41 protein-coding genes and 1 tRNA gene (1 of these 42 running past the window's edge) are annotated in these 57,671 nt (G+C 49.0%); 33 read left to right on the forward strand and 9 right to left on the reverse strand.

All coding sequences use genetic code 11. The features are described from left to right. Positions 1–192: 192 nt before the first annotated feature. From ACTTKA_RS01860 to ACTTKA_RS01885, 6 genes are all read left to right on the forward strand, one after another. Positions 193–1,107 carry a glutaminase gene (locus ACTTKA_RS01860; protein ID WP_442723753.1) on the forward strand — a complete coding sequence of 305 codons (915 nt, stop codon included), beginning with the start codon at positions 193–195 and terminating at the stop codon, positions 1,105–1,107. Between the two features lie 124 nt (positions 1,108–1,231). Next, positions 1,232–1,966, forward strand: coding sequence for a hypothetical protein (locus tag ACTTKA_RS01865; RefSeq protein WP_442723754.1), 735 nt, complete (start codon positions 1,232–1,234; stop codon positions 1,964–1,966). Between the two features lie 113 nt (positions 1,967–2,079). Further along, on the forward strand, positions 2,080–3,057 hold the full coding sequence (locus ACTTKA_RS01870) for a cation diffusion facilitator family transporter (RefSeq protein ID WP_257122995.1): 978 nt from the start codon (positions 2,080–2,082) through the stop codon (positions 3,055–3,057). 763 nt (positions 3,058–3,820) lie between these two features. Then, complete coding sequence (gene ribF, locus ACTTKA_RS01875) at positions 3,821–4,756, forward strand: riboflavin biosynthesis protein RibF (RefSeq protein WP_442723819.1); 936 nt, start codon at positions 3,821–3,823, stop codon at positions 4,754–4,756. Positions 4,757–4,777: 21 nt separating this feature from the next. Next, entirely contained in the window at positions 4,778–5,851 is a 1,074-nt protein-coding gene (locus ACTTKA_RS01880; RefSeq protein WP_442723755.1) for a M20 family metallo-hydrolase, read from the forward strand. Then, entirely contained in the window at positions 5,845–7,095 is a 1,251-nt protein-coding gene (locus ACTTKA_RS01885) for a lipopolysaccharide biosynthesis protein (protein ID WP_442723756.1), read from the forward strand. Before ACTTKA_RS01880 ends, ACTTKA_RS01885 begins: the two co-directional genes overlap by 7 nt. A gap of 60 nt (positions 7,096–7,155) precedes the next feature. Here the strand turns inward: ACTTKA_RS01885 and ACTTKA_RS01890 are convergent, their stop codons facing one another. Beyond that, on the reverse strand, positions 7,156–7,800 hold the full coding sequence (locus ACTTKA_RS01890; protein WP_442723757.1) for a thiamine diphosphokinase: 645 nt from the start codon (positions 7,798–7,800) through the stop codon (positions 7,156–7,158). 118 nt (positions 7,801–7,918) lie between these two features. Here ACTTKA_RS01890 and ACTTKA_RS01895 point away from each other — a divergent pair, with 118 nt between their 5' ends. Continuing rightward, entirely contained in the window at positions 7,919–9,031 is a 1,113-nt protein-coding gene (locus ACTTKA_RS01895; protein WP_442723758.1) for an Ig-like domain-containing protein, read from the forward strand. Between the two features lie 69 nt (positions 9,032–9,100). Continuing rightward, entirely contained in the window at positions 9,101–10,720 is a 1,620-nt protein-coding gene (locus ACTTKA_RS01900; protein ID WP_442723759.1) for an Ig-like domain-containing protein, read from the forward strand. A 163-nt stretch (positions 10,721–10,883) separates the two neighbouring features. Here ACTTKA_RS01900 and ACTTKA_RS01905 read toward each other — a convergent pair whose 3' ends face one another. Next, positions 10,884–12,125 carry an anaerobic sulfatase-maturation protein gene (locus tag ACTTKA_RS01905; protein ID WP_442723760.1) on the reverse strand — a complete coding sequence of 414 codons (1,242 nt, stop codon included), beginning with the start codon at positions 12,123–12,125 and terminating at the stop codon, positions 10,884–10,886. Between the two features lie 241 nt (positions 12,126–12,366). Here ACTTKA_RS01905 and ACTTKA_RS01910 point away from each other — a divergent pair, with 241 nt between their 5' ends. The 4 genes from ACTTKA_RS01910 (at position 12,367) to argS (ending at position 18,630) form a co-directional block, all read left to right on the forward strand. Beyond that, entirely contained in the window at positions 12,367–13,056 is a 690-nt protein-coding gene (locus tag ACTTKA_RS01910; RefSeq protein ID WP_442723761.1) for a succinate dehydrogenase cytochrome b subunit, read from the forward strand. A gap of 42 nt (positions 13,057–13,098) precedes the next feature. Next, complete coding sequence (locus ACTTKA_RS01915) at positions 13,099–15,039, forward strand: fumarate reductase/succinate dehydrogenase flavoprotein subunit (protein WP_014224985.1); 1,941 nt, start codon at positions 13,099–13,101, stop codon at positions 15,037–15,039. A gap of 31 nt (positions 15,040–15,070) precedes the next feature. Then, positions 15,071–15,826 carry a succinate dehydrogenase/fumarate reductase iron-sulfur subunit gene (locus tag ACTTKA_RS01920; RefSeq protein ID WP_014224986.1) on the forward strand — a complete coding sequence of 252 codons (756 nt, stop codon included), beginning with the start codon at positions 15,071–15,073 and terminating at the stop codon, positions 15,824–15,826. 1,013 nt (positions 15,827–16,839) lie between these two features. After that, a complete protein-coding gene (gene argS / locus ACTTKA_RS01925) occupies positions 16,840–18,630 on the forward strand; it encodes an arginine--tRNA ligase (protein ID WP_442723762.1) in 1,791 nt (596 codons plus the stop codon). A 55-nt stretch (positions 18,631–18,685) separates the two neighbouring features. Here argS and topA read toward each other — a convergent pair whose 3' ends face one another. Next, complete coding sequence (topA, locus tag ACTTKA_RS01930; protein WP_442723763.1) at positions 18,686–21,028, reverse strand: type I DNA topoisomerase; 2,343 nt, start codon at positions 21,026–21,028, stop codon at positions 18,686–18,688. Between the two features lie 192 nt (positions 21,029–21,220). On the opposite strand from topA, the gene ACTTKA_RS01935 reads away from it, so the two are divergent. The 10 genes from ACTTKA_RS01935 to ACTTKA_RS01980 all read left to right on the forward strand — a co-directional run bounded on the left by ACTTKA_RS01935 (position 21,221) and on the right by ACTTKA_RS01980 (position 39,905). Next, positions 21,221–23,890, forward strand: a complete 2,670-nt coding sequence (locus ACTTKA_RS01935) for a valine--tRNA ligase (protein ID WP_442723764.1) — start codon at positions 21,221–21,223, stop codon at positions 23,888–23,890. Then, a complete protein-coding gene (locus ACTTKA_RS01940) occupies positions 23,880–24,941 on the forward strand; it encodes a DUF6340 family protein (RefSeq protein ID WP_442723765.1) in 1,062 nt (353 codons plus the stop codon). Before ACTTKA_RS01935 ends, ACTTKA_RS01940 begins: the two co-directional genes overlap by 11 nt. Positions 24,942–25,303: 362 nt before the next feature. Beyond that, positions 25,304–25,756, forward strand: coding sequence for a hypothetical protein (locus ACTTKA_RS01945; RefSeq protein WP_442713413.1), 453 nt, complete (start codon positions 25,304–25,306; stop codon positions 25,754–25,756). Between the two features lie 79 nt (positions 25,757–25,835). Then, positions 25,836–25,908, forward strand: a tRNA-Thr gene (locus ACTTKA_RS01950). 381 nt (positions 25,909–26,289) lie between these two features. Next, positions 26,290–29,823 carry a DUF6383 domain-containing protein gene (locus ACTTKA_RS01955; RefSeq protein WP_442723766.1) on the forward strand — a complete coding sequence of 1,178 codons (3,534 nt, stop codon included), beginning with the start codon at positions 26,290–26,292 and terminating at the stop codon, positions 29,821–29,823. Between the two features lie 113 nt (positions 29,824–29,936). Continuing rightward, complete coding sequence (locus ACTTKA_RS01960) at positions 29,937–34,031, forward strand: DUF6383 domain-containing protein (RefSeq protein WP_442713411.1); 4,095 nt, start codon at positions 29,937–29,939, stop codon at positions 34,029–34,031. A gap of 344 nt (positions 34,032–34,375) precedes the next feature. Continuing rightward, positions 34,376–35,239, forward strand: a complete 864-nt coding sequence (locus ACTTKA_RS01965) for a TIGR01212 family radical SAM protein (protein WP_442713410.1) — start codon at positions 34,376–34,378, stop codon at positions 35,237–35,239. Between the two features lie 388 nt (positions 35,240–35,627). Further along, the gene (locus tag ACTTKA_RS01970) at positions 35,628–37,796 is read left to right on the forward strand and encodes a S9 family peptidase (protein ID WP_442713409.1); all 2,169 of its coding nucleotides are present in this window, start codon (positions 35,628–35,630) and stop codon (positions 37,794–37,796) included. Further along, the gene (gene lipA, locus ACTTKA_RS01975) at positions 37,796–38,647 is read left to right on the forward strand and encodes a lipoyl synthase (protein ID WP_046824922.1); all 852 of its coding nucleotides are present in this window, start codon (positions 37,796–37,798) and stop codon (positions 38,645–38,647) included. Before ACTTKA_RS01970 ends, lipA begins: the two co-directional genes overlap by 1 nt. A 49-nt stretch (positions 38,648–38,696) precedes the next feature. Further along, positions 38,697–39,905 (forward strand): hypothetical protein, encoded by a 1,209-nt coding sequence (locus ACTTKA_RS01980; protein WP_442713408.1) that lies wholly within the window; start codon positions 38,697–38,699, stop codon positions 39,903–39,905. Here ACTTKA_RS01980 and ACTTKA_RS01985 read toward each other — a convergent pair. Further along, the gene (locus tag ACTTKA_RS01985) at positions 39,883–40,377 is read right to left on the reverse strand and encodes a metallophosphoesterase family protein (protein ID WP_046824923.1); all 495 of its coding nucleotides are present in this window, start codon (positions 40,375–40,377) and stop codon (positions 39,883–39,885) included. The genes ACTTKA_RS01980 and ACTTKA_RS01985 overlap by 23 nt on opposite strands. A gap of 141 nt (positions 40,378–40,518) precedes the next feature. Between ACTTKA_RS01985 and tssD the strand changes: the two genes are divergently transcribed. The 4 genes from tssD to ACTTKA_RS02005 are packed head-to-tail and all read left to right on the forward strand — an operon-like array spanning position 40,519 to position 43,210. Beyond that, positions 40,519–41,439 (forward strand): type VI secretion system tube protein TssD, encoded by a 921-nt coding sequence (gene tssD, locus ACTTKA_RS01990; protein WP_442723767.1) that lies wholly within the window; start codon positions 40,519–40,521, stop codon positions 41,437–41,439. A gap of 11 nt (positions 41,440–41,450) precedes the next feature. Continuing rightward, complete coding sequence (locus ACTTKA_RS01995) at positions 41,451–42,320, forward strand: hypothetical protein (RefSeq protein ID WP_442723768.1); 870 nt, start codon at positions 41,451–41,453, stop codon at positions 42,318–42,320. Next, positions 42,274–42,729, forward strand: a complete 456-nt coding sequence (locus tag ACTTKA_RS02000; RefSeq protein WP_442723769.1) for a hypothetical protein — start codon at positions 42,274–42,276, stop codon at positions 42,727–42,729. The genes ACTTKA_RS01995 and ACTTKA_RS02000 overlap by 47 nt, the downstream gene beginning before the upstream one ends. Positions 42,730–42,766: 37 nt before the next feature. Next, entirely contained in the window at positions 42,767–43,210 is a 444-nt protein-coding gene (locus ACTTKA_RS02005; RefSeq protein ID WP_442723770.1) for a hypothetical protein, read from the forward strand. Between the two features lie 74 nt (positions 43,211–43,284). Here the strand turns inward: ACTTKA_RS02005 and ACTTKA_RS02010 are convergent, their stop codons facing one another. The 5 genes from ACTTKA_RS02010 to ACTTKA_RS02030 form a co-directional block, all read right to left on the reverse strand. Next, a complete protein-coding gene (locus ACTTKA_RS02010; protein WP_442723771.1) occupies positions 43,285–44,367 on the reverse strand; it encodes a PCMD domain-containing protein in 1,083 nt (360 codons plus the stop codon). An 83-nt stretch (positions 44,368–44,450) separates the two neighbouring features. Further along, a complete protein-coding gene (locus tag ACTTKA_RS02015) occupies positions 44,451–45,644 on the reverse strand; it encodes a pyridoxal phosphate-dependent aminotransferase (protein WP_442723772.1) in 1,194 nt (397 codons plus the stop codon). 35 nt (positions 45,645–45,679) lie between these two features. Beyond that, positions 45,680–46,891, reverse strand: a complete 1,212-nt coding sequence (locus tag ACTTKA_RS02020; protein WP_442713405.1) for a bifunctional 3,4-dihydroxy-2-butanone-4-phosphate synthase/GTP cyclohydrolase II — start codon at positions 46,889–46,891, stop codon at positions 45,680–45,682. 5 nt (positions 46,892–46,896) lie between these two features. Next, positions 46,897–48,771 carry an LptF/LptG family permease gene (locus ACTTKA_RS02025; RefSeq protein ID WP_442713404.1) on the reverse strand — a complete coding sequence of 625 codons (1,875 nt, stop codon included), beginning with the start codon at positions 48,769–48,771 and terminating at the stop codon, positions 46,897–46,899. A 73-nt stretch (positions 48,772–48,844) separates the two neighbouring features. Next, positions 48,845–49,228 carry an START-like domain-containing protein gene (locus ACTTKA_RS02030; protein ID WP_442713403.1) on the reverse strand — a complete coding sequence of 128 codons (384 nt, stop codon included), beginning with the start codon at positions 49,226–49,228 and terminating at the stop codon, positions 48,845–48,847. A gap of 254 nt (positions 49,229–49,482) precedes the next feature. Here ACTTKA_RS02030 and rimP point away from each other — a divergent pair, with 254 nt between their 5' ends. The 7 genes in view from rimP to sufC are tightly spaced (at most 32 nt apart) and all read left to right on the forward strand, a layout consistent with a single transcriptional unit that may run on beyond the window. Further along, on the forward strand, positions 49,483–49,950 hold the full coding sequence (gene rimP / locus ACTTKA_RS02035; protein ID WP_442713402.1) for a ribosome assembly cofactor RimP: 468 nt from the start codon (positions 49,483–49,485) through the stop codon (positions 49,948–49,950). An 8-nt stretch (positions 49,951–49,958) separates the two neighbouring features. Next, complete coding sequence (gene nusA / locus ACTTKA_RS02040; RefSeq protein WP_442723773.1) at positions 49,959–51,356, forward strand: transcription termination factor NusA; 1,398 nt, start codon at positions 49,959–49,961, stop codon at positions 51,354–51,356. A 32-nt stretch (positions 51,357–51,388) separates the two neighbouring features. Next, positions 51,389–54,340 (forward strand): translation initiation factor IF-2, encoded by a 2,952-nt coding sequence (gene infB / locus ACTTKA_RS02045; protein ID WP_442723774.1) that lies wholly within the window; start codon positions 51,389–51,391, stop codon positions 54,338–54,340. A 12-nt stretch (positions 54,341–54,352) separates the two neighbouring features. Beyond that, positions 54,353–54,847, forward strand: a complete 495-nt coding sequence (locus tag ACTTKA_RS02050; protein WP_442723775.1) for a CvpA family protein — start codon at positions 54,353–54,355, stop codon at positions 54,845–54,847. Position 54,848: 1 nt separating this feature from the next. Beyond that, the gene (gene sufB, locus ACTTKA_RS02055) at positions 54,849–56,306 is read left to right on the forward strand and encodes a Fe-S cluster assembly protein SufB (RefSeq protein ID WP_442713398.1); all 1,458 of its coding nucleotides are present in this window, start codon (positions 54,849–54,851) and stop codon (positions 56,304–56,306) included. After that, on the forward strand, positions 56,303–57,004 hold the full coding sequence (locus tag ACTTKA_RS02060) for a hypothetical protein (RefSeq protein WP_442723776.1): 702 nt from the start codon (positions 56,303–56,305) through the stop codon (positions 57,002–57,004). The genes sufB and ACTTKA_RS02060 overlap by 4 nt, the downstream gene beginning before the upstream one ends. A gap of 26 nt (positions 57,005–57,030) precedes the next feature. Next, a protein-coding gene (gene sufC / locus ACTTKA_RS02065; RefSeq protein WP_442723820.1) for a Fe-S cluster assembly ATPase SufC crosses the window boundary here: on the forward strand, positions 57,031–57,671 show its 5' portion. The gene runs 106 nt beyond the window's last position; 641 of the gene's 747 nt are visible here — the first part of the coding sequence; the start codon lies at positions 57,031–57,033; its stop codon lies beyond the right edge, outside the window.

Genomic DNA, 57,671 nt, shown 5'->3' on the forward strand with positions numbered 1-57,671 from the left:
GATAGTGGTGCTCAAAGACGGTACGGTTGCCGAGCAGGGCACTCCCGCCGAACTGCTGGCTCGTGGCGGCGAATTTGCCCGTATGGTAGAGCGGCAAAGGGAAGGATGAGACAGGAATTATTTTGTTTGCAGGATCGGCCGAAGCTCTCTTTTTTATAGTTTTGTATCCGAATTATAGCGATGTTTTGCAAAATGAACTACGAAAAAATATTCGAAGATATTTTCGAGAAACTGAAGAACGTTCCCGATGAAGGAAAGGTGGCGGATTATATTCCGGAGCTGGCTCGTGTCAATCCCGATTCTTTCGGTGTTCATCTGACTACGGTCGATGGTGTGCATTATGCTTTCGGCGACTCCGAGACGCGTTTTTCCGTACAGAGTATCGCCAAGGTATTGTCGTTTGTACTTGCTTATTCCCATCTGAAAAGCAATATCTGGAAACGGATGGATTTGGAACCTGCGGGAACGCCTTTTAATTCGCTCGTACAATTGGAATACGACAGAGGAATACCGCGTAATCCTTTTGTAAATGCCGGTGCGATAGTTGTATGCGATATTCTTGTGAGTCGGTTTGAAAATCCTTCGGTCGAGGTGTTGGAGTTTGTACGAAGCTTGTCGGGGAATAACAAGATAGATTATAATCTCAAGGTCGCATATTCGGAACGATCCATGGCATATCGTAATTACGCATTGATTCACTTGATGAAGTCGTTTGGGAATATCAAAAACGACATCGAGAAAGTCATGGACCTGTACTTTAAAATATGTTCCATTGAAATGACATGCAGGGAGCTGTCCGAGTCGTTTCTTTTTCTCGCCAATAACGGTATTGTCCCTTATTCGGGCAAGCCTATCCTTTCTCCCAGCCGGACTAAACGGACGAATGCGTTGATGCAGACTTGCGGGTTTTATGATGAGGCCGGACAGTTTGCGTTTAAAGTCGGACTTCCCGGCAAGAGCGGTGTGGGCGGCGGCATTGTAGCTGTACATCCGCAAAGATATTGTATCGCCGTGTGGAGTCCGCGACTCAACCCTAAAGGGAACTCACAGAAAGGTATATTGTTTTTGGAAGAGTTTACGACCAAAACCAAACTTTCTATTTTCTGATTCTCGCATATAGAAATTCGGTTTCGTAGAATGGTTATTCGGAAAAATCCCTACAAATGGGGATTTCCCGGATGCCGGAAAAGGGGTTTCTTTGTACGAACAAATTATATTCATTCCATTCCAAATGAATCTGCAGAAAATAATTATCCGAAGCTGCGCCTGCTTTTTGCTGCTGATCATTACGCATTTGTCGAAGGCGCATACGATGTGGATCGAATCATCCTATCAGGGGTATATTGGTCAGGAACAGCAAGTCAAAATCTATTTCGGCGAGTTTTCGATCAATATGATTACGCCTGCGCAAAAATGGTTCTCGGATATTGCCGATTGCAAGTTGATGCTTCTTACTCCCGACGGAGAGAAAAAAGCGTTGTCGAAAGCACGGGAAGAGAACTTCTACACGGCTTCGTTTACACCTGAGGCTGAAGGTTGGTATCTTATTTATCTTGAACATCTCGTAAAAGACTTGTATCAAGGAATGCGTATTACGTATCAGGCGCTCTCGTGGGTCAAAGTGGGTAGTCTGACGGGATTACCGGACGTACCGTCGCCTTTTAGTGACGGGAAACTGATCCTTCCTCCACAGACACCTTTTGAATTGAATACGTCGGCAGAGGTTGCACTTCTTAGAAACAGAACTCCGGTCGTCTCACAACGTTTTACGCTTACGGCGAACAACGGATGGCGAAAGAGCCTGCGGAGTGACAAAGAATCGGGTAAGGCTAGCACGGAACTGATCTTCCCTGCAAAGTATTTGTACGAATGGAGCGAAAGCATCCCCGTCGGTAACGATGCGGAGAAAGTGCAGCCCGAACATCGTTCCGATTATGTGAACATGTGCTATTTTTTCAGTTTGTAAGACTTTGCCCGGACAGTAAATTAAAGATGCACCAGAGTTGCCGATTGTGAGCAATATATTATATGTATGAACAGGAGGGGGATAACGAATCATCATTAACTGACTTGGAGAAGATGACACACGAACATGAAAAAAATAAGATGCACGGGCATCACGCACACGATGACCATCACCATCATCATGGGCACCATGTAAGAGGGCGTAAGCTGTTGTGGGTAACACTGCTGAATTTTTCGATCACGATTGTACAGATTATCGGAGGTGTCCTTTCCAACAGTCTCTCCTTGATCTCGGATGCGATCCACAATCTGGGTGATTCGTCGGCCATCTTTATCGCTTTTCTGGCCGGTAAGCATGCCGAAAAACAACCCGACGAGCGGAAAACATTCGGTTATAAACGTATCGAAATTCTCGCGGCGCTTTTCAATGCCGTCGTGTTAATCGCGATTTGTATCTATTTGTTTTTCGAAGCTTATGAGCGATTTGTGACACCGGAGCCGATCAAAGGGAAAGTGATGCTCTTTGTCGCCGTTTTCGGTCTGATGGCAAACCTGATATCGGTTGTTGTACTGCACAAAGACAAATCGCACAATCTGAATGTACGTGCCGCATACCTGCATCTGTTAGGTGATACGCTGTCGTCCGTGGCCGTCATTGTCGGAGGAGTGGCCATCTGGATATGGGAGCTGTATTGGCTCGACCCGCTCATCACCGTATTAGTAGGCGTATACATTATCCGTCATACATGGTCGATTGTGCGGCAGACAGTCAATATTCTGATGCAGGCTACTCCCGACGGAATAGATGTCAATATGCTGAAACGGAAGGTTGAAGAATTTTCCGAAGTGGAAAACATGCACCACCTCCATATCTGGCGGATGGATGATGAGCATATCCATCTGGAGGCACATATAAATCTTTGCGAAGATCGTATGCTATCCGATGTACAGCAAATCAGAAGACATCTCGAAGCGATGCTGTCCGAAGAATTCGGAATAGGTCATGTAACCCTTCAGTTCGAATATAAAGGATGCCATGGGGAAGACGGATTGATTCATCAAAGAACACCTGCATGTTCTGCACATACATAGAAGGCGGGAATTTTGTAAAGAGTGTAATCACTTGTTCCATTTATTTCTTTAACCTAAATTACGCGATACACTGTTCGGCGTTTACCATTAATAATGGACGTACGAATGTACGACAATGGTTACGTCAGGCTTACAGCCCTCCGCCGAGATGCGATGCTTTTTCCCCAACGCTTCGCTTCCGCTCTTCCCCCTTTGAAGGGATAACATCCCCCTTCGCTCCGCTCTTCCCCCTTTGAAGGGGGGGGGGATGTTCCTCTGTGTTCGGTCTTTTGTCATTCAGAGCGAAGCGAAGAATCTCTTTTTTGTCACTTTTGGCTTGACCCGAAAGTAACCCAAAGGTCAAGGCTTCGGGCGCTTCGCACACCTTCGCGACGCTCGCAGGTCGGAAAATCAGGTAACTCGCTTGGCTCGGACAGCCTGATTTTCTTTCGCCCCGCTCACTGCTCCGTCGGCTCACCGCCCGAGGCCTGAGGGACAAACGCCGAAATTAATTGTCAATTGTTATTTTCTAAATACATGATTCGGCATGTACCACGCATAACAATTGACAATTAACAACTGAATTACGTCAGGCTTACAGCCCTCCGCCGAGATGCGATGCCTTTTTCCCCAATGCTTCGTATTGGGCTGAATTAATGCGCCCTTTCAGGGCTTTTACAGCGGTCAGCAGTCAATAAACAGATCAACAACTCAACAATTCAACAACGAAACATTTTTTCGAATCGTGTATACTATTCTCGGCTTTTTTATCTATGTTTGTGCCATGATCATCATACGCAATGCAGAAGAGAGGCGAGGCAACGCGTGGGCGGCAACGGTCGGATTTTTCGATGGTGTTCATCAAGGACATCGTTTCCTGATTCATGAACTGCGCCGTCTGGCCGATGAACGCGGGCAGACGGCCGCCGTTTTTACATTTCCGGTGCATCCCCGTATCGTGTTGCAGGCCAATTATCAGCCGAAGCTGTTGAATTCGTTCGATGAAAAATTGAGACATCTGGCAACGACGGAGGCCGACTGCTGCGCAGTACTTGACTTTACACGCGAATTGGCCACTCTCTCGGCGCGTGAGTTTATCGAACAGGTTTTATGGCAACAATGGGGTGTCCGTACACTGTTAGTGGGGTACGACCATCGTTTCGGGCACAATCGCGAAGAAGGTTTTGAAGCATACGCCGCATACGGTGAAGCATGCGGTATGGAAGTGCGGAAGGCTACTCCTTATCTCCCGTCGGAAGGTGAAGACGCCGTCAGTTCATCGCGGATCAGGCAGTTTCTTGCCGAGTGCCGCGTAGAAGAAGCGGCGCAGATGTTGACGTATCCGTATCTTCTGAAAGGACATATCGTCGGCGGGCGTCAGATTGGTCGTATGATGGGTTTCCCGACGGCCAACATCGAGGTCGACGAACCGTTCAAGGTCTGGCCGGGTAACGGAGTCTATGCCGTGTGGGTACACCTGCGCGATACTCGCTACAAGGGGATGCTCTCCGTCGGCAACCGCCCGACGGTCGATGGTCAGTCGCTGACGGTCGAAGTCCATCTGTTGCATTTCTCCGATACGGTCTATGGCGAAGCAATCGAGGTTGAGTTTATTCATTTCGTACGTCAGAACAGGAGATTCAAAGACTTGGAAGCCTTGAAAGAACAGCTTGAGATCGACAGGGAAGAAGTAGATCGTCTGCTGCATTATGAACCATGACATAACGAATCGCGTATTGAAATGGAAATATATTATCAGGCCATAGATTTGCTGAAAGGGATGATCAGACGCCCCTCCTTTAGTCGTGAAGAAAAGGAGGTCGCCGATTTCTTACAGTCCGAATGGAAGACTGCGGGGCGCGTCGTGCATCGCAAGGGGAATAACCTCTGGATGACCTCCGGAAGCATTGATCTCTCCAAGCCTACCGTCTTGCTCAATTCGCATATCGATACGGTCAGACCCGTACAGGGCTGGACGAAAGACCCGTTCGCTCCCTGTGAAGACGACGAAACCGAACGCCTCTATGGTTTGGGCAGCAACGATGCCGGTGCGAGTGTCGTCGCTCTTTATGCGGCATTCAGTGAGTTATCGGTGAAGGACCAACCCTATAATCTGATTTTTCTGGCGTCGGCCGAAGAAGAGGTGTCCGGGCAGGGAGGGGTTGAAAATGTCCTGCCCGAGTTGCCTCCGATCGCGTTCGGTGTCGTGGGCGAACCAACCGCGATGCATCCGGCGATTGCCGAAAAAGGACTGCTTGTGCTCGACTGTGTCAGCCATGGAAGAGCCGGTCATGCCGCCCGAAACGAAGGTGTCAACGCGATCTCCGAAGCTATGAAAGACATCGCGTGGTTTCATTCGTACACTTTCCCTTGCCACAGCGACCTCTTGGGGAGCGTAAAGATGAGTGTGACGATGATCGAAGCCGGCACACAACACAATGTCGTGCCGGACCGATGCCGGTTTACCGTCGATGTGCGTACCAATGAATTTTATTCCAACCGGGAAGCGCTGAACGAAATACGGGCGCATGTCTCTTGCGATGTGACGCCCCGCAGCCTGCGCCTCAACTCGTCGCGCCTTGATGCCGGGCATCCGTTTGTGCAACGCGCCTTGATGCTGGGGAAAGAGCCGTTCGGGTCTCCCACAATGAGTGATCAGGCCTTGATGCCGTTTCCTACGGTAAAGATCGGGCCGGGTGATTCGGCGCGTTCTCACAGCGCCGACGAGTACATCGAACTGCCGGAAATACGTGAAGCGATCACTCTTTATGTCCGTTTGTTGGATCAGCTAAATATCACCTCCTTCCCGTGTTAAAAAAAATCCTTGCGACCGTCGGAACGCGCTATGCGATCGCGTTGCTCAACCTGTTGCTTATCCTGATTCACAGCCGGGTGCTGGGTAGGGACGGGATGGGGGTCGTCGGGGTGATATATGCTTCGGTCAATCTGGCGGTTATCTTTAACAGTGTCCTCTGTGGCAATACGATCGTCTATTTTATGCATCGGCAGCCTTTCCGTACCGTTTTCTGGCCGACGTATGTATGGGCTTTTGTCGGGTCGGCGATAGCTTGTGTCTGCATGTCCCTGCTGGGGATGCTCCCCGAAGGTTATGGGTTTATTGTTTACGGGCTGTCCGTCCTGCTTTCGCTCGTAGCGGCGAATGCTCGTTTTCTGCTGGGTAAAGACCTGATCAAGGCGTTTAATGCGGTTTTTATCATTCAGGGCGGATTATTGTTTTTTATCCTCGTCGGTTTCTACTTCGGACTGAACAAGCGCGATGTGTCAGGGTATCTGTGGGGCCTTTTTCTGACGAATCTCATCGCGTGGATGGTTAGCCTGGGATTGATGATAAAGCCGTTCTTTCGTGTGCCGCACGAAGCTCGGGTTTCCGGCTCGTGGATAAAAGGTGTGAAAGCGATGTTTGTGTATGGCCTCTGGAGCAGTGCCGACAATTTGGCCGAAGGACTGACTACGCGCCTGAATTACTTCCTGCTGCAACGGTTTGGCGGATACGGACAGGTCGGGTTATTGGATTCGGGTACGAAAATATCCGAAAGTATCTGGCATATCAGTCACGGGGTGAGCTTTATCGCTTACAGTCAGATCGCCCGGACATCGGAGGCCGAACGGCAGCGCAGCCTGACGTTGAGGCTGTTTAAGTTAACTTACTGTACGCTGATCGTTGCTATGGCACTTGTCCTCTGTCTGCCGGAGTGGGTCTATACGGATTATCTGTTTACGCCCGAATTTACGGGAATCCGAAAGGTGATTGTGGCCTTGGCTGTCGGGATTGTGACCTTTGGCAGTAATCGTATCCTGAGCCATTACTTCATTGGGACGGGTCGCGTGCGCGTCAGCGCCGTATGTTCGTGTATCGGATTGCTTGTACTGCTTATAGCGGGTGGCTTCCTGATTCCTGCTTACGGGGTGACCGGAGCGGCACTCTCTTCGAGTATCGCATTTTCGGCCATGCTGCTTTTTTCCATCGTTGTGTTTCTTCGTATTACTTCAACTCGCCTTGTCGAGTTATTGCCGCGCATGCCCCGCATCAAAAAGTAATTCTTTACGCAGAGGCTTTCAATGGAAAAACTTCTTGAATGATGTTTCGCACCGATAGGATCAATAGGCGCGGAACACAATGACTTTACCTTCCGTTTCCACTTCAAACTGATCGCTCAATGCCTCGTTCAGTGTGCCTTGCCACCAACGGGTGATGCGTTGTCGGGTTAGGGGCCAGCGTACGTTGCGGAGGGTTAACGGTTCGCTGTCTACACAAAAAACGGAAATCTGTTGTCCGGCATACGAAGCAAAAGAGGTATGTCCCGTGGCAGGTGTGAAGATGCCGTAATCTGTGCGCATCTCGACGGTTGCCTTGTCCATATAATCGGCCAGCAGGCTGATGTTGCCGAGCGTGTGGTCTTCACGTTTCCCCGTGGCGCCGACGATAAGCAGCCGGCGATGTCCTTGCTTGAGGGCATAACGTACCGCTTTCGTCAGGTCATTCGTCTCCTGTTCCGATTCGAGGTGTAGCCTGTCTGCCACCTTGTCGCGTGCCGTTTGGGAAATGGAGTCGCCATCGCCTGCCACGGCCAGTGGCATAAAGCCGGCGCGAAGGAGAGCGTCGGTAGCTCCGTCGCAGCAGATGATGCGGTCACGAAACTGCTCTATCGCCCCATACGCAGCCGGATGGGAAGGAAAGTCTCCGGCTGCCACAATTACCGTGTCGGGAGCCGACGCAATAGGATGTTTATGTGTGAAATTCATGAAAATGAGTGTTAAAAACGGTGCAAATGTAAGATTTTATTTGGATAGTAAGGGCAAAGTTCAGACTTTTGCACCACCGTTTCATTACCGTAATTTATATATGCATTTCAAGATAACAATGAAAAAAATTATTTCCTATTTTTTGGCAATCGTATTTACGATTGCAGGGCTTTCTTTCGAAGCTGCCGGACAAACGAAGCCGGTACAACAGGCTGTTTATTTTCATAAGGACACATTGCGTTTGGTTGTTGGACAGGAAGATACTGTGAAAGCAACAGCCGTTCCCGATGCTCCGATTCACTGGGATGCACCTGCCTCTATACCGGTCATTGCTTCTATCGCTCCTCTGTCTTCTTCAGCTCGTTATGGAAAGGTGTATCTTGTAAAAGGCAGAAAAGTAGGTAAGACGAAAGTGATCGTTCAGGTTGGTGCGGCTAAAGATACGTGCTGGGTCTTTGTTTCTCCCAGGATCCCCGTGAAAGAGGTGCGTTTGAATAAAGATACCGTTCGTCTGAAGGCTGGTCAGACTCAAATGATTCAAGCCGGTATAACTCCGCAGAATGCCACCGACAAAACACTCAATTGGAGGACTAAAGGGAGGGCAACGGTCACTCCGTCTGCGACCAATCATACCGAAGCGTTAATAACGGCGGCTGCCGTAACAGACACGACGCTCATCATAGCCGAAGCAAAAGACGGGAGTAAATGTAGCGATACGTGCGTGGTGATTACGCGTGTTCCGCTTGATAGCATCCGCTTGAATAAAGACACCCTGCGTGTGGATATCGGCGGTAAGGACACCCTTCGGGCAATGGTGTATCCGAGTCAAGCCACGAACCGTTCGCTGAACTGGATAGTCAAAGGAAAGGCAACAGTCACTCCTTCGTCCGAGACAGATACGGTGGCGTTCATCGCTGCGGCTCTGACTCCCGATACAACGTATGTTATCGTGGAAGCGAAAGACAGTAGTTACTATCGTGATACATGCGTCATCATCACGCGAGAACCCGGTTCTGGCGCCGTGGTCGAAGTGAATGATCAGCATGTTTACGCTTCTGGGGGGTATGTGCATATCCATTCCGGTAAACCTGTTTCGTTGCGCATTTACACGATTTCGGGGACACTTTACCGGCGCGAAGAGGGGGTAGTTGGCGATCGTGCCATTCCTCTGCCGCGTGGTTTTTACATCGTCGTTCTGAATCATACCGGCAAAAAAATATTTGTTCGGTAGGAAAAAAACGAAACATTTTGTTAGCCTTATTTGTTACTTTCTTAGTAATCAAATTAAACAATAAAAGACATGAAAAAAATTACGTTTTATCTTGGAGCAATCCTGTGTATGATGGTTCTGCTTCCGAATGAAGCATGGGGGCAGTCTCCCAAACCCGAATGTGTTCTGGCTAAAGACACGATCCGCATCGATGTGGGGCAGTCCGACTCGGTCAAAGTGAATGTCATGCCTAAAACGGACACGGTGGCGTGGAAATCGAAAAATCCATTGATTGCAACGGTGAAATACGCCGTATCCGACAGCACGTATGGTAAGATTACCGGAATAAATCCGGGAGAGACGGAAATCGTGGTGACCTCGAAAAGTAAGGTGAAAGATTCTTGTGTCGTCATTGTTTACCAGCCGGTAGCAAGTGTGGAATTGAAGGATAAAAAAGGCGCTGATATTGAAGAACTCTATATCACGATCGGTAGCAAAGACACGCTTTATGCAAAGGTCAATCCGTCGGGAGCGAATAAGAAAGTGCGGTTTTTCAGTCTTTCAGGACTTGCGACCGTCAATACTTTCGACACTCTGGGGGTGATCACAGCAGGAAAACAGACCGGAAAGGTGAAGATTGTTGTTACGGCCGGACATGAAGGCAACTTGAAAACCGACACGTGTCTGGTGCATATTATCAATCCGGTGACGGAAGTTTCTTTTCCGGATATCAAAGACACGGTGGTGATGCGCCTGCATCATAAAATATTGTTGCATGCTACGGTAAAACCGGCGAATGCGGATAACACTGATCTGGCCTGGTCGGTAGAAGGCGGGTCGGTAACAGCTACCCCCATGGCCGACGATACGAAAGTCGCTCGCATTGAATCTGTAGCGCCCGGTATCTCGAAGGTGACGGCTATGGCAAAGAACGGAAAGTTCGCCACTTGCGTCTTCAAAGTACTTCCTCCTGTAGCGGTAACGGGATTATCACTCAATAAGGATACACTCTACATGGCCATCGGAGAACGTGATACGCTGACGGCAAACATTACACCTCACGATGCCTTCAAGAAGAAAGTAAAATGGTTATCGACAAATGCAGCTTATGCCACGGTGACTCCCGAAACGGATACGACAGCTGTCGTATCGGCCAAGAAACAGGGGATTGCCCTGATCGTTGCCGAGTCGTTGGATGGGAGTTTTAAAGATACATGTTATGTGAGTGTGCTGGAAACGATACCGGTTAAGGGGATCGATATAGACAGTACATCCATCAGGTTAGCTATCGGAAAGAAAGATACGTTGAATGCAACGATTAAGCCGGCCAATGCCACAAATAAGAAAGTGGTATGGACAAGTGGCAACATGGCTGTTGTAACGGTTGATTCATGTTATCTGACCGGAGTGGCTTCGGGTGAGACTTGGGTATATGTCCGCACCGTCGACGGAGGTTTCAGAGACTCTTGTAAGGTGACGATTTATAACTCGAATGCAAACGAGACGATCGTTGAGAATGTCGATATCTGGACTTTTGACAACAGTTTGCGTATCCGAACCGATAAATTGCAGCCACTGGCTATTTATACGATTTCGGGCACGCTTTACCGCAAAGAAAATGCCGTAATAGGTGAGCGTATTATCACACTGCCTAAGGGCGTTTACATTGTCGTGCTGGGCGATGTTCGCAAAAAAATCTTTGTGCAGTAAGATTGTACATAGGTTGTTATTTCTGAAAGAGCCTGCCGGAAGCCATAGCCGGGCAGGCTCTTTTTTTTCGGGGAAAACTGCCCGAATGGCGAATTTTTCGCCCTCGCCCCCTTCTGTAAAGATATATTTCGAAAGATAAGAGGGGAGGCCTTATGGAACAATGCTATTTTTGTCTTCTTATTTCGTGCATGATGTTGGCCGGCGGTCGACCGTTACGCAGTTCTTCGGCCATGAAGGCCATGGCCGGCTCAACGTGCGCGAAATAGCGTTTTAATCCGGCACAGAGGTAATTCAAGCCGTACTCGCCATCGGCCGACACGGCGATTCTGTTCTTCGGGCATTCGCCATTGCACAATTTCAAGAAGCGGCAGGAGCGACATTGTGCCGGCAGACCGTCCCGTTTGTCGTTCCCGAAACGCCGTTGTTCGTCCGAGAGGGTCATCTCCACGAGCGTTTTTTCGTACAGGTTACCGCGCCGGTATTCGGGGTAGACGAAATGGTCGCAGGCATAGACGTCGCCGTTATATTCCATGGCCAGTGCATGGCCGCAGGTTTTCGCGTAGATGCAGACACCGGGCGGCTCACCGAGGGTGCCTGCCAGCGTGGCGTCGAAAAGTTGTATATAATATTGTCCCACATCGTGGCGAACCCATTCGTCGAATACCGCAATGTAGAAATCGCCATAAGCGATCGGATCGACCGACCAGGGCGCCTGTTCACAGTCTTCAGGATGGTCGGCTGCCGTCAGCAGCTCGAGTCCGTCCGCACGTGTGCCAAGGCGTTCGACAATGGGAGAGAATTGCATGTATCGACTGCCGATATCTTTGAAGAAGTGATACATCTCGAGCGGAAAACGCACGTTATAGTCGTGCAATACCGAAAGCGTATTAAATTCCACTCCATGACGGTGCAACCGCTCGATGCCCCGCATGACCCGGGCAAACGTACCCCGTCCCCCACAATCCTTACGATAGCGGTCGTGCATGGCTTCCGGCCCATCGATGGAGATGCCCACCAGAAAATCGTTGTCTTTGAAGAAACGGCACCATTCGTCGTTAAGCAGCAGCCCGTTTGTCTGAATGCAATTCTGTATCTCCCGTCCTCTTCCGTATTGCCGTTGGAATTTCAGCGCTTTGCGGTAGAAGTCGAGGCCCCGTAACAGCGACTCGCCTCCGTGCCATGTGAACTGTACGAACGGGCTTGTCTGGCATTCAATATACGCTTGGGTAAATCGTTCGAGGGTTTCGTCGGACATTCTGTTCTGCTTGCGTTCTTGATACAGTCCGCTTTTTTCGAGATAATAGCAATACTCGCAGTCCATATTGCAGAGCGCGCCTACCGACTTCGCCATCACGTAAATCGGAAATGAGAGCGGAGTGAAATACAGCGTCGGTTTCATATTCATAGAGGCAAAGGTACGGAATTTTCGCCGATGGCAAACAGGGTCTTTTTTATACATCAATAAATGGATGGTTCGGACGTGAAAGGGAGGATTCAAGTTGTTGTTTTTTAGCGCTTGGCGATCTCTTTTTGCGATTACGGAAAAATTTCCGCAATATATTTGTTTATCCGCTTTCTATATCGTACTTTTGCGACATTAAAAGAAACGTTAAACCGAACAAATAAACATTTAAAACAATTTGCTTATGTGGTTACTAAAATCTTCTATCGGGAAAAAGCTGGTGATGAGTATATCCGGAATTTTCCTGGTTCTGTTTTTGCTGTTCCACCTGTCGATGAATGTGACGGCGGTCTTTTCGACTGACGCCTACAACATGATTTGTGGATTGCTGGGTGCGAACTGGTATGCGGTAGTGGCGACCATCGGCTTGGGAGCGATTATTACCATTCATTTTGTGTATGCGGTGATGCTGACGCTGCAAAACCGGAAGGCGCGCGGGAACGACCGTTATGCGGTTAATACGCGTCCCCAAGGGGTGAGCTGGGCCTCGCAGAACATGTTCGTGATCGGTGTGGTGGTCATTGGCTTTATGATTCTTCATTTTAGCCAGTTTTGGTACAAGATGATGTTTGCGGAATTACTCGGACATCACGAAGTAGAGCTGGGGAGCCGTGTTGTGTCTCCGCAGAACGGGGCCGACTTTATTCAGTATTATTTCAGCCAGTTGTGGGTGGTGATAGCCTATTTGATTTGGTATGTGGCATTGTGGTTTCACCTCACACACGGTGTGTGGAGTGCGATTCACACCATCGGCTGGAACAATCACGTGTGGATGAATCGTCTGAAAGTGATCAGTAATGTGGTGGCTACGCTTATCTTTTTGGGATATGCTTTTGTTACGCTCTTCTTCTATGTGAAAAGCCTGTGCGGCTAATGTGAACAAACAAGATGTAATTTCTTTTAAAAAGCAATCGTTATGAGTCAAATAAATTCAAAAATACCACAGGGGCCGTTAGCCGAGAAGTGGACCAATTATAAAGCACACCAGAAGCTGGTAAACCCGGCCAACAAACGCCGTTTGGATATTATTGTCGTAGGTACCGGGCTGGCCGGCGCTTCGGCAGCTGCTTCGCTGGCCGAAATGGGGTTTAACGTATTTAATTTCTGTATTCAGGATTCGCCGCGTCGTGCGCACTCCATTGCAGCGCAGGGAGGTATCAATGCGGCCAAGAACTATCAGAACGACGGTGACTCGGTGTATCGTCTGTTCTACGACACGATTAAAGGGGGCGACTATCGTGCCCGTGAGGCCAACGTGTACCGTTTGGCCGAAGTATCGAATGCCATTATCGACCAGTGCGTGGCGCAAGGTGTACCTTTTGCCCGCGAATACGGCGGATTGCTCGACAACCGTTCGTTCGGCGGGGCACAGGTATCGCGTACGTTCTATGCCCGCGGACAGACGGGACAGCAGTTACTGCTGGGCGCATATTCGGCGCTGAGCCGTCAGATCGGGCTGGGTAAAGTAAAGATGTACACGCGTCATGAGATGCTTGATGTCGTAAAGATCGACGGACGAGCCCGCGGTATTCTGGCACGCAATTTAGTGACCGGTAAGATAGAACGTTTTGCGGCTCACGCCGTAGTCGTAGCCACAGGCGGATATGTGAACACATTCTTCCTGTCGACGAACGCGATGGCCTCGAACGGATCGGCGGCATGGCAGTGCTACAAGAAAGGTGCGTACTTCGCCAACCCGTGTATGGTACAGATTCACCCGACGTGTATTCCGGTGCACGGCGAATTTCAGTCGAAACTGACGCTGATGTCGGAGTCGTTACGTAATGACGGACGTATCTGGGTGCCCAAGAAGAAAGAAGATGCCGAAGCGATTCGTGCCGGCAAACTGAGACCCACACAGATCAAGGAAGAAGACCGCGATTATTATTTGGAACGTCGTTATCCGGCGTTCGGTAACCTCGTGCCGCGCGACGTGGCTTCGCGTGCTGCCAAAGAACGTTGCGACGCAGGGTTCGGCGTAGGAGCCGGTCAGGCCGTTTACCTCGACTTTGCCGACGCCATCAACCGTCTGGGACGCGATGTCGTAGAAGCACGCTATGGAAACCTCTTCCAGATGTATGAAAAAATTGTAGACGATAATCCGTACGAAACCCCGATGATGATTTATCCGGCGCTCCACTATTCGATGGGCGGACTGTGGGTAGACTACGAATTGATGACCAACATCCCGGGTTTGTTTGCCATCGGCGAAGCCAATTTCTCCGACCACGGAGCGAACCGTCTGGGAGCATCGGCCCTGATGCAAGGATTGGCCGACGGTTATTTCGTGCTGCCGTATACGATTCAGAATTATCTGGCCGACCAGATTCAGGTGCCCCGTTTCAAGACCGACGCGCCGGAGTTTGCGGAAGCCGAGAAGCAGATTCAGGATCGGATCAACCGGTTGATGAACATCAAAGGAAAGCGTTCGGTCGACAGTCTGCATAAAGAGCTGGGACACATTATGTGGGATCACGTCGGGATGGCGCGTAATGCCGAAGGGCTGAAAGAAGCCATCGAGATGTTGAAGAAACTGAAAAAAGAATTCTGGAGCAATGTACGTATTCCCGGCAAGGGCGACGACCTGAACGTAGAGCTTGAAAAAGCGTTGCGTCTGGCCGACTTTATCGAGATCGGCGAACTGATGGCGCACGACTCGTATGACCGTGCCGAATCGTGCGGCGGACATTTCCGCGAAGAGCACCAGACGTCGGAAGGTGAAGCGATGCGCCACGACGAAGAATTCTCGTATGTATCGTGCTGGGAATATCAGGGCGAAGACAAAGATCCGGTGATGCTGAAAGAACCGCTCGATTACGAGTTTGTCGTTCGTCAGCAGCGGAACTATAAGAATTAAGGAGTTTCACACAGCTTAAAAGAACAAGACAATGGATAAAAATATCGATATAACCGTAAAAGTATGGCGCCAGCGAGGTCCGAAAGAAAAAGGCGCTTTTGAAACATATCCGCTCAAAGGAATTTCTCAGGGCAGTTCGTTCCTCGAAATGCTGGATGTGCTCAACGAACAGTTGGTCAACGAAGGCAAAGAACCGGTCTTCTTCGATCATGATTGCCGCGAAGGCATCTGCGGTATGTGCTCGTTATACATCAACGGCCATCCGCACGGCCCGGATTCGGCTATTACCACGTGCCAGTTGCACATGCGCAAGTTCAACGACGGCGAGACGATTACCGTCGAACCGTGGCGTTCGGCCGGTTTCCCCGTGATCCGTGACCTGACGGTCGACCGTCAGGCATACGACAAGATCATGCAGGCCGGAGGGTTCGTGTCCGTCAACACCGGTGGAGTACCCGATGCCAATGCTATTCCGATTCCGAAGAAAGATGCCGATCTGGCTATGGATGCGGCCGCCTGTATCGGTTGCGGCGCTTGTGCGGCCGCCTGCAAGAACGGGTCGGCCATGCTGTTCGTGTCGGCCAAGGTAAGTCAGCTGGCTTTGCTCCCGCAGGGTAAGGTGGAGGCGGCCCGCCGTGCTAAAGCCATGGTGGCCAAGATGGATGAGCTTGGGTTCGGAAACTGTACGAACACCAGAGCATGCGAGGTGGAATGTCCGAAACAAATATCGGTGACGAATATCGCTCGCATGAATCGCGAGTACCTCTCGGCCAAGTTCAAGGATTGATCGTATACTCCCAAAGAGGAGTAAACCGTGTATGGTAAAAAGCCATCTCGCCTTGCGCGAGGTGGCTTTTTTTAAATAAATTGCAGACTATGACTGTTTGTTGAATTATTGAATTGTTTGGTTGTTGATTTGTTGGGGGTATTCCGCTGACGATTATATCAGGCTTTCAGCCCTCTTATCGGGGTGTGGCCTTTTTCCCCAACGCTTCGCTTCGCTCCACATTGGGCTGAATTATTACGCCCTTTCAGGGCTTTTACAGCGGTCAGTATTCAGCGTTCGGTATGACAGGGCTGGGAGAAAATTACGAATGACAAATTACGAATTACGAACGCCGCGTTTGTCATTCCGAACATAGTGAGGAATCTCGCCCCGAAAAAGGGAAGAGATTCTTCGCTTCACTCTGAATGACAGGGCAGGGGAAAGGCCGTTAATGTAGGGGCGAACACAAGGTTCGCCCCTACGCGGCATACCGAACGCTGTTTGCTGACATAATATTAAAAATCAATTGTTCATGGTACACGCCGAACCGTGTATCACGCAATTTGAGTTAAAGGAATTAAAAACGGTAGACCTTCGGGTAACTGCCCGAATGTTAAAACAAAGTGCGGGAGTCTTCGGGTAATCGCCCGAACGTTAAAACAAAATGCGGGAGCTTTCGGGCAATCGCCCGAATGTTAAAACAAAGTGTGGGAGCTTTCGGGTAATCGCCCGAATGTTAAAACAAAATGTGGGAGTTTTCGGGTAACTGCCCGAACGTTAAAACAATTTGCGGAAGGCTTCGGGCAATCGCCCGAAACCTTAAACAGTTTGCGGGAGCCTTTTCACAACACTTAAATCGCTCAAACAAGATGCGGCAACCGTTTAAGAGCTGTTCGAGATGATGCAAAAAATAACGGAATCGTATCGTCGCGGGGGGAAGGCATACTCCATAAGCAGCCCGTTACAAGGGCGGAAGTGGCCGCAGGTTTCCCGAAAAAATATTACCTTTGTCCCGTTAAAATTTAGGTTGCACAATGATTGAACAACAACTTTCGGCGGCCATACGTTCCGCCATACAGATACTTTACGGGGTGACGATTGCACCCGAACAGGCCGTTCTGCAGAAGACAAAAAAAGAATTTGAAGGACATCTTACGCTCGTCGTGTTTCCGTTCTTGCGCATCTCCCAAAAAACGCCCGAGCAGACGGCGCAGGAGATCGGTGAATATCTGCTGGAACATGAGTCGTCTGTCGCCTCATTCAATGTGATTAAAGGCTTTTTGAACTTGACAATCGCCGGATCGAACTGGATCGAGATGCTGAACGCGATGCACGGGCAGGAGACCTACGGCATTACGCATCCGGCCGAAAAGGCTCCGCTGGTGATGATCGAATACTCGTCGCCCAACACGAATAAGCCGCTCCATCTCGGACATGTGCGTAACAACCTGTTGGGATACAGTCTGTCGGAAATTCTGAAAGCCAACGGTAACCGGGTGATTAAAACGAATATCGTCAACGATCGGGGAATCCACATCTGCAAGTCGATGCTGGCCTGGCAGAAATGGGGCGAGGGCGTGACGCCCGAATCGTCGGGAAAGAAAGGCGATCATCTGGTCGGTGATTTTTATGTCATGTTCGACAAGCATTACCGTGAGGAAGTCGGTCAGCTCGTGGCATCGGGCCTGAGTAAGGAAGAGGCCGAAGCCCGGTCGCCGTTGATGGCCGAGGCGCGTGAGATGCTCCGCCGCTGGGAAGCCGGCGATGCCGAGGTGCGCGAGTTGTGGAACCGGATGAACGGTTGGGTGTACGATGGCTTTGATCGGACGTATAAGCGGCTCGGAGTCGATTTCGATAAGATTTATTATGAATCGGAGACGTATCTCGAAGGGCGCGAGAAGGTGCTGGAAGGATTGAAGAAAGGACTGTTTTATCGCCGCGACGACGGGTCGGTATGGGCAGACCTGCGGCCGGAAGGGTTGGACGAGAAAATCTTGCTGCGCTCCGACGGCACATCGGTGTATATGACGCAGGACATCGGCACGGCCAAACTTCGTTTCGACGATTATCCGATCGACCGGATGATTTACGTCGTAGGGAACGAGCAGAATTATCATTTCCAAGTGCTCTCGATTCTGCTCGATAAATTGGGCTTCGCTTTCGGCAAAGGGTTGATTCATTTCTCGTACGGTATGGTGGAACTGCCCGAAGGGAAGATGAAGAGCCGCGAAGGGACGGTCGTCGATGCCGACGATCTGATGGACGAGATGATTGCCACGGCGCGCGATATCTCGAACGAGCTGGGCAAGCTGGACGGCTTGAGCCCTTCGGAAGCCGACGATATCATCCGCGTCATCGGGTTAGGATCGCTCAAGTATTTCATCTTGAAAGTTGATCCGCGTAAGAATATGACATTTAATCCGAAAGAGTCGATCGACTTCAACGGAAACACCGGTTCGTTTATTCAATATACGTATGCACGTATCCGCTCGGTGCTTCGCAAGGCCGAAGAACAGGGGCTTGTCATCCCCGAACAGCTGCCGACCGATACGCCCGTCAATGCGAAAGAGCAGACATTGATCGGTTCGCTGGCCGACTTCGCCTCGACGGTTAAAGAAGCCGGCGAGACGTATAGTCCGGCCTGCATTGCCAACTACGTCTATGATCTGGTGCGCGAGTTCAATCAGTTCTATCACGACTATACGATCCTCGGCGAGAGCGATGAACGGATCAGGCAGTTGCGTCTGACACTCTCGGCCGAAACGGCCAAGATCGTGCGCTCGGCCATGTCGCTGCTGGGTATCGAGATGCCGGAGCGGATGTAGCGGAGGGCTTCCGAACGGAACGAAATAAAAAAAGCTGCCGTTGAGCAGCTTTTTTTTATTTCTTCTTTGCGCCTCTTCTTTTGGCCGGTTTTTCATCGGCCTCGGCGATGATTTTTTTACACTCTTCGAGCGTCAACGACGCGGCCTCAACGCCTTTCGGGATACGGTAGTTGGCTTTGTCGAATGTGATGTACGGCCCGTAACGTCCGTTCAGAATTTCCAGTCCCGGCTCTTCCTCGAACTTTTTGATGTAACGCTGCGCCTCCTTGTTCCGTTTTTCCTCAATCAGCGCGATCGCCTCTTCGGCCGTGATGGAGTAGGGGCTTAGCGTCTTGGGGATGGATACAAATTGGTTGTCGTGACGCACGAACGGCCCGAATCGGCCGATCGCTGCCGTCATCTCCTTGTCTTCAAACGTGCCGATGACACGCGGCAGATTAAAAAGCTCCAGTGCTTCTTCGAGCGAGATCGTTTCGATAGACTGACCTTTCATCAGCGACGCGAAACGCGGCTTGGGCGCTTGCTTGTCGTTCGGATTCGCCTGCCCGATCTGAACAATCGGACCGTAACGGCCGATTTTGACGAAAACCGGCTCCCCGCTCTTCGGGTCGATACCGAGCTGACGCTCCCCGACCTTATGTTCTGTTTTCACCGCGGCTGTTTTTTCTACAATCGGATGGAAGAACCGGTAGAATTTATCGAGCGCTTTCGTCCAGACCAGCTCACCCTCGGCAATGGCATCGAATTCTTTCTCTACGCTGGCGGTGAAGTTGTAATCCATAATATCCGGAAAGTACTCCATCAGGAAATCATTGACTACCGTGCCGATATCGGTCGGGAGCAACTTGTTGCGATCGGCTCCGACGATCTCTTTCTTTTCTGCCTCCGTGATTGTCCCGTTCTTCAGGGTGACCGCGTGGAAGGAACGTTCTTCGCCCGGTTTATCTCCCCGAACGACGTATTCGCGGTTTTGAATCGTCTGGATCGTCGGTGCGTATGTAGACGGACGTCCGATACCCAACTCTTCCATGCGGCGCACCAAACTGGCTTCCGTATATCTCGGCGGACGCTGCGTGAAGCGTTCCGTAGCGGTAATCTCCTGCACGCCGAGCACATCTTTCACCTGCACGGCCGGGAGCAGTCCGTTTTCCTGCTCGCTTTCTCCCTCGTCGTCCGCGCTCTCGCGGTAGACATGCAGAAAACCGTCGAACTTCACCACCTCGCCCGTAGCGAGGAATTTATCTTTCATCTTTCCGATACCGATCGAGATCGTCGTGCGCTCCAGTTCGGCATCGGCCATCTGACTGGCGATTGTACGTTTGTAGATCAGGTCGTACAGTTTTTTCTCCTGTGCGTTTCCGTTGATTGCCGGATGATCCATATACGTCGGACGAATAGCTTCGTGCGCTTCCTGTGCGCCTTTGCTCTTCGTGTGATACTTGCGTAGCTGATGATACTTTTCCCCGTATTCGCGGAAAATCGCTTCCTTGGCCGTATTCAGGGCAAGGCTGCTCAGGTTCACCGAGTCCGTACGCATATATGTGATGAATCCCGATTCGTAAAGTCGTTGAGCAACCATCATCGTCTGCGAAACGGAGAAGCCGAGCTTGCGCGCCGCTTCCTGTTGCAACGTAGAAGTCGTGAAGGGCGGAGCCGGCGATTTTTTCAGCGGCTTTTTACTGATATCGTCGATGATAAATTCCGAACTTGCTTCCCGGCATGCTTTCAGAAACCGGTCGACCTCATCCTTGTCTTTCAGGCGTCTGTTCAGTTCTGCTTTCAGGAGCGTTTTTCCGTCGGGCAGGATGAAAGTAGCGATGACCCGGTACGAGGCTTCGGCCACGAAGTCGTTCACTTCGCGTTCACGCTCTACGATCAGGCGCACGGCTACCGACTGCACCCGTCCGGCCGATAGCGCCGGCTTGACTTTGCGCCATAAAATCGGTGACACCTCAAAACCTACGATCCGGTCTAATACGCGGCGTGCCTGCTGAGCATTGACCAGATGGATATCGAGGCTGCGAGGCGTATCCAGCGCGTGCAGGATCGCGTTCTTCGTGATCTCGTGAAAAACGATGCGCTGCGTATTTTGGGGGTTCAGATCCAGCACTTCGGCTAAATGCCAGGCAATGGCTTCTCCTTCGCGGTCTTCATCAGACGCGAGCAGCACCTCCGTCGCCTCTTGCGACGCTTTTTTCAAGTCTGCGACCAGCTTTTTCTTTTCCGCCGGAATGACGTATTGCGGTGCGTAATCGTTCTCAATATCAATACTGAATTCTTTCGTCTTCAAGTCGCGGATGTGTCCGTAACTCGACATGACCTGATAGTCTTTACCCAAAAATTTCTCGATGGTTTTTGCTTTCGCAGGAGACTCTACGATAACCAGTTTTTTTTGCATCTTTTCTCGTTGTTCTTTTTTAAAATCCGGGGCAGAGATTATGGCACGGAAAGGGAGAAACTGTTCGTTTTTCTCTCTCAAAGTCGTGCTTATCTTTGCTTTTTGGGGTGCAAAGATACAAAAAAACTACATTCTCGATTATATTTATTATTTTTGCGCCGACTGTTGATAAAGCATCAATAACAAGAGCAAATGGAATTAGCAACGAAATACGACCCCTCGTCGGTCGAAAGCAAGTGGTATCAATATTGGTTAGATAACAGGCTGTTTGCCTCGAAACCCGATGGGCGCGAACCGTACACCATCGTGATACCGCCACCTAATGTGACCGGAGTATTGCACATGGGGCACATGCTCAACAATACGATTCAGGATATCCTGATCCGTCGTGCGCGCATGACGGGGAAAAACGCCTGTTGGGTGCCGGGCACCGATCATGCCTCCATCGCTACGGAGGCCAAGGTTGTAGCGCGTCTGGCCGAAAAAGGAATACGCAAATCGGACCTCACGCGGGAGGAGTTTTTAAAACATGCCTGGCAATGGACGGAAGAGCACGGCGGGATTATCCTGCGGCAGCTCCGCAAACTCGGCGCCTCGTGCGACTGGGAGCGTACGGCATTCACCATGGATGAGACCCGCTCGGCAAGTGTGATCAAGACCTTTTGCGATCTGTATAATAAGGGGCTGATATATCGTGGCGTGCGCATGGTCAACTGGGATCCCGCAGCCTTGACGGCCTTGAGCGACGAAGAGGTGATCTATAAAGAGCAACAGGGGAAACTTTATTATTTAAGGTATAAGATCGTCGGTGAAGAAGGGTATGCCGTGGTCGCTACCACACGCCCCGAAACCATCATGGGCGATACGGCCATGTGCATCAATCCGGACGATCCGAAAAACAAACATTTACACGGCAAACAGGTGATTGTGCCGCTTGTCAACCGCGTTATTCCCGTGATTGAAGACGATTATGTCGATGTCGATTTTGGTACGGGCTGTCTGAAAGTGACACCCGCTCACGATGTGAACGACTATCTGCTCGGAGAAAAATATAACCTTCCTTCGATCGATATATTCCATGACGACGGCACCATTGCTCCGGCGGGTCAACTCTACGTGGGTATGGATCGGTTCGAAGTGCGCAAACGGATCGTGCAGGATCTTGAGGCGGCCGGATTACTCGAGAAAACGGAAGACTATATAAATAAGGTAGGCTTCTCGGAGCGTACGCAGGTCGCCATTGAACCGAAACTTTCGATGCAGTGGTTCCTGAAGATGGAAAAGCTGGCGCGTCCCGCTCTCGATGCGGTGATGAACGATGAGATCGTCTTTCATCCGTCGAAGTTTAAAAATACGTATCGCCACTGGATGGAGAACATCAAAGACTGGTGTATCAGTCGCCAGTTGTGGTGGGGACACCGGATACCGGCCTATTATGCTGTCCCGACGAATCTCCCACAGGGCGAGACGCCGTCTACAGTTACGATTGTAGCCGAGACCGAAGACGAAGCACGCGCGATAGCCGGGCAGCATCCCGCTTTGGGTGGCGCGGGAAGAACGTATACGTTGCGTCAGGATGAGGATTGCCTCGATACGTGGTTCTCGTCATGGCTGTGGCCGATCGCTCTCTTCGACGGGATGAACCGTCCCGGTAACGAGGAAATGGCGTATTACTATCCGACGTCCGACTTGGTCACCGCTCCGGATATTATTTTCTTCTGGGTGGCGCGTATGATTATGGCCGGCTATGAATACGAGGGGAAGATGCCGTTTAAAAACGTCTATTTTACCGGTATCGTGCGTGATAAGCTCGGACGGAAGATGTCGAAATCGCTGGGTAATTCGCCCGATCCCCTCGAACTGATCGAGAAGTACGGCGCCGATGGTGTGCGTATGGGAATGATGCTCTCCGCGCCGGCCGGCAATGATATCCTGTTCGATGAGTCTCTTTGTGAGCAGGGACGTAACTTCAATAATAAAATATGGAACGCGCTGCGTCTCGTAAAAGGCTGGACGGTAGCCGATCTTCCGCAGCCCGAATCTGCCGGAATTGCCGTCAAGTGGTTTGAGGCGCGTGTCGCCGCAGCCATCGAGGAGTTGAACGACGATTTCTCAAAATATCGCATCTCCGAAGCGTTGATGGTCGTGTACAAACTTTTCCGCGACGAATTCTCCTCGTGGTATCTCGAAATGGTCAAACCGGCATACGGTCAGCCGATCGATGCGACTTCATATTCGGCCACACTCCGGTTTTTTGAACAGTTGACGTTGCTGCTTCATCCGTTTATGCCGTTTATCACCGAAGAAGTGTGGCAGGCGCTTGTCGAGCGCCGGCCCGGCGAAAGCATCATGGTATCACAAATGCCCGATGTGGGCAATAAACATGACCGGCTCGTCGCGGATTTCGAGAACGTAAAGAATATCGTAGCCGCCGTCCGTTCGATACGTCTTGAGCGGAACATCCCGAACAGGGAGCCTCTGACGCTTCAAATCGTATCGGGCGATTTTGACGATGCTTACAATACGGTGATTACGAAGATGTGTCATCTGGAGCAGATTGTGCGTGCTCCGAAAGATGAGACGTCGGCATCGTTTCTGGTCGGTACGACGGAATATGCCGTACCCCTCGGAAGTACGATCGACGTTGCTGGGGAGGTGAAGAAGATGCAGGAGGAGATCAATTACCTTGAAGGGTTTCTGGCTTTGGTCATGAAAAAACTCGGTAACGAAAAGTTTGTCGCTCATGCGAAGCCTGAAGTCGTGGCTAATGAGCGCAAAAAGCAGGCCGATGCCGAAAGCAAGCTGAAGACGCTGCGAGAAAACGTTGAGAAGTTGAAAGGAAGAGATGCCGATGTGCGCTAAGGGTTCGGCAAGAGAAGGACGTTCGTCTCGGTTTTTATTCGCGGTGACAGGGCTTTGCCTGTTGCTCCTCGCTTCATGCAGCTCATTACGTTATGTAGAGATAGAGACATACAACCCTTCCGAGATTGTCTTTCCGAAGAAGGTGCGTAAAATCCTGATCGTAAATAATGCCGTGGCGCAGCCGAAGGTACGCTATGAAGCCTTACGGCCGATAAATTCGGCTGATACGATGGGGGTAAGAGCCGACAGTACGACATTCGATTTTTGCCGGAGGTTAGGCGAACGGATGGCTCAGTCTCCGCGTTTTGAAGATGTACGTCTTTATCAGGTCGCTTTACGGACCGATTCCTTTTTCGCTTCGGAGCAGCGCCTGACCGGTGAAACGGTGCGGCGATTATGTGAAGAGGAGGGAGTCGATGCCGTGATCTCGTTAGACCGTTTGCTCTTTAAGATGAAAGGAGTACTTCGGCAGGGGGACTATCTGCCGGTGGAGTCGGTCGATGTGGAAGTGCTCGGCACGGTGCGCGCGACTATTCCCGACGAGAAGCGTGCTTTAGGAACCGTCCTGCTGTCCGACACGATACCGGTTAATCTCGAGTGGGACTTGGCCGCAACGGAGAAGATCGAAGAACTTCCGCTGGATGAAGTGTTGCGTGGCGTGTCGAGCTATCTGGCCGATAAGACCCATCTGAATTTTGTTCCGCATTGGGAATCAGATACTCGCTGGTATTATACGGCTTCGGGATCACTGTGGAAAGAAGCGGCAGCTTATGCTGCGACAGATCATTGGGAGGAGGCTGCTGCTATCTGGCAGCGCCTTTACGACCGAATGCCCGAAGGGAAAGCTCAAGCGCGTTTGGCTGCCAATCTTGCTTTGAGCGAGGAGTTGAAGGGAGATTTGTCAAAAGCGCTGGAGTGGGCGAGGTGGTCGCATGAGCTTTGTCGCAAGTACTTGGGAGCGTCGGCCGAAGCTACGCGGAATCAGGCCTGTTATATCTCGGTCTTGGAACATCGGGTACACTCGGATGAAGCTTTGAGAAAGCAGTTTTAAACGGAAGAACAGAGAAAATATTTATCTCGTATGATTTTTGCGTGATTGTGGAACATTTTTCAAATTGTTTCACAATTAACAAATAAGACGCGAAATATGATCGAATGATTGAATGTTTGGGAATTTTATGTGGAATTGTTTAGCTATTTCTTTCACGATTCGACCCTCTTTTTTGATCAAAGCCTTAATGCTTGCATGCTTAAAAAAGAATAAATCTTCTTCGAAAAACGAAACAATGCTTACCTTTGTTCTTTCGAAAGCAAAAAGGGCGCCCATATAGATGGATGTTTATTGATTATCAATATTTGTCATGCGTCTTATGGAAATGTGTTTTTTTGTGCTTGGATAGTAAGGAATAGAAGATGAAACAAAATTCGAAGGTTCAGCCTGTGATAGAATCGTTATTTTTGTCGGTCGTAGAACGTCTGACAAAAGATCATGAGGTGTGCGTTATTAACAGTTTGGGAGTACAATTGGATATCGAGACCGGCGAAATTCAGATCTTCGACGAGCAAGAGCGTCTGTTGAAGAAAAAAGTGATTTTCGATTGGGCCGATGCTAAGAATAAGGACGAAGCATTTACCCCTCAAAAGATCGCTATGATTCGTTCGGCGATCAACAAGGTGGCTGAGGCGGGCGTTTTTGAGCATGCGAATTTTATGAAACCGTTTGTGATTCATCTGACAAACGAAGATTTTAGTGTATTGGAAGTTCTTTATTCCATGGAGGATACGGCTGAAGAGGTCGATCTGATGAAAAGTTTGGATCGGGAATTAAAAGATTTTTATAAGAAACTCTTTTCAGATGTCGAATAAGTTATTATCTTTGCGCCCGAATTAGTCCGATCGATACTTGTTGAGGTGTTCCATGAGAACGTAATAAATAAGATGTTATGCCGAAATAGCTCAGTTGGTAGAGCAATTCATTCGTAATGAATAGGTCCCCGGTTCGAGTCCGGGTTTCGGCTCAAGTAAAATACAATAAAATATCATATGATTTTTAATATGCACGTTAGGTGCATTATGGAAAAACAATAAGAATCAAACTTATACAATGCCTCAGATAACAGAAAAGAAATATACCCAACGAGTTCCGGTAGCAGAAGAACAGACGAATGTTCGCCGTTGTTGCCGGGGCTTTATATTTTGTACATGGAAACACCTTTTTTGATAAGAAACAGACAACGCATGAAAAAAAAAACAAGTTTATGATTGCAGGAACAAAACAAATATGTATTTTTGTTGCACTGAATAGTGTGTCCGCTGATGTGGAAAGTCTCTACGGATGCGTGTTGTAAGATGAAGGAAATAAATTAATTTACTTAGTATTAATATTTAATTATTTGATTATGAACAAAAAAGTATTTACTTTGTTAGCGGCTTCGCTGATGCTGTTTGTGGCGGCATTTATGGCGAATGCGCAAACACTTCCTTACGGTGATGCGGTTAAGTATCTTCCGGAAGGAGTAGGTAAAGGAGCTTATCACTTGAAGGTGGAGGTGCAATACCCTAGTGGACCGGAGGATAGGTTCTTGGCGATGGACGAGTATGGTTACATTACGTTGGTCGATCCTGCTGCCTATATTTATGAGCCGGGTGTTCCAGCCGATTCAGCGTATCGCAGACTGCGCGCATCGATGTGGTGTGTGAATGTGACCAGACCGGAAAATTATGGTAAGGTGCCCGGTTTCGCTTTTACGAATAAGGAGTATGGCGCCGGGTTAGAGTTTAATTATGAAAAGGCTATGTTTGGCAGGGCTTGGTGTGCCGGTATGAAGGTTAAGTCTCAGGGTGATCTTCCGTTGGTGGGAGGTAATCTCGGTATATGGAAGTTCTCTCGTACGTATAATACCGTGCCGCTGGAGCAGGAACAGTATCTTGCTATAGAGGTGGAACCGGACTATTATATGACGTTCGCCATTAACAGAACATGTGGTGCGTCTGACTCTGTTCGTCTTGTTGTAGCTCATAAGGATGAATTCGATGTGAATGCGGATTTTTACAAGAATGATTTGTTGAAATTTACATTGGTTTCGGCTCTTCCGAGAGTGCTTACTGCCAAGGAATTTAATACGATGATGTATGAATATTCAACGGAGGAGTATCGTCAACTTGAATTCTCGCAAAAGGTTAGCAAGGGTCAGGTGAATCCGTTTGAACAACCCTTGAAGGCTGAAGAAGTGACCGGAACATCGGGTAATGCCTTGTATTTGAATTTGAAAAATAAGGCAGGTGAGTATGTTACCGCATTAAGTGCTACGGATGAGGATTATATAAATGATTTGGGATTCCGTTATCCGAAGATTGTGACAGGAAAGAAATCGTCTGCTCAACAGAGTGACTGGCGTTTTGTTTACTATCCTTCCGAGGACAGTTTGGTAATCAATGTACGTAAGTTGGATCATATTGATTTTGGTGTTCATTCCGATAATGGAATTTATTCTTCCAATCCCGGGTATGATGGCCTGTTTAATCAGGAAATCTGGAACTTCCTGACAGTGCGTATGCAGGATTTGTCAGCCGGAGAACGTGTTATTACTGTGTATGAGAAGCCTGCTAATGTGCGTGGATTCTTCAATATCAACAATTGTCTCCTGTACGATAAGAATCGTACGACGATTCCGAGCGATTTGTATACCATCAAAGATAAAGATGGACGTTATTTGGTGGTGCCCATGTATGCAGGTAGCTTTACTCCGCAATGGTTGTACCTCGACGAAAATGAAGTAGCCAATATGACTCCTTCTTATCAATGGTTTGTTGAGAAGGTGAACGACGGTTCTGAAATCTCGAAGATTCATCTGACAAACCGTGAGTTTAATGATATTCGTATCGAATATGTACAGGTTTACAATGATTATGAGCTTTTCAAAGGTGTTTGGTGGCGTTTGGATCCGAAGAATAAGAAGAAAGATTATTCGCCGGTAATGGGCAAAAATTTGGTGAACAAAGAAAGCTATACCCGTGTTCCGAAACCTTATCGTAACGATCCGTATCTGGGGTATCGATTCTTTAGCCGCAAACCGAGCAAGAAGAATGATCCGAAGGGTGGTATTAAGGAAGCGCTTGATTCACTTAACTGGTTTGCTTATTCCTTCCAGTATTTGAGCGGCTTGAGCGGAGAACATTATATGGGCTTCGAAGAAAAAGCTTCGGAAAAGGATACGATATTGTATGTATTGAAGGGTGATAAGACTTTCTTCCAGTTGGTTGTACCCGATACTTTACGTAAGGAAGCATACGGCACCGAGAAATACGGTATTGGCTGGTTTGACGGTCTGTTGGCAGGTAAATTCGCAAATGCTAAATCTGATGACTATATCGCTCCGCTGGAAAGATGGTACTATCATATGCAGATCAATGACTATTGGAAGTTTAAACGTAATGAATACTATCTGGTATTGGATGATAACGGCCGTTACGGATATACGAAAGAGGCGATTGCTAACGCTCGCAAGCTGAATAAGGCTAAATTCTATCTGCGCTTTACGTATCAGGTAGACGGTAAGAACTACTATGCACTGATCGATCGTATCGATATCGCTAATTTCCACCATTATACGGATATTACCGGTCTGCCTATCACGGATACCGTAAGAGTACACGATAACAGTCACGGAACGGTGCTGCAAAATTCGTTTGGGGTGGTTCATGCTTCTGTTGACGACTTGAACAGATATGTGAGAAGTCAGCCTAAGACAATTGGTGCACAGCGTGTTTCGACATTCGCACTTTCTCACGATACGGAGCCTCTGTACCGTCGTTTCAATACTACGGACGAAAGTACTGTAGCTTCCGATAATCCGGATACATTGAAATTCCATCGTACGGCTGTAGGAAAAGAAAGAGAGTATATCTATGAAGATGCTCACAGTATCTATTCTTATAAAATAAAGCAACTTCCGGGAATGCATCATAGCAGTATCAACTTTATGGGCGTTCAGAACGAAGATGATGCTATCGCGAACAAAGATAAAGATCAAGTATTCAAACGTCATCTGGATACCGATTGGGCTATCTACGTAGACACAGCTTATGTAAACCGTGGTACGGGACATATTAAACCGCAGTATCTGTTGGCGGTAGGTCCGAAATTCGGTTATCTGGGCTGCCCTGTTTGCGGTGAAGATGAATTGGATCGTCCGTACGTATATGCTCGTTACCTGCGTAACCAGACCGATTCTGCTCGTCAGGCCGGACATAAGGATGGTAAAATTATTGATGAAGCTTATATTTGGGATTCGAAATGGGAGCGCTTGTCGTTTGTTCCGGCTATTCACGCAGGAGATAGTTTGTATATTCTGAATGGTCGTCCGATCGAAGCGTTCTTGCAGAAGGCTGCTGACGGTACCGAATATGTAAACTATAAGAAACTGAGAAAGGATCCGAAAGTGGTGATCCGTGATCTGAGCAACAACTTGCATAAAGACGAAGTATTCTCGTTCCGTTTCACGGAAATAGGCGGTGGTTCGAAGAAGGACTTCCTGATCGAATCTGAAACGACGAATCGTGATGTAACAGCCGGTCGTATGATCGCTCCGATGGTCGGTGGTTGGGTGAAAATCCAGAATGGTGTACCGGTGATTAGCCGTGGTTCATACTCGGATTGGATTACGGAAGCCGAAGTGTGGAACGTGAAAATGACGGATAAGGCTCCGCTGGCTAATGCTCAAGTATCTGCAACGGATGTGAAGGTGGTAGCCGAGGCTGGCGCAGTGACGGTTCTTAATGCTTCGGGTAAGAAGGTTACGGTAAGCAATATCTTGGGTCAAACGATTGCTAAGGTAGTGTTGACTTCGGATAATGAAACGATTGCAGCTCCGCAGGGTGTGGTAGTCGTAGCGATCGAAGGTGAGAATGCAGTAAAAGCTGTAGTAAAGTAAAATAATAAGGTATTCATTACATAGAAAGTGAGGATGGCAGGTGATCTGCCTGCCGTTCCTCTCACTTTCTTACCGATACAAGTTGAATATTAATATTAAAAATGATAATGATTATGAACAAGAAAATTTTCACGCTATTAGCGGGTGCCTTTATGGGCTTCGCGGCGGTATCTTCAGTGACTGCACAAAATGTGCTGGAACAACAGGAGCTGCGCGTTAAGCCTTATGACAATACAAAGCCCTCGCTGAAGTTTAATGAAGGAGCGAATGAAGGCTATTTTTACCTTCAGTTGGACTCCATGATGGCCTATGATAAGGCGACGGGCCAGAAGAAGGTGATCGGCTTTACTCCTAAGAAAACGCCGTGGCCCGGAGCTGTTCCGCTTGACACTTTTGGAACAATAAGAAGAGGCGTGACCCTTTATATGGGTCCGGACAGTCTCGGACAAAACGCTTTGTGGCTCGATGTAATGGGACGTATGAGCGGAACAACTCCCGGAACTGCGGTTGCTCCGAACGCATATCCAAATAATACCAGTATAGCTTTGGAAAGTGCGGCCGGTCTGTGGTGCGTAACGATCCAAAAATATATTCAGGGACAGAACCCGACATTCGATTTCACGAATAAGCTTCAGAAAATGATGCTTGAAGTCAATGTGTATGGTCACGAAAGCTGGCCGAGGGATATTGACGGCTGGAGAATGTCGAACTATAAGAGTGCTGGGAATACGAACGCTCAAACACCGGGAAGTATCTCTGCATGGGAATTCTCCGAAACGTATAAAACAGGCGTAAAAGGCGGCCGTCCGTTAGTGGCTTATCTTGATGAGACGAGGGATACCGTGGCTGTTTTGGTGGGAGATACTCTCAATAAATTAGGTTATGTACAAGTGAAGATTGCTCCGGCTACCGACGTGAAAGCCGGTAAGATCAATGGTATGTTGCTCTTTACTTTAAAAGAAGCGATGCCGTTTGTTTTGGACAAAAAGAGCTTTGAGACTGTATTAGGTACGGAATCTTCTCAGGAAGCTCGTTCGTTGGTTTTTACTCCGAACGGTACTCCGAATCCGTTTACGGATCAGAAATGGGAAGTGGAATATCTGACTATGCCGAATGCTATGCTCGTTGACAGTTCGGCTTGGACCAACAAGTGGGAAACAAACTATATGGCATGGGATGTGGCTCCGATCTCGCAAGCAGGTATTGTTGCCGGAAATCCCTGGTTTAGCGTAGCCGCCAGTCATATGGGGCAAATGGGTTATGTTGCGTTAAAGAATGGTGGAAAATATCTATATGTAGATACGGTATATTACAATTCCGGAAATTCGCAATTCTTGAAATTCAACCAGAACGCGACTTTCCCGGCTGATGGCAATCCGATGGTAGGTCAGTTCGCTTGGCGTATGGTATATTATCCTTCGGGCGACAGTATCTATATCAACCCGTTCAGTGCAACGTATGTGCCTTCGTATGACCCGAAAGCGATTACTGATACAACACGTTTCGCTACGGACAGCGTCGTACGTTCGTGGTATACCTTTACGGCTTATCCGACACCGGCGCTGATGGCCGATACATTACCTAATTATGGTTCTGCAACTCTTGCCAGCCCGGCTTTGGATGTTCCGCTGGAAGAACGTGTAACGGCTCGTCTGAAATGGGGTGTTAATCCGAATAGAGAACAGGGTGTACTCATCCCCAATGAAGGTGCTCCGACTCGTTTCAGCTACTATCACAGACTGTATGTAGGTCTTCAGAACTTGACGATAGATGGTAAACCGGGTACAAGAGTGACGTTGTATAACGGCTCCTGGAAGAGTGGTGTAATTAATACAAAGATCAATTTTGGTTGCTATGAGCCTTGTAAACTGGCTACTTCCGATCGCGTAACGATTGATCCGGACTTGTACCTGATCCGTAACGAAAGAGGACAGTATCTGCATGTTCCGTTGTATTCAGCACAGGACTCTGCTGTTTGGGTATACTTAGATAAGAATGTACATCCTGAAGAGTTGCCTTCGTTCCAGTGGATTGTGGAGAAACGTTTCAAAAACGCGGAAGCTTCTCCGATCAATATCATCAACCGTGAATTCGGTCAGGTGAACATGGGCGGCGCATATCCCGGAAATTATGGTCTGGCATTCCTGGATATCCAGATGAAGAAAGATCAGCATGCTCCGTTCAAAGGTCGTACAAAGACATGGGGTTGGAACAAGGAAAATGTGAACTCTGAGATAATCGACTTCGAAAAAGCAAAAGCAAACATGAGTGCGAAGAAAGCACCGACGTTTATCCGTTTGCCGAAGGAATATAAGAACAATGAGAAACTGGGTTACCAATGGATTGATCGTGATACTGCGGTTGTGAACCTCTATGCGTTCAACTACAGATCGGGTATCGATAATACGAAATACCTCTCTGTAGGTAGCAAATTTGATATGGGTAAGTATCCTAACACAGATACATTAGTTTATCTGCAGGGCGAAGATTGCTTCAATATTGGTTATTTCCGTCTTGACACGGTGAATGCCGATGCCGGTCACTACAAACCGTACGGTTATGGAGTAAAAGGCGGTAAGGAAGATGTGAATGGTATCTGGAGAAAGAATCAGGTCGCTGATCTGGTACAGTTGAAGAGACAGGCTTATCGTATCAAATACGAAAATCCGTTCAAGTATTGTCTGGGTTCGTTGCACTTGAGCAATGGCGAACAATACCGTTATTCGTTGAGTTCGAACTTACGTTACAGTGAGATTATCGGAAGACCGTTGTTCTTCTTGCGCGATGTATACAAGGAAGCTGACGGAGGCAAAGACTTTGCTTTGGTTCAGGTAATGGATACACTTTCCATCCAGGGACAAGGTGGCGGTTTGGCTCCGGACTCTCAGTTCGAAAAGTATTTGGTGGCTCATTTAGGCAATCAATTGGCCGGTATGATCATGAAAAATCTGAGAAAAGCCGGTGAATTCAATCCGGGTCTCTTCGTGGCTGCTGTAGAAGAACAGGCTCCGATGAAGTTGAAATATGTATATCGTGGTGATGTTCAGACACGTGTTTCTACTTTCCGCTTGAAGAAAGATTCAGATCCGATTTACCGTCGTTTCAATACGGAATTGGAAGGTAAGAATCCGGGCGATGCTCCTGAAACAGTGAAATTCTTTACGACGAGAAGTGTTCCGACAGGAAAGAACTATCTGTTTGAAAATACGGACGCACTGAAGGATCAGCATGCTTATTACAGAGCGAAAAAGAATTATCTGGGCTTGGTAAGTATCAACTCTAACCCGAATGTGAAAACGGCAATCTACGTAGATACGGCTTATGTAAACCGTGGTACGGGCTATATCAAACCGCAGTACATGCTGATGATTCGTCCGGAAGTGGTTGAAGATACATTGGGTTGCGATGATAACGGAGATCTGACGGTTAAGTTACCGGGTTACCGTAGAGGTATGTACCTGATCAATGCTACGGATTCTGCTAAGGCAGATGCCGGTACGCCGAACGAAGACGACTACCTCTGGGGTACGGCTTGGAACCGCTTGGTGTTCACGGATGCTGTTCATGCAAACGATGCGTTGTATATCTTGGGTGGTGCTGACTTGAAAGATCTTTACATAAAAGATCGTAAGGGTAATAAAACAAGAATGCTTGACCTGAAGAAATTGGATGCTTTATCGGATTCGTCTCCTAATGCTCCGAAGAACGGTAAGGTTCGCAAGATTGCTTTGGGTGACAACTTCCACAAAGATTGTGTGTTCTCATTCCGTTTGATCGAAAGAAGATCGTGCAACAAGGATGGTGGAGACTTCCTGATTGAGTCGGAAACGACAGATCGTGGTCAGTATCCGGTGATCGCTCCGTGCGAAGGTGGTTGGATCAAGATCCAAAACGGTGTGCCGGTAATTTCTCGTTCAGACGTGGTTAGAGCAATTGCTGACGCTGAAATCTTCAACGTAGAAGCAACTGACGAAGAACCGGTAGCTAACGAAGTCGCTCCGGTAGTAACCGAAGTGAAGGTTGTTGCTGAAAACGGCGCTGTAACGATCCTGAATGCCGCAGGCAAGAAGGTTGTTGTAAGCAACGTACTGGGCCAGACGCTTGTTAACACTGTATTGACTTCAGACCGTGCTACGGTTGCAGCTCCACAAGGTGTTGTTGTAGTAGCTGTTGAAGGCGAAGCAGCTGTGAAAGCAATGGTTAAGTAAATATTGAAATAATCATTTGATTCAATATTAAGATAAAGAGGGTTGCCCCATGAGGGTAACCCTCTTTTTTTTAGATTACTTTACTACTCATCTCACCTTTCTTGTCGGCTCACCGCCCGAGGCCCAAGGACGAACGCCGAAATGAATGGTCAATGGTTATTTTCTAAATACATGATTCGGCGTGTACCACGCATAACAATTAACCATTGACAATTAACAATTAATTTGTCATTCAGAGCGAAGCGAAGAATCTCTCTCCTTTTCCCTGTGAGATTCCTCACGATGTTCGGAATGACAAATACAGTTCTTTGCGTTATTTGCGTTCGGATAATTACCTTTGCGGGATGAAATCGAAGATGCACTCTTTTCCTTTCAAAGTACAGAAAATTTCGTTGAATGCGGGTTTCACATGCCCCAATCGCGATGGGAGCAAAGGGACGGGCGGGTGCACGTACTGCAATAACCGGACGTTCAATCCCGATTATTGTCGTGCGGAGAAGAGTATCACCGAACAGATGAACGAAGGGATACTTTTCTTTTCCCGCAAATATCCGGAGATGAAATATCTGGCTTACTTTCAGGCGTACACGAATACCTACGGCGAGATGGACGAATTGCGACGCAAGTACGAAGAAGCCTTGGCCTGTCCGGGTGTGGTGGGGTTAGTGATCGGCACACGCCCGGATTGCATGCCGGACGAGTTGCTCGACTATCTGACCGCTCTTGCCGGGCATACATACGTGATGATCGAATACGGTCTGGAAAGCACGCTCGACCGTACGCTGCGGCAGATCAATCGCGGGCATACGCATGCCGAGTCGGAAGATGCGATCCGTCGCACTCATGCGCGAGGCCTTCCTGTAGGCGTACACTTGATTCTCGGCCTTCCCGGCGAGAGCCGCGACGAGATGCTGCATCATGCCGATGTGCTTTCGGCCTTACCCATTACTTCTCTTAAACTGCATCAGTTGCAGATTATCCGTCATACGGCGATGGGACGTGAGTACGAGGCATACCCCGAACGGTTTCGTCTGTTTACCGTAGACGAATACATCGATTTGATCGTTGCGTTTCGCCGGCGTCTGCGTCCCGACATCCTTATCGAACGATACGTATCGCAGGCACCCAAGGAATGGCTGCTTGCCCCCGACTGGGGACTGAAAAATTATCAGTTCGAGGCCAAGCTTCGAAAGCGCATGAACGGGTGAAAGCTGCTCCATGTTGTGTGTTGTAGATTTGTTAACGTCGTATGATTTTCTTAACACGCCTTGACCGGCGTCAATTTACATACGGACGTAGCAAAATTTACATACGGACGTAAGTTTACGCGCATCCGTATGTACGTAAATTTATATACGGGAGAAAATTTATTTATATACGGACGTAAATTTTCGCGCGTCCGTATGTAGTTAAAATCGCATCCGTGTACCGTTTATGCGGAATAAAATAGAAACACTTTTTAATAAAAGGAAAGCCGAATAAACACTCTTCCCCGAACGTCCGGAATCGCAGTCCGGTTCCTGCTTTTTTTAGCAGACTTGTTTAGAAATATCGGTTTTTTTATTTAAGTTTGCCCGAAGAAAAAAACGAAAAACAATGGGGAAGAAAACAGGAATAGCTCTTTTGCTCTTGCTACTCACGGCAGGAGTTGTCAGCGCTCAGCAGCGGGTGGAATTGCGAGGAATTACGGACGGAAAATACCGCCAATCGACGACCGACGGAGGGTTGCGTACCATGACCGACGGAGTGCATTATACCGCGATGAACAGAGAGCGGACGATGATTGTCAAATACGACTATCGCACGGGTAAACCGGTCGATACGCTTTTTCATACCAAGACGGCGCGTGAATGTACGTTCGATGATTTCCAGGGATATGAAGTGAGTCCGACCGGCCACCGGATTCTGATCTGGCGCGAGACGGAGCCGATATATCGTCGCTCGTTCAAGGCGCAGACTTTTGCTTACGACGTGCGTCGCAACATGGTGAAACCGCTGAACGACTCGGGTGCCAAAGTGATGATTCCGACCTTCTCGCCCGACGGACGAATGTGCGCTTATGTGGTCGATAACAATATATGGGTGAGAAAATTCGATTACGATACGGAGGTGCAGGTCACGAAAGACGGCGCGCCGAACAGGATCATCAACGGCGCTACGGACTGGGTGTATGAAGAAGAATTCACGGTGACGAACCTGATGAGCTGGTCGTCCGACAGCCAATATCTCGCGTACATCCGTTCCGACGAGTCGGAGGTGCCGCAATACGCCATGCATATCTATGGCGACGGCTATTATCCGGGCGAATATATCTACAAATATCCGAACGCCGGCGAAAAAAATTCCCGCGTCACGCTTCATTCCTACAGCATCGAAACGAAAGATATCAAAACGATTCCGGTGCCGGTCGATGCCGACGGCTACATCCCGCGCATCGTTTTTACTGCGGCCCCCGACCAGTTGGCCGTGATGACGCTCAACCGTCATCAGAACATTTTCAGCATGTATTATGCGAATCCGAAGAGCGGCGTCTGCAAACAGATTCTCAAGGAAGAAAGCGACACGTATATCGATTCCAACTGGCTCAATGAGCTGATGTTTACGAACAACGGGTTCTTGTACGTGAGCGAGAAGGACGGTTATGCGCATATTTATCAGTATGCGGCAACGGGCGTAGAGCAGCGTCAGGTGACGAAGGGGAACTGGGACGTGACGCGGCTTATCGGTATCGACGAGGCAACGAACACGGTCTATTACGAGTCGGCCGAAGAAAGTCCGTTGCGCCGCGCGGTATATAAGGTAGATGCCAAGGGCGTGAAGACGCGCCTGACGAATCAGGAAGGAACGAACAGTGCGTCGTTCAGCGCCAACTTCGCCTATTATGTGAACCGGTACTCCAGCACCCGCACACCCACTGTCATCACCGTGAACGAGACGAAGACGGGCAAGATGTTGCGGACGCTCGAAGATAATGCGTCGTTGAAAGAAACGCTGCAAGCCACGGCTTATTCGCCGAAAGAGTTTATCACCGTACAGACCGCGTCGGGTTATGAGCTGAACGCGTGGATCGTAAAGCCGGCCGGCTTCGATCCGTCGAAGAAGTATCCGGTGATGATGTTTCAATACAGCGGCCCCAATTCGCAGTCGGTATTAGACCGCTACGAGTTCGGATGGGAGCAGTATCTGGCGGCAAACGGCGTGATCTGCGTCTGTGTCGACGGACGAGGCACCGGAGCGCGTGGCGAGACGTTCCGCAAATGCACTTACCTCAAGCTCGGCGAGCTGGAGTCGAGAGACCAGATCGAAGCCGCTCGGGCGCTGGCCAAGTTACCTTATGTGGACGGCAGCCGGATGGCGATCTGGGGCTGGAGCTTTGGCGGATACAATACGCTGATGGCGCTGAGCACCGGCAACGGCACGTTCAAAGCCGGTATTGCCGTTGCGCCGCCTACCGACTGGCGCTACTACGACACGGTCTATACCGAGCGATTCATGCGTACGCCGAAAGAAAATGCGAACGGTTACAATGCCACGTCGCCCATCTTGCTGGCCAAAGATTTGCAGGGCAAGCTGCTGCTGATCCACGGCACGGCCGACGATAACGTACACTTCAAGCAGACGATGGACTATGCCGAGGCGCTCGTGCAGGCCGGTAAACAGTTCGACATGCATATTTACCGGGATCGCGACCATGGCATCTACGGCGGCAATACGCGCTACCATCTATACACGAAGATGACGAATTTTGTACTGGAAAATCTCTAATGAGCATCTATCTTCGGAAGCCCGACTGGCTGAAAATACGTTTGCAGGGGAACGAACAGTTCCGCCGAACGAAAGAAATCGTCGAGTCGCACTGTCTCCATACGATCTGTACGAGCGGCAAATGCCCCAATCAGGGCGAATGCTGGAGCCGTGGCACGGCTACGTTTATGATCGGTGGCGATATCTGCACGCGCTCGTGCCGTTTCTGCAACACGTTGACAGGTAAGCCCCGGCCGCTCAATCCGGACGAGCCGGCGCAGGTGGCCGAGAGTATTCGCCTGATGAAGTTGCGGCATGCCGTCGTTACGTCGGTCGATCGGGACGATCTGCCTGATCTCGGTGCCCGGCACTGGGTGCAGACGATCCGGCGTATCAAAGAGCTGAATCCGCAGACGACGCTCGAAGTACTGATCCCCGACTTTCAGGGGCGGACGGAGTTGGTCGATCAGGTGATCGATGCGGCGCCCGAAGTTATCTCGCATAACCTCGAAACGGTGCGCCGCCTCACACCGCAGGTGCGCAGCGCGGCACGTTACGAGGTGAGCCTGTCGGTGCTGAAACGCATTGCCGAGCGCGGACGGTGTGCCAAGACGGGCATCATGGTCGGGCTGGGTGAGACGACGGCCGAGGTGGAGGAGCTGATGGACGATGCCTGCGCTGTGGGGGTATCGGCACTGACGATCGGGCAGTACCTGCAACCCTCGCGCAAGAACCTGCCGGTGACGGAATACGTCACTCCTGCGCAATTCGAGGCTTATCGTGAAACGGCTCTCTCGAAAGGTTTTCGCTCGGTCGAGAGCGCGCCGTTGGTGCGTTCGTCGTATCATGCCGAGCGAGTGCTTGAAGAATGAAATCTCTTATTCGCAACAAAGCACCCCTATACATTGTTATATATGCAGCATGGAACAAATTACCCGTATAAAGAACAGCATGGATATCCGTAAGGGCTTGAATAATCAAGCCGTCGGGTTGTTGCCGTTGCTGTTGCTGATGTTTCTGAACAATTTCTATACGTACCTTGTCTCGTTCGTTATCGCAGGGGTGTTCTGTGTGGTTAGCTGTTTTACGTTCTGGGGACTGTTTCGCGGCAGGAAGTATCAGTTTATGCTTTTGCCTACGGCCCTTACGCTGATACTCTATTCGCTCTTCCTGTTCTTACGTCTCGAACCGGTCTTGTATCTCCATTCCCCGCTTATTGCCGAATGGCTGTTAGTTGCCGTCTTGTCGGTGATCGGCTTTTCGAAGCGCCCGATCATCGGCCGAGTACGTAAATCGAATCGTCCGGCGTTGAAGCGCGCTCCGTTGCGTACAGCCTTGAACGAGTTCTTTTTTGTGGCGCAGATTGCCCAGAATATTTATACGTTGCATCTGTTTATCCTTCTGTTCTATATGATTCTGCCCGAGAACTACCAGCATATCTGGGTCGAACGGCTGCTCTACCGTGAGGCTCCCTTGTTTATCGGTCTGGGGATTATCGTCTACGAGCAGATCCGGGTATCGATGATGAAGCAAGGTTTAGCGGAAGAGAAATGGTTGCCCGTGCTCGATAAGAAAGGCAAAGTGATCGGACGGATTGCTTATTCGGTCAGCCTCACTTCGCAGGCGCGGCATTATTGTCATCCGGTGGTGCGTATTGCCGTGGTGTATGACGGGATGCTTTACCTCGTCAAACGCGGCTCTGTTCAGCCTGTCTCGCCCGAGGCGCTCGATCATCCGTTTTACGGGCACGTGCTTTTCAAGCAGACGTTCGAGCAGACGGTGCGTGAGTTATTGGGCAACTCGCTGACCAAGGGCGAAGCCAAGCCGCATTTGCTCGTTCGCTATCCGTTCGAGAACGAGCGGGTGACGCAACTCGTTTCGTTGTACGTGCTGACGCTGCATTCTGAAGAAGCCTTCGTGAACTATGTAAAAACGGCCGAAGGGAAGCTGTGGACACCCCGTCAGATCGAAGAGAATCTGCAGCAGGGACTGTTCAGCGAATACTTCGAGAAGGAGTATGCCTATCTGCAACATACCGTATTGCTGGCCGAGCAATACACGGCGAAGCGCGAACAGCCGGTCGAGGTATCGGCCGAGACGGAGCCGGTTACCGTTTCGCCAACTCGATAATTTCCATATCGCGGATATCTGCCCCGTCGATGACGAAACGCATCAGCGTGCGCACCGTATGAAAGCCGCTTTTTCCCGCTGCTCCGGGGTTCAGGCATAGACAATTCAAACGTTTGTCGAACATTACTTTGAGGATATGCGAATGTCCGCAGACGAACAGTTGCGGCTTCGTTTCGTAGAGCTCGGCGCGTATGGCCGGCTCATAACGTCCCGGATAGCCGCCGATATGGGTCATCATGACGGACACGTCTTCGACCGTGAAGTGAAGGGTCTTCGGGTACATCTGTCGCACGGGGTAGCCGTCGATGTTGCCGCAGACAGCCCGTAGCGGACGTATCGCCGAGAGTCGCAACGCCACGTCGGCCGAGCCGATATCTCCTGCGTGCCAGATCTCGTCGCACGAAGCGAAGTAGGTGGCGTATTTCTCGTCCCACCATCCGTGAGTATCCGAAAGTAATCCGATCGTTTGCATCAAGAGGCGAAAGTATAAAATTTGTCGATATGTCTAATATACAGGTGCGTTAATAAAAGAGAAATTTGGCCCAATGGTATAAACATTTCGTTACTTTTGTTGTTGTAAACATAGTACTAAATTCATTAAAACAATATCATTATGGCTGAATACGGACATAGAGCATTTTTAGAAATCGGAGGCGTTGATAAGAATGGAAAATACACGGCTTACACTCCGAATTTGTTGGAATTGGATTCATGGAACTATACGTTGTTGAGAGGTTTGGATGATCGGGGAAAGATTCAGACCCATCTGAGAGGTGGAAACATCATGTTTTACATGTCGGGGATTCCTCGCACTCTGTTTTGGGAATGGGCGATCGATACCAGTAAATATCTTTCGGGTAAGATTTATATCCGCGATACCGAGTATAATACCATGCATACGATAGTTTTTTACGATGCAGCCCTGATATCGTTGAAGATGAAGTATATCAACGAAGGAAAGGCTTACATGTCGATCGAAGGTATTTTACAGGCCGAGCAGCTGATTCTTGAAGGCGCCTCGAAATCGATCGATAATCGTTGGGCGAAGGACTTGTACAAAAGTACTTCACTCGGTGCTACCTCGATGAAAGAGCTGGAGGACCTGGCGCAACTGTTTCTGAAAAAAAACATCACGAGCGGTCATGTCGTCCCGTTGGAAGGAACCATGGAACTCGGATCCGAGACCTACGAGATGAAAAGTTTCGAGATCTCATTTATACAGGAAGTCTGTCATAACGGGCAACCCGATACGGAAATACGTGGCGGCATCGCCACCGTTGGCCTTTACCGGATGCCGGACGCATATCTCAACAACTGGATACGGGGAGTGGAAGAGAAAAGCGGTTTTTTCCGCTTTGGCAGTGAACTGATGAATTTCCCGCTGAAGATCGAATTCGAAGAATCCCTGTGCATAGGATGTCATGTGGGAACGAACAATTTCTCGGACGAAGGATGCGTATGCCGCCTGAATATCCTGCCGCAACGACTCACCTTTAACTCGGATATCCGCTTTAACATTCCTTACAGTATTTAAATCAGAAAGATATGGCAAAGAAAGATGAAGATATAGCGTTCGAAGTCCTGCTACCCGAAGTTGATGTGTCGGCCTCGATCGAGCCGTATGTAGAGAAGATGCGTCGCTACTACTATTCGATTCCGGGCGATGTATATAACCGCAACGATGCCCTATTCAGGCAGGCTATCCGTTTTATGCAGAAACACCGCGATACGAAAGGTGAATCGCATGTGTTTAATAAATGTGTCAACAGCGCAAAAGGGCAGGCGTTTCGCGAGTTTGTGCTGCCGGTGCTGCTCGGAACCGCCGCACTGCCGGTGGTGATTGAAGCAACCCTTTTATTATCGGCCAATCCTGCTATTGTATCGATGTTGTCAAATACAACTCGTTATGCAGGGACGGTGGGGAAAGCCATACTCAAAGAATATGAGAAACCCACCCCATGGATAAAAATGTATCTCAACTGGCAAGTGCAAGCTTTTTATAATAAAGGAAATGAGGAGCGTATTAATTATGTCTCTGTGTTGGCGGAGGGTATAAAGAATCCATGGATAAGTGCGGTAACAACACTGGTTGAAGTTAGGCCTGATAGGGAAAAAGAAAAAATCACCATAGGGTTTATTAATAAAGACCCTTTAACAACAGTTTTCGACTTCGGGGCTCAGGCCACAATCGGGAAAATATATGGTGGTGTTTCGGGGGGTATAGAGAAGGCGATACAAAAAGATGTCAATTACGAATTATCAGAACGATTAATAAAGTATTTTGCTTTGCCCGTACTCTACACCGGTTATCAAATGGGAACACAATCTACGACGGAAGGTATTCGGGAGGAAATAAAGAAACATCGGAATGATAGAAAAGATGGAGAAAAAAGCGAAGAAGAATATAATCGGTAAGATCGGTTGTATAACGATCTTTGCCACCATTACGATTATTATGTGGAATAGTTATAGGGAAGCGGATTATGTTGAGAAAAACGGTGTATGGACTATATTAACAGTCACTAAAACTCGCGGAGCACCCAAAGGGTATATAGTTAAATACACATTTCAGTATAACCACCGTATGTATGAAAATAGCACCAATATGCCACTCAAAAAATTCATCAATGTAAACCGCTTTTTTATGATGGTTGTACCGAACGAAGAGTCACGACATCTTATCTTCGACGCTGTCCCTAATTGGTTTACGTTAGAGGCTCCTCCTGAAGGATGGAAAACGTGCCCCACCGAAAAGCAAATGCGCCGTATGATGGAGCAAGACAGCATCCGCCGAGGGTTAAAAGAGGAGGTGCAGCGGGAGTGAGTGAAAAAGAATACCAAATACCGGACAACAAAAACGGATGGAGAAAAAAGCGAAGAAGAATATAATCGGTAATATCGGTTGCTTAACAATCTTTGTTACCTTTACGATTATTATGTGGAATAGTTATAGGGAAGCGGATTATGTTGAGAAAAACGGTGTATGGACTATATTAACAGTCACTAAAACTCGCGGAGCACCCAAAGGGTATATAGTTAAATACACATTTCAGTATAACCACCGTATGTATGAAAATAGCACCAATATGCCACTCAAAAAATTCATCAATGTAAACCGCTTTTTTATGATGGTTGTACCGAACGAAGAGTCACGACATCTTATCTTCGACGCTGTCCCTAATTGGTTTACGTTAGAGGCTCCTCCTGAAGGCTGGAAAACGTGCCCTACCGAAAAGCAAATGCGTCGTATGATGGAGCAAGACAGCATCCGCCGAGGGTTAAAAGAGGAAGTGCAGAGGGAATGAGTGTTTCTAAAACGTCCAAAGGCAAAATTGAAGAGTATGAATATGACAGACTAGGACAAAAAAGGAATTTATCTTCACTCACAAACAATTTCTACTTCATCGATATAGAGGGTGCTGCCGGGAGCGCCGCTGAAAGTTGCTCCTGCTATGCTTGATGTAAAGACGACTGCCAGATTGTAGATGCCGTTGCGCAGCTTTGCCGCATCGATGGTTTTGCCTTCGCGCGTGATGAAGGGGAGTCTGAAATGCGTCCACTTGTCCGTCTCTTTTTGATCTTCGACGACGGCGGCGCAGATCACGTTCGGATGTGTCAGAATATTCGTGCCGTCGAGGGTTTTTAGTGTCTCGTCCGTTTCATACAGTACGGCATAGAAATGACAGCGGTCGGTGATTGCTGTTTGTGCGGGTTGGTCGTTCTGATAATACGTTGTCCCTGCTTTGTATTTGTAATAGCCTGAAAGATAAAGCGGCCGACGGTAGAACGGCAATCCGAAGCGCGTTGCTTTCAACGGACTGCTGAGCGCGCTCAGAAGATCGAACGTACCGATAAACAGGTTTCCTGCGGCGATCGGCATACCGGCAAGAGCGCCGAAGCTGCCGGTGCTGCGTGTCGTCAGGCGGGCGCATCGTCCGGTGTATCCATCGGCAGACTGAGCGGTGGGATAGTCGTCGGGTGTCTGCGCGTTGCCTGTCATGGCAAACCCGAGGTTTCCGCTGGCCCATTCCATCGAGACGCGTCCGTTTTGCTTCTCGGCAAAGATGCAGAAGCGGCGGCTCTTTTCGGCCACCGTATCTTCGAAATGATACCTTGTCGGCAGTTCGTCGGCCACGAATGCGACGGTATACGTTTTTTTCCACTGCCCGTCTTGCGATGTGACGGTGTATGTCTGAGGCGTAGAGAAGTCGCGGGTCGTACCTCCGGCCGGTTCGATGACGGCACCGTCGGACAGGGTGAACGAGAGCGTTTGACGTGTCAGGTCTGCATTGGCTTTTACAAGGAGCGTGATTTTATTGTTTTCGATGATCGGTTCACGCTTGAGGAGAGAGGCCTCGGCAAGGGTGCATGTCAGGATGTCGGCTTCCGCGTTCGGCAGCTCGTCGCGCAGGCAACCGGTCGATAAGAGTGGGAGAATCAGCAGGAAAAAGAGTCGTTTCATATACTTCTGTGAAGAATGTTGCGTCAAAACATTTCGTTTTGACGCAACATTCTTGATTCCTTTCTTTATGAATCGGCTTCAACTTATTTCAGTTGCGCCAGCGCTTCGGTGATGCGACGCATCGCTTCGGTCAGGTTCTCGTCCGAGGTAGCGTACGAGAGACGGATACATTCGGGTGCACCGAACGAGTCGCCGCCTACCGTAGCCACATGGGCTACTTCGAGCAGGTACATCGCCAGATCGGCCGCGTTCTTTACGGTTCGTTCGCCGGCGCTTTTGCCGAAGTAGCTGCTTACATCGGGGAAGATATAAAAAGCCCCTTCGGGTACGGAGAGCTGAACACCGGGAATCTCCCGGCAGAGGCGGCAGATCAGATCGCGCCGGCGCATAAAGGCCTGTCGCATCTCCTCTACGCAACGCTGATCGCCGGCAAAGGCTTCTTTGGCGGCTTTCTGTGCGATGGAGCTGGCGCCCGACGTATATTGTCCCTGCAATTTGTTCGTCGCCTTGGCAATCCATAGCGGCGCGGCAATGAATCCGATACGCCAGCCCGTCATGGCGTATGCTTTCGATACGCCGTTGATGATTACAACCCGCTCTTTTATCTCGGGGAACTGTGCGATGCTTGCATGTTTCCCTACATAGTTGATATGTTCGTAGATTTCGTCAGACAGTACGATGATGTTCGGATGTTTGACTAACACCTCGGCGAGCGACTGAAGTTCTTCGCGGCTGTACACACTGCCGGTCGGGTTCGACGGCGAACAAAGTATTAACGCCCGCGTGCGGGGCGTGATCGACGCTTCGAGCTGTGCCGCCGTGATTTTGAAATCCTGATCGATGCCGGCCGGGATGATCACATTCGTGCCTTCGGCGAGTTTTACCATCTCCACGTAGCTCACCCAGTAGGGAGCGGGCACGATCACTTCATCGCCCGGATTGATGATACTTAGCAGCGTATTGCAGACAGACTGTTTGGCTCCGTTCGATACGATGATCTGATCGACCGTATAATCGAGACCGTTTTCGTTTTTCAGTTTGTCGACAATCGCTTTCCGTAAATCCATGTAACCGGGTACGGGTGAATAGAACGAAAAATTCTCGTCGATGGCTTTCTTGGCCGCCGCCTTGATATGATCGGACGTAAAGAAATCCGGTTCGCCCACGCTCAGGTTAATGATGTCTACGCCCTGCGCTTTCAGTTCGCTACTTTTTTGTGACATGGCCAGCGTTGCCGATGTTGAAAGGCTGGCCAAACGTGCTGATACTTGTTCCATATTATTTAGATGTTTTTCAATAGAGTGATTGTGTGTTATTTGATGTTTTGCAACTGGTGTCCCATGCGCTCTTTTTTGGTGCGCATGTAAAACTCGTTATGCTCGTTGGGCGGCACCTCGATCGGGATGTTCTCGACGACTTCCAGTCCGTATGCTTCTAACCCGACGCGTTTGACGGGGTTGTTCGTCATCAGGCGCATCTTCGTCACGCCGATCTGACGCAGTATCTGCGCTCCCACACCATAGTCGCGCTCGTCGGCCTGATGGCAGAGCTTCAAGTTGGCTTCGACCGTATCCATGCCCTCTTCCTGCAGCTTATATGCGTGAATCTTGTCCATCAGTCCGATACCGCGCCCTTCTTGATTCAGGTAGAGCACCACGCCTTTACCTTCCTGCTCGATGAGGCGCATAGCCTTGTGCAGTTGTTCGCCGCAATCGCATCGCATCGAACCGAAGATATCGCCTGTCATGCACGATGAGTGGACGCGTACGAGCACCGGCTCGTCTGCGTTCAGTTCGCCTTTGATCAGTACCACATGTTCCGCCCCGTTGCTTTTCTGGCGGAAAGGAATGATGCGGAAACGTCCGTGCTCGGTCGGCAGGTCGGCCTCGACCCCCTTCTCTACGAGCGATTCTGTTCTGAGGCGGTAGGCAATCAGGTCGCGTATGGTGATGATCTTGATGCCGAATTTTTTCGAGACTTCGATCAGTTGCGGCATGCGCGCCATCGTTCCGTCTTCGTTCAGGATTTCGATCAGCGCTCCGGCCGGATACAGCCCGGCCAGTCGTGCCATATCGACCGTGGCCTCGGTATGTCCTGCGCGGCGCAATACGCCACGTGAACGGGCACGCAACGGATTGATATGTCCCGGTCGTCCCAGATCAGACGGCCTCGTGGCCGGATCGGCAAGCGCCAGAATCGTTTGCGCCCGATCATAGATCGAGACGCCCGTCGTGCATCCCGCTCCCAGCTTGTCTACGGTCACGGTAAACGGTGTTTCGAGCATGGAAGTATTATGAATTACCTGCATGTTCAGCTCCAATTCTTCGCATCGTTCTTCCGTAATCGGTGCGCAAAGTACGCCCCGACCGTTAGCCAGCATAAAATTGATCTTCTCCGGAGTGATCTTCTCTGCGGCGATAATGAAATCCCCTTCGTTCTCACGATCTTCGTCATCGACGACGATCAGGAACTTACCCTCACGGAAATCTTCAATTGCTTCTTCAATCGTGTTCAATCGGTTCATATAGTTTATTTTTTTAGAATATTCAAAAGTTCATGACTCACATGCGTAATGGTTCGTATGTCGTGCAACAGCAGTTTGCGACGATAAGTGGCCAGCAGATATATCGGCAGGCCGATGGGAAAGAGCCAGCCCAATATTTTCCCCACCGTAGGGCTTACCCGGGAATGAATCAGATGGTATCCGTTGAGAATCGGATAGTCCATCAGTTTGTTCAGCACCAGATGGCGGTCGGAATTACTTCCTTCGGCTACCAGTTCCTCCAACTGCACGGAGATCCGTTCGGCCTCCGGATCTTTGCCTCCCTGTTCCCAGAAACGAAAATACGGCATCCATCGTTTGGAACGTTTCAGATATGCTTCGCATTGCTCTTTCAGACGCTCGATTTGTACTTCCCACTCCGTATAGTCGACATGAAACATGATGACTTCTTTCTTTTCGATCTTACGTGTCGCACGTTTGCCGATCAGCTTTTTCAGTCCTTCGATATACGTGTCGGCATTGAGGATAACCGAGTCGTTCGAGGCTTTGTAAGTTAAGAAAATACCGAGTGGAAGCAGCACGGCCGAGCTTAACCACATGCCTTGCCATGGCTGCCACATGCCGTTGCTGGCCATCTTCAGGCCGATGTTATTGATGACATAGTAAAAAATAAACAGGAAGACGGAAATCACGACCGGCATGCCCAGTCCGCCCTTTCGGATGATGGCGCCTAACGGTGCGCCGATAAAGAAGAAGATCAGGCAGGCAAACGAAAGCGTGAACTTCTGGTGCATCTCGGTATGATGGCGACGCATCTCTTTCTCATCGCTGGATAATACGGCTGCTTTGAAATCATAGTCGGCTTTTGTTGTTTCCAGGGCATTTTTAGCCTGTCGAAGTATGCTAGCCTGTCGGTCGGTCGGTAATTCCCGATAAATCTTGTCGAAGTCCGGGATTTCTTCCGTGTGTATATCATTTTCCTCCTCTTTTGCTCCTTCCAGCTCTCTCCGGTATGACTGCCGGTAGATCGCTCTTGCATTCAGTTGCTTGATGCTGTCCAGATGAACCGTCATCGAGTCGATCGAAGACTGCAGATCAGCCAAGTTCTTGCCGATATATCGGTCTTGCAGGATCGACTCGTCGGCACGGTGAAAATCCGAGTCGAATCGAATCAGCATCTCCCGCACCTTGAACGACTCTTTCATATAGGGTACCGCTTCACTGCTTCCTATGCCGTCTTTGTTGAAGTTCTTGAACATCTTGCCCTCGAACAGAAAAAGCACCAAAAACTGCTTGTCGGCCGAAATCTTCATTCGTCCCGAATCGGCCACAATCACCTGTGCATTGTTAAAACCTTCGGAATAGTCATAGATCATCAAGTGGTTCAGTCGTCCGTCTTTGTCTTTCTTTTTGACATAAAGATTATAACCTTCGATTTGATTGGAGAAGGTGCTTTCCGGGATTTGCAGTTCGGGCGATTTGGCTCTGATGGAACCCAGAAGGGTCCACATCTTTACCTGTGAGAGGGGGATGATGTTGTTCTGGAAAAAGAAGGCGCCCACGGCAACGAACGATAGGAGAATGATAAACGGGCGCATGATGCGAGGCAAAGAAATTCCAGCCGACTTCATGGCCAGCAGTTCGAGCTGTTCTCCCAAGTTGCCGAATGTCATCAGCGAAGCCAGCAAAATAGCTAAAGGTAATGCCAGAGGCACAAGGGATAGGGCAGCGTAGAAAAACATCTCGGAAAGAACTTTGATTTCAAGCCCTTTGCCGACCATTTCATCTACATATTTCCAGAGAAACTGCATCAAGACAATAAACATGCAAATGCCGAAAGTCATCAAGAATATCGGCATGAATGTTTTCAATAAAAAGAGATACAGTCGTTTAATCCCCATGATGTCCTTTTTAAATCAACCACAAAAGTAGTGTAAAAAGAGACAATACATCACATTAAGATGTGAAACAACATTAAATCCCCAAGGTTCGCTTGAGTACTTCCACCTGTGAATCCCACAGTTCAATGGCGTCCGTCTTCTCGTCGGGTTCCGCAAAATCCGTAATCTCAAGCGCGGTAGAGCCGGTAAGCTCGATTGTGTGGATGATGAATTCGAAGTATGCGTTTTCATCTTCTTCTTCCATCCAGCGATAACGGACGCTGATTTCGGGTTTGATATCAATGATTTCGGCTTGTTCCTGCATCTTTTTCCATGTGAATGTGCAGACGTTTCCTCTGATATCTACGGTGTCGGCAAACCAGGAGGATAATCCGAGGGCTGTTGTTATATGGTTCCACAGGCTGCGATTCGAAACTTTGTCGAAAATATACTCAATATGAAATTTTTCCTTCTTCATCCTGTTTTTTCTGTTACGTAGATTATGTGGCGCGCAAGATACAAAAAAAGATAAGACTTTACAAGAAAGATAGTGTAAAAAAACGGAAGCACTCTTTATGTTGCTTATTTTGACATGTTTAATTGCTTTATAAAAAGTAAAAGAGTAAATTGTTGTTTTTTTTCTTGGTAAAAAGGCTGATTTATTGTATATTTGCGGCCGATTAAGACGAAGGGGAGGTGGGGACGAGTAGTCCCCTTCTTTCTATTATAGAGATGATTGAAGCGAAGATAGTGGTGGGTTTGGCCGAGGCTTATTTGGCCGATTCGGAGTGTTATCTGGTTGATGTAACCGTCGCTCCGGATAATTTTATCGTGGTGGAAATAGACCATGATCAGGCAGTCGGTATTGATGATTGTGTGGCTTTAAGTCGCTACATCGAAGCACGGCTGGATCGGGATACTGAAGATTATGAGTTGGAAGTGACCTCGGCCGGACTGACGTCGCCTTTTAAAACGCTTCGTCAGTATCTGAAAAATATAGGAAATGAGGTTGAGGTGTTGTTGAAGAGCGGCGAGAAGCTCTCCGGACAGTTGAAGTCGGCTGATGATACAGGGTTTATCGTTACGGTTGGCCGGCAGGTGAAACCGGAGGGTGCCAAACGTAAAGTGACGGTTAGGACGGACGAAGCTTATTCCTATGACAAGATAAAGTATACGAGAAATATAATCAGATTCAAATAGGAAATTTTATGGCGAGAAGACAAGAAACAGTCAGTATGATTGATACATTGCAGGAATTCAAGGAATTAAAAAGTATAGATAAAGACACGATGATCAACGTGCTGGAAGAATCCTTCCGCAATGTGATCGCCAAGATGTTCGGGACGGATGAAAACTACGACGTGATCATCAATCCGGAAAAAGGTGATTTTGAAATCTGGCGAAACCGGACGGTCGTGGAAGACGGTCATGTGGAAGATCCGAATCTGGAAGTCGCATTAAGCGAAGCGCAAAAGATCGATGCCGATTGTGAAGTGGGTGAAGAGGTAACGGACGAAGTGCATTTTGCGGACTTCGGACGTCGTGCCATTTTGAATTTACGCCAGACGCTTTCTTCGAAAATTTTGGAGTTGCAAAAAGATAATTTGTACGCCAAATATAGAGATTTGGTCGGTTCGATCGTGACAGCTGACGTTTATCAGGTCTGGAAAAAAGAAGTCTTGCTGTTGGATGATGACGGTAACGAGTTGCTGTTGCCTAAGGTCGAGCAGATTCCGAGCGATTTTTATCGCAAGGGAGAATCGGTGCGCGCCATTGTGCAGCGGGTAGACAATGATAATAACAATACGAAAATATATCTCTCACGAACCGATAAGGTTTTCTTGCAACGTCTGTTTGAGCTTGAGGTGCCTGAAATCAACGATGGTCTTATCACCATCAAAGCCATTGCGCGGATTCCGGGCGAGCGAGCCAAAATTGCCGTTGAATCGTATGACGATCGGATAGACCCTGTCGGAGCGTGCGTCGGAATGAAAGGATCTCGTATCCGCGGTATCGTGCGGGAACTTCGAAACGAGAATATCGATGTGATCAACTATACGAGCAATACGTCGTTGTTTATCCAGCGTGCCTTGAGTCCGGCCAAGATATCGTCGATCCGGGTGGATGAGGAAGAACATAAGGCGGAGGTCTTTTTACGCCCCGAAGAAGTATCTTTGGCTATCGGTAAAAACGGATTGAATATCAAGCTGGCCAGTATGTTGACGGATTATACAATCGACGTGTTCCGCGATATCGATGCTGCCGACGAGGAAGATATTTATCTGGACGAGTTTGCTGATGAGATCGATGTGTGGGTGATTGATGCACTGAAGAATATCGGCTGCAACACGGCTAAGGCCGTACTTGCCCTTTCGCGCGAAGAAATTATGGAGCGTGCCGATCTGGAGGAACAGACGGTCGATGATGTATTGGGCATTCTCTCTGCCGAATTTGAAGAGGAAGAAGATGAAGAAGCGTCCGAGCTTGATTTTGAAACAGCCGAAGAAGAGGAGGATACGATGGACTCGGAAATAGATGTATCTGAACCTGTGTCGACGGAACAGGACACGGAGAGTGAAGAAGAACAAGAAGAAGAGAAGGAATAACATACGAGACCTATACAAGAAGAAAAATATATATGCCTGTTAAATTAAACAAAGTACTCAAAGACTTAAATGTCGGTCTTCAGACGGTTGTCGATTTTCTGCATGCAAAAGGGTGTGAAATCGAGAGCAATCCCAATGTCCGGATTCAGGATGATCAATATGCGTTGCTGGTCAAAGAATTCGGAAAAAATCTGTCGGAGGCCGACCGTCGCCGTCTGCTTGAGAAAGCCGCTCCGAAGGCACCGATTGTAAAAGAATCTTCTCAAAAGGAAAAAGAGAAAAAAGAAGAGAAGCCGAAGAAAGAACCGGAGGTGATTAAAACGGAGATTCCTGATGAGATCAAGCCCAAATTTGTCACGAAAGGAAAGATTGATCTTTCGGGTATCGGTGAACCGAAGAAAGAGGGTACCAAGCGGACGAAGAAAGAGGAGAAAGAGGAGGGCGCACCTTCTGTTGCTCCTGTAGAAGAGACGAAGAAAGTCGAAGAGGTACAGCAACCGGAGCCAATACAAGCTCCGGAGCCCGAAGTCGTACCGCCGCCCTCCGCACCGTCTGTCGAAGTGCAAGAGGTGTCGACGCCGGAGCCTCATTCCGCAGAAGAACCTGTGGAAAGCAAAAAGGAAGAACCGGCAGTAACGACTCAAGCTGAAGAAAAAACGGTCGAGGCGTTGCCAGAGCAACGTGAGAGCGAATCGGCCCCGAAGCAGGAAGAGGAAATTTTCCGCTTAGGACAGCCGAAATTGGAGTCGACCATTAAGGTAACAGGCAAAATAGATTTAGCGTCGCTCAACCAGTCGATGCGTCCCAAAAAGAAGAGCAAAGAAGAGCGCAGAAAAGAGCGCGAAGAGAAACGCAAACAGCAAACGCCGGCGGATAACAAGCAGAAATCCGGCACCGGCAGTGTAAATGCAGCTAATGCGGCATCGACGACAGGTGAGAGCGGAAAAAAGAAGCGTAAACGGATCAAGAAAGATAAAATCGATATCAACGCGACGGTGGGGACCAATACTCGCCGCGATGATCACGGGCGCGGTCATGATCACGGAGGGAAACGACTGAAGAAACCGGTTCGTGCCGAGATCAGTGAAGAAGCCGTACAGAAGCAGGTGAAGGAAACGCTGGCCCGTCTCACAAGTAAAGGAGGAAAGAGTAAAGGGGCCAAATATCGTCGTGAGAAGCGTGATGCCGTAGCACACCGTGAACAGGAATTGCAGCTTGAAGAAGCAAGAGAAAGCAAGGTTTTGAAGCTGACCGAGTTTGTGACGGCGAACGATTTGGCGAACATGATGGATATCTCTGTCTCGGAAGTGATCTCTACCTGTATGAGCATCGGCATGATGGTGTCGATCAATCAGCGTCTCGATGCCGAGACAATCAATATCGTTGCGGAGGAGTTCGGATTCAAGACGGAGTATGTAAGTGCCGAAGTATCCGAAGCCATTAAAGAAGAAGAAGATAATCCGGAAGATTGGGAGCCGCGTCCGCCGATTGTGACGGTGATGGGACACGTGGATCACGGAAAAACATCCTTGCTCGACAATATTCGGAATGCCAATGTGATTGCCGGTGAGGCGGGCGGAATAACGCAGCATATCGGTGCATATAATGTAAAATTGTCCGATGGACGCCATATTACATTCTTGGATACTCCCGGTCACGAGGCTTTTACGGCTATGCGTGCTCGTGGTGCCAAGGTGACGGATATTGCGATTATCATTGTGGCGGCAGACGATAGCGTGATGCCTCAGACGGTCGAGGCGATTAATCATGCCTCTGCGGCGGGGGTGCCGATCGTTTTCGCTATTAACAAGGTTGATAAGCCCGCAGCGAATCCTGACAAAATCAAGGAGCAACTCTCGCAGATGAATTATCTGGTGGAAGATTGGGGCGGAAAGTATCAAAGTCAGGAAATTTCTGCCAAAAAAGGAATCGGTGTACAGGAATTGCTGGAAAAAGTATTGCTCGAAGCTGACTTACTCGAACTGAAAGCTAACCCCAAGAAGCGTGCAACAGCTTCCGTCATTGAGTCGTCGCTCGATAAAGGACGAGGCTATGTGGCTACTGTACTGGTGAGCAACGGAACGTTGCGACAGGGAGATGTCATATTGGCCGGTACGCACTACGGGCGTCTCAAGGCGATGTTTAACGAACGAAATCAGCGTGTCGAAAGCGCAGGGCCGTCGGAGCCGGTGTTGATTCTCGGATTGGATGGAGCACCACAGGCCGGTGATACCCTGAATGTTCTTGAAACGGAACAGGAGGCACGTGAGATTGCCGGTCGTCGCGAACAGTTGCAGCGTGAGTTGGGGCTGCGCACGCAGAAACGTTTCGGACTCGAAGAGTTGGGGCGTCGTCGTGCGCTCGGAGACTTCCACGAGCTGAACCTCATTGTCAAGGGTGATGTGGACGGTTCAGTCGAAGCCTTATCCGACTCTTTGATCAACCTTTCGACGGAAGAAATTCAGGTTAATGTGATTCATAAGGCGGTTGGCCAGATTTCCGAATCGGATGTGGAATTGTCGGTTTCGTCAGATGCCATCATCATCGGTTTCCAGGTGCGTCCGGCGGCTTCGGCACGTAAACTGGCCGACAAAGAAGGCGTGGAGATTCGTTTGTACTCGATTATTTACGATGCGATCGAAGAAGTGAAATCGGCTATGGAAGGTATGCTTTCGCCGGAGATCAAGGAAGAAATCTGTGGAAATGTGGAAGTTCAGCAAGTGTTCAAGATATCGAAGGTGGGTACGGTGGCCGGCTGTATTGTGAAAGAAGGTAAGATTAAACGCACGAACAAAGTACGTGTCATTCGTGACGGTATTGTGATTCATACGGGCGAACTTAGCTCGCTGAAACGTTTCAAAGACGAGGTGAAGGAGGTCGTGACCGGACAGGAATGCGGTATTTTTGTCAATAATTACAACGATGTTCAAGTGGGCGATATGATTGAACCGTTCGATGAGATTGAGATAAAGAAAACATTATAATGCTTTTGGCGGATGAACTGGTTGGATATTGTCATTATCTGCCTTGTCGGAGCCGGTTTTTTGAAAGGGTGGATTGACGGATTTATCCGTCAGATGGTAGCATTACTTGCCTTGCTCGCAGCGATCTACCTGTGTGCAAAGGTGGCCGTGTTCATCCGCGAATATATTTTACAGACCGGTTGGTTCCCGGAAAATACGGTGACTGTCGTTAGCTATGTGATCGCATTCGTGTGCATTCTTATAGTGGTTACGCTAGTCGGAGGCTGGGTACATAAGGTCATGGATGCGACGCCTCTGAGCTTTGTCAATCATTTGGCTGGCGCTGTCTTTGGGGTTGTTGTCGCTTTGTTTATCGTTAGTCTGACACTGAATCTGTTGGAAGGTGTAGATCGTCGTTCCGTGATTCTCACACAACAAACGAAGGTAGAATCCCGTTTATATGATTATGTAAAAGAAGCTGTGCCGGCAATCTATCCGGCCGATTTATTTGTAAGGAGCAAAAATTAACATGGATACAACGAAAAAAAATACAGTCCCGATCTTAGACGAAATAACCGGTAGCGAGTATAAATACGGTTTTACGACAGAGATCGAGACCGACATGCTGCATCGCGGATTAGACGAAGAAGTGGTGCGCATGATTTCCGCCAAAAAGGAGGAGCCGGAATGGCTGCTTGATTTCCGTCTCAAGGCGTTACGTCACTGGCAGACGCTGGAGATGCCGGCATGGGCACATCTGAAGATTCCGCCCATCGACTATCAGGATATTATTTATTATGCGGCACCGAAGACCAAAGCTGGGCCTAAAAGCCTCGATGAGGTTGACCCCGAACTGTTAAAGACGTTTGATAAACTTGGCATCCCCCTTCATGAGCAGAAGATCCTGAGCGGGATGGCGGTCGACGCCGTGATGGACAGCGTTTCGGTGAAAACGACATTTAAGGAAACGCTGGCCGAAAAAGGCATCATTTTTTGTTCATTCAGCGAAGCGGTAAAGCATCATCCGGATTTGGTCAAGCAATATATGGGAAGCGTTGTGGGGTATCGCGATAACTTCTTTGCGGCACTGAACTCAGCCGTTTTTTCTGACGGATCGTTTGTGTATATTCCCAAAGGCGTGCGCTGCCCGATGGAGTTGAGCACGTATTTCCGAATCAATGCCGCCAATACGGGGCAGTTTGAACGAACCCTGATCGTAGCCGACGACGAGTCGTATGTCAGTTACCTCGAAGGATGTACCGCGCCGATGCGTGACGAGAACCAGTTGCATGCGGCCATTGTGGAGATCGTCGCTCACAGGCGTGCTGAAGTAAAATATTCGACGGTGCAGAACTGGTATCCGGGCGATAAGAACGGCAACGGCGGGATTTATAATTTTGTGACTAAGAGAGGTATCTGTAAAGGCGAAGGCAGTAAAATCTCGTGGACGCAGGTAGAAACGGGCTCGGCCATTACGTGGAAATATCCGTCGTGTATTTTGGCCGGCGATAACTCGGTTGGAGAGTTTTATTCCGTTGCGGTGACGAATAATCACCAACAGGCTGACACGGGTACGAAGATGATCCACTTGGGGCGTAACACCCGCAGTACGATCGTATCGAAAGGAATCTCGGCCGGTCACAGTCAGAACAGTTACCGGGGTATGGTGAAAGTCGCCGCCCGTGCTGAGGGAGCGCGTAATCACAGTCAGTGTGACAGTTTGTTGCTCAGTTCTACCTGTGGCGCGCATACATTCCCCTATGTCGACATACAGAACGAAACGGCTGTTGTAGAGCACGAAGCAACGACTTCGAAAGTCAATGAAGAACAGCTGTTCTATTGTAACCAGCGCGGTATCGATACCGAGAAAGCCGTGAGCCTGATTGTCGGCGGATATGCTCGTGAGGTGATGAACAAGCTGCCAATGGAGTTTGCGGTAGAAGCGCAGAAATTGTTGGCGATCTCGCTGGAAGGAAGTGTGGGATGACATCTTCGCTGCCTACATTTCTGTTGTGGTTTGCCCTGCTGCCCGTGTGTATCATACAGGCGCAGTCGGACGAAAGCCGATGGGCAATTCACTACACGACGAATATATTGACGTCTCCTATGCCCGCGAGTCATTCGGCAAGTGTACCAAACAACGGAGACTTCGGGGGCTTTTCGGTCATGGGAGAATATGATTTCGCCGAGAAATGGGCGGCCGAGCTTGGTTATTTTCTGACTGAGGTCAACTATAACCGTCAGGTGCGTACGATGGAAGGCTTGCAATGTGGGGTAAAGCGTTATTTCCTCAACGAGCGTATTTTTTTCCAGCCTTACCTTTCGGTCAGAGGTCAAGTCAATTGGAGAAGGCGGTTCGAACAGGTTGGAGAGCGCATGAACGATTCCTACATTGTTGAGCATCGCTATCGGAATCCGCTGATCTCGTTCGCGCCGGGTGTCGGAGCGGATATCTATCTGTTTTCCTCCGTAGCCTTAACGATCCGGTACGATTTCATGATGGGAATAGATTCCCGCACAACAATTGAAGGCCGGACACAAGACAACCCTTCTTTTTACTATCACGACAAGGGGGTGTATCATCAATTAGGGCTGGGAGTAAAAGTAACTTTTCCGTTCCATTTTTCGGAACAGGACGGGGAAAGTTTGTTATATTTGTTATTAGACATGTTATTCTGGAATTAAGATTGAATTGAATTATGGGAGAAATCTTGTTAGAAATAAAAGATTTATGCGCTGAGGTCGATGGTAAAGAGATTTTGAAGGGACTTAACCTGACCATCAGGAAAGGTGAAATACATGCGATCATGGGGCCGAACGGTTCCGGAAAAAGCACGCTCAGCAGTGTACTCGTCGGTAATCCGGCATTTACGGTGACGAAGGGATCCGTGAAGTATAAGGGCAAAGACTTGTTGGAACTGTCTCCTGAAGAGCGGAGTTGCGAGGGGATGTTCCTCAGCTTCCAGTATCCGGTGGAAATCCCGGGGGTCAGCATGGTAAATTTCATGCGGGCTGCGGTAAATGCACAGCGTGAATATCGAAATGAAGAGCCGGTTTCAGCCTCGGATTTTCTGAAGATGATGCGTGAGAAACGCGAGATTGTGGAGCTCGATAATAAGCTGATGAGCCGTAGTGTCAATGAGGGCTTCTCCGGGGGAGAGAAGAAACGCAACGAGATTTTTCAGATGGCCATGCTCAATCCTACATTGGCCATTCTGGACGAGACGGACAGCGGCCTCGATATTGATGCGTTGCGCGTTGTAGCAAACGGGGTAAACAAACTTAAATCGCCTGATAATGCATCGATTATCATTACTCACTATCAGCGTCTGCTCGATTATATCAAGCCCGA

Origin of the sequence: Tannerella sp. (genome assembly GCF_052170195.1) — a bacterium.
Classification (GTDB): domain Bacteria; phylum Bacteroidota; class Bacteroidia; order Bacteroidales; family Tannerellaceae; genus Tannerella.

Bases quoted from the DNA above. Each gene is read 5' to 3' on its own strand.
- ACTTKA_RS01860 (WP_442723753.1), top strand. From the start codon at position 193: ATGAACTACGAAAAAATATTCGAAGATATTTTCGAGAAACTGAAGAAC.
- ACTTKA_RS01865 (WP_442723754.1), top strand. From the start codon at position 1,232: ATGAATCTGCAGAAAATAATTATCCGAAGCTGCGCCTGCTTTTTGCTG.
- ACTTKA_RS01870 (WP_257122995.1), top strand. From the start codon at position 2,080: ATGACACACGAACATGAAAAAAATAAGATGCACGGGCATCACGCACAC.
- ribF (WP_442723819.1), top strand. From the start codon at position 3,821: ATGATCATCATACGCAATGCAGAAGAGAGGCGAGGCAACGCGTGGGCG.
- ACTTKA_RS01880 (WP_442723755.1), top strand. From the start codon at position 4,778: ATGGAAATATATTATCAGGCCATAGATTTGCTGAAAGGGATGATCAGA.
- ACTTKA_RS01890 (WP_442723757.1), bottom strand. From the start codon at position 7,800: ATGAATTTCACACATAAACATCCTATTGCGTCGGCTCCCGACACGGTA.
- ACTTKA_RS01895 (WP_442723758.1), top strand. From the start codon at position 7,919: ATGAAAAAAATTATTTCCTATTTTTTGGCAATCGTATTTACGATTGCA.
- ACTTKA_RS01900 (WP_442723759.1), top strand. From the start codon at position 9,101: ATGAAAAAAATTACGTTTTATCTTGGAGCAATCCTGTGTATGATGGTT.
- ACTTKA_RS01905 (WP_442723760.1), bottom strand. From the start codon at position 12,125: ATGAATATGAAACCGACGCTGTATTTCACTCCGCTCTCATTTCCGATT.
- ACTTKA_RS01910 (WP_442723761.1), top strand. From the start codon at position 12,367: ATGTGGTTACTAAAATCTTCTATCGGGAAAAAGCTGGTGATGAGTATA.
- ACTTKA_RS01915 (WP_014224985.1), top strand. From the start codon at position 13,099: ATGAGTCAAATAAATTCAAAAATACCACAGGGGCCGTTAGCCGAGAAG.
- ACTTKA_RS01920 (WP_014224986.1), top strand. From the start codon at position 15,071: ATGGATAAAAATATCGATATAACCGTAAAAGTATGGCGCCAGCGAGGT.
- argS (WP_442723762.1), top strand. From the start codon at position 16,840: ATGATTGAACAACAACTTTCGGCGGCCATACGTTCCGCCATACAGATA.
- topA (WP_442723763.1), bottom strand. From the start codon at position 21,028: ATGCAAAAAAAACTGGTTATCGTAGAGTCTCCTGCGAAAGCAAAAACC.
- ACTTKA_RS01935 (WP_442723764.1), top strand. From the start codon at position 21,221: ATGGAATTAGCAACGAAATACGACCCCTCGTCGGTCGAAAGCAAGTGG.
- ACTTKA_RS01940 (WP_442723765.1), top strand. From the start codon at position 23,880: ATGTGCGCTAAGGGTTCGGCAAGAGAAGGACGTTCGTCTCGGTTTTTA.
- ACTTKA_RS01945 (WP_442713413.1), top strand. From the start codon at position 25,304: ATGAAACAAAATTCGAAGGTTCAGCCTGTGATAGAATCGTTATTTTTG.
- ACTTKA_RS01955 (WP_442723766.1), top strand. From the start codon at position 26,290: ATGAACAAAAAAGTATTTACTTTGTTAGCGGCTTCGCTGATGCTGTTT.
- ACTTKA_RS01960 (WP_442713411.1), top strand. From the start codon at position 29,937: ATGAACAAGAAAATTTTCACGCTATTAGCGGGTGCCTTTATGGGCTTC.
- ACTTKA_RS01965 (WP_442713410.1), top strand. From the start codon at position 34,376: ATGAAATCGAAGATGCACTCTTTTCCTTTCAAAGTACAGAAAATTTCG.
- ACTTKA_RS01970 (WP_442713409.1), top strand. From the start codon at position 35,628: ATGGGGAAGAAAACAGGAATAGCTCTTTTGCTCTTGCTACTCACGGCA.
- lipA (WP_046824922.1), top strand. From the start codon at position 37,796: ATGAGCATCTATCTTCGGAAGCCCGACTGGCTGAAAATACGTTTGCAG.
- ACTTKA_RS01980 (WP_442713408.1), top strand. From the start codon at position 38,697: ATGGAACAAATTACCCGTATAAAGAACAGCATGGATATCCGTAAGGGC.
- ACTTKA_RS01985 (WP_046824923.1), bottom strand. From the start codon at position 40,377: ATGCAAACGATCGGATTACTTTCGGATACTCACGGATGGTGGGACGAG.
- tssD (WP_442723767.1), top strand. From the start codon at position 40,519: ATGGCTGAATACGGACATAGAGCATTTTTAGAAATCGGAGGCGTTGAT.
- ACTTKA_RS01995 (WP_442723768.1), top strand. From the start codon at position 41,451: ATGGCAAAGAAAGATGAAGATATAGCGTTCGAAGTCCTGCTACCCGAA.
- ACTTKA_RS02000 (WP_442723769.1), top strand. From the start codon at position 42,274: ATGATAGAAAAGATGGAGAAAAAAGCGAAGAAGAATATAATCGGTAAG.
- ACTTKA_RS02005 (WP_442723770.1), top strand. From the start codon at position 42,767: ATGGAGAAAAAAGCGAAGAAGAATATAATCGGTAATATCGGTTGCTTA.
- ACTTKA_RS02010 (WP_442723771.1), bottom strand. From the start codon at position 44,367: ATGAAACGACTCTTTTTCCTGCTGATTCTCCCACTCTTATCGACCGGT.
- ACTTKA_RS02015 (WP_442723772.1), bottom strand. From the start codon at position 45,644: ATGGAACAAGTATCAGCACGTTTGGCCAGCCTTTCAACATCGGCAACG.
- ACTTKA_RS02020 (WP_442713405.1), bottom strand. From the start codon at position 46,891: ATGAACCGATTGAACACGATTGAAGAAGCAATTGAAGATTTCCGTGAG.
- ACTTKA_RS02025 (WP_442713404.1), bottom strand. From the start codon at position 48,771: ATGGGGATTAAACGACTGTATCTCTTTTTATTGAAAACATTCATGCCG.
- ACTTKA_RS02030 (WP_442713403.1), bottom strand. From the start codon at position 49,228: ATGAAGAAGGAAAAATTTCATATTGAGTATATTTTCGACAAAGTTTCG.
- rimP (WP_442713402.1), top strand. From the start codon at position 49,483: ATGATTGAAGCGAAGATAGTGGTGGGTTTGGCCGAGGCTTATTTGGCC.
- nusA (WP_442723773.1), top strand. From the start codon at position 49,959: ATGGCGAGAAGACAAGAAACAGTCAGTATGATTGATACATTGCAGGAA.
- infB (WP_442723774.1), top strand. From the start codon at position 51,389: ATGCCTGTTAAATTAAACAAAGTACTCAAAGACTTAAATGTCGGTCTT.
- ACTTKA_RS02050 (WP_442723775.1), top strand. From the start codon at position 54,353: ATGAACTGGTTGGATATTGTCATTATCTGCCTTGTCGGAGCCGGTTTT.
- sufB (WP_442713398.1), top strand. From the start codon at position 54,849: ATGGATACAACGAAAAAAAATACAGTCCCGATCTTAGACGAAATAACC.
- ACTTKA_RS02060 (WP_442723776.1), top strand. From the start codon at position 56,303: ATGACATCTTCGCTGCCTACATTTCTGTTGTGGTTTGCCCTGCTGCCC.